Source organism: Streptomyces sp. NPDC006872, assembly GCF_040635845.1.
In the GTDB taxonomy this organism is placed as follows: domain Bacteria; phylum Actinomycetota; class Actinomycetes; order Streptomycetales; family Streptomycetaceae; genus Streptomyces.
Genome location: NZ_JBEYIL010000008.1, coordinates 54,862 through 110,917, shown reverse-complemented (window position 1 = coordinate 110,917; position 56,056 = coordinate 54,862). Strand labels below are relative to the sequence as shown.

At 71.3% G+C, this 56,056-nt stretch carries 52 protein-coding genes and 1 pseudogene (2 of these 53 running past the window's edge); 40 read left to right on the top strand and 13 right to left on the bottom strand.

The features are described 5' to 3' along the window. Together ABZ725_RS24095 and ABZ725_RS24090 are read left to right on the top strand one after the other, a co-directional pair. Nucleotides 1–1,342, top strand: partial view of a long-chain fatty acid--CoA ligase gene (locus tag ABZ725_RS24095; protein ID WP_358804642.1) — the 3' portion only. 179 nt of this gene lie to the left of the window's left edge; the window shows 1,342 of its 1,521 coding nt (coding positions 180–1,521); its start codon lies off the left edge, out of view; it ends in the stop codon at nucleotides 1,340–1,342. Nucleotides 1,343–1,346: 4 nt separating this feature from the next. Next, entirely contained in the window at nucleotides 1,347–2,387 is a 1,041-nt protein-coding gene (locus ABZ725_RS24090; RefSeq protein ID WP_358804641.1) for a phosphotransferase family protein, read from the top strand. 10 nt (nucleotides 2,388–2,397) lie between these two features. Here the strand turns inward: ABZ725_RS24090 and ABZ725_RS24085 are convergent, their stop codons facing one another. After that, nucleotides 2,398–3,159, bottom strand: coding sequence for an SDR family oxidoreductase (locus tag ABZ725_RS24085; protein WP_351911140.1), 762 nt, complete (start codon nucleotides 3,157–3,159; stop codon nucleotides 2,398–2,400). After that, a complete protein-coding gene (locus ABZ725_RS24080) occupies nucleotides 3,156–4,511 on the bottom strand; it encodes an acyl-CoA dehydrogenase family protein (protein WP_358804640.1) in 1,356 nt (451 codons plus the stop codon). Before ABZ725_RS24080 ends, ABZ725_RS24085 begins: the two co-directional genes overlap by 4 nt. A 102-nt stretch (nucleotides 4,512–4,613) precedes the next feature. On the opposite strand from ABZ725_RS24080, the gene ABZ725_RS24075 reads away from it, so the two are divergent. The 10 genes from ABZ725_RS24075 to ABZ725_RS24030 are packed head-to-tail and all read left to right on the top strand — an operon-like array spanning nucleotide 4,614 to nucleotide 16,274. Beyond that, complete coding sequence (locus tag ABZ725_RS24075; RefSeq protein ID WP_358804639.1) at nucleotides 4,614–5,846, top strand: CoA transferase; 1,233 nt, start codon at nucleotides 4,614–4,616, stop codon at nucleotides 5,844–5,846. Between the two features lie 58 nt (nucleotides 5,847–5,904). Continuing rightward, nucleotides 5,905–7,104 (top strand): cytochrome P450, encoded by a 1,200-nt coding sequence (locus ABZ725_RS24070; protein ID WP_358804638.1) that lies wholly within the window; start codon nucleotides 5,905–5,907, stop codon nucleotides 7,102–7,104. Nucleotides 7,105–7,110: 6 nt separating this feature from the next. Then, entirely contained in the window at nucleotides 7,111–7,578 is a 468-nt protein-coding gene (locus ABZ725_RS24065) for a VOC family protein (protein ID WP_358804637.1), read from the top strand. After that, nucleotides 7,575–8,753 (top strand): acyl-CoA dehydrogenase family protein, encoded by a 1,179-nt coding sequence (locus ABZ725_RS24060; protein WP_358804636.1) that lies wholly within the window; start codon nucleotides 7,575–7,577, stop codon nucleotides 8,751–8,753. The genes ABZ725_RS24065 and ABZ725_RS24060 overlap by 4 nt, the downstream gene beginning before the upstream one ends. A gap of 4 nt (nucleotides 8,754–8,757) precedes the next feature. Further along, the gene (locus tag ABZ725_RS24055) at nucleotides 8,758–10,269 is read left to right on the top strand and encodes a fatty acid--CoA ligase family protein (RefSeq protein WP_358804635.1); all 1,512 of its coding nucleotides are present in this window, start codon (nucleotides 8,758–8,760) and stop codon (nucleotides 10,267–10,269) included. Beyond that, nucleotides 10,266–11,546 (top strand): MaoC family dehydratase N-terminal domain-containing protein, encoded by a 1,281-nt coding sequence (locus ABZ725_RS24050; protein ID WP_358804634.1) that lies wholly within the window; start codon nucleotides 10,266–10,268, stop codon nucleotides 11,544–11,546. The genes ABZ725_RS24055 and ABZ725_RS24050 overlap by 4 nt, the downstream gene beginning before the upstream one ends. 23 nt (nucleotides 11,547–11,569) lie before the next feature. After that, nucleotides 11,570–12,334, top strand: coding sequence for a crotonase/enoyl-CoA hydratase family protein (locus tag ABZ725_RS24045; protein ID WP_358804633.1), 765 nt, complete (start codon nucleotides 11,570–11,572; stop codon nucleotides 12,332–12,334). 2 nt (nucleotides 12,335–12,336) lie between these two features. Further along, the gene (locus ABZ725_RS24040) at nucleotides 12,337–13,473 is read left to right on the top strand and encodes a CaiB/BaiF CoA-transferase family protein (RefSeq protein WP_358804632.1); all 1,137 of its coding nucleotides are present in this window, start codon (nucleotides 12,337–12,339) and stop codon (nucleotides 13,471–13,473) included. Nucleotides 13,474–13,488: 15 nt separating this feature from the next. Beyond that, nucleotides 13,489–14,631, top strand: coding sequence for an acetyl-CoA C-acyltransferase (locus ABZ725_RS24035; protein ID WP_358804631.1), 1,143 nt, complete (start codon nucleotides 13,489–13,491; stop codon nucleotides 14,629–14,631). Continuing rightward, nucleotides 14,628–16,274, top strand: a complete 1,647-nt coding sequence (locus tag ABZ725_RS24030) for an OB-fold domain-containing protein (protein WP_358804630.1) — start codon at nucleotides 14,628–14,630, stop codon at nucleotides 16,272–16,274. Before ABZ725_RS24035 ends, ABZ725_RS24030 begins: the two co-directional genes overlap by 4 nt. Here the strand turns inward: ABZ725_RS24030 and ABZ725_RS24025 are convergent. Beyond that, the gene (locus ABZ725_RS24025) at nucleotides 16,258–17,496 is read right to left on the bottom strand and encodes an acyl-CoA dehydrogenase family protein (protein WP_358804629.1); all 1,239 of its coding nucleotides are present in this window, start codon (nucleotides 17,494–17,496) and stop codon (nucleotides 16,258–16,260) included. The two genes, ABZ725_RS24030 and ABZ725_RS24025, sit on opposite strands and share 17 nt — an antisense overlap. A 137-nt stretch (nucleotides 17,497–17,633) precedes the next feature. Here ABZ725_RS24025 and ABZ725_RS24020 point away from each other — a divergent pair, with 137 nt between their 5' ends. The 5 genes from ABZ725_RS24020 to ABZ725_RS24000 all read left to right on the top strand — a co-directional run bounded on the left by ABZ725_RS24020 (nucleotide 17,634) and on the right by ABZ725_RS24000 (nucleotide 23,280). Further along, on the top strand, nucleotides 17,634–19,106 hold the full coding sequence (locus ABZ725_RS24020) for an FCD domain-containing protein (protein ID WP_358804628.1): 1,473 nt from the start codon (nucleotides 17,634–17,636) through the stop codon (nucleotides 19,104–19,106). 86 nt (nucleotides 19,107–19,192) lie between these two features. After that, nucleotides 19,193–20,341 carry an acyl-CoA dehydrogenase family protein gene (locus tag ABZ725_RS24015; protein WP_358804627.1) on the top strand — a complete coding sequence of 383 codons (1,149 nt, stop codon included), beginning with the start codon at nucleotides 19,193–19,195 and terminating at the stop codon, nucleotides 20,339–20,341. A 10-nt stretch (nucleotides 20,342–20,351) separates the two neighbouring features. Further along, nucleotides 20,352–21,119, top strand: a complete 768-nt coding sequence (locus tag ABZ725_RS24010; RefSeq protein ID WP_358804626.1) for an SDR family NAD(P)-dependent oxidoreductase — start codon at nucleotides 20,352–20,354, stop codon at nucleotides 21,117–21,119. Further along, nucleotides 21,116–22,300, top strand: coding sequence for an acyl-CoA dehydrogenase family protein (locus tag ABZ725_RS24005; RefSeq protein WP_358804625.1), 1,185 nt, complete (start codon nucleotides 21,116–21,118; stop codon nucleotides 22,298–22,300). Before ABZ725_RS24010 ends, ABZ725_RS24005 begins: the two co-directional genes overlap by 4 nt. Further along, nucleotides 22,297–23,280, top strand: a complete 984-nt coding sequence (locus ABZ725_RS24000; RefSeq protein ID WP_358804624.1) for an NADPH:quinone oxidoreductase family protein — start codon at nucleotides 22,297–22,299, stop codon at nucleotides 23,278–23,280. The genes ABZ725_RS24005 and ABZ725_RS24000 overlap by 4 nt, the downstream gene beginning before the upstream one ends. A 7-nt stretch (nucleotides 23,281–23,287) precedes the next feature. Here the strand turns inward: ABZ725_RS24000 and ABZ725_RS23995 are convergent, their stop codons facing one another. Further along, entirely contained in the window at nucleotides 23,288–24,151 is an 864-nt protein-coding gene (locus ABZ725_RS23995) for a mycofactocin-coupled SDR family oxidoreductase (RefSeq protein ID WP_358804623.1), read from the bottom strand. 178 nt (nucleotides 24,152–24,329) lie between these two features. Here ABZ725_RS23995 and ABZ725_RS23990 point away from each other — a divergent pair, with 178 nt between their 5' ends. The 4 genes from ABZ725_RS23990 to ABZ725_RS23975 are packed head-to-tail and all read left to right on the top strand — an operon-like array spanning nucleotide 24,330 to nucleotide 26,726. After that, nucleotides 24,330–25,475: an amidohydrolase family protein gene (locus tag ABZ725_RS23990; protein ID WP_351911159.1), complete on the top strand. Its 1,146-nt coding sequence runs from the start codon at nucleotides 24,330–24,332 to the stop codon at nucleotides 25,473–25,475. Beyond that, entirely contained in the window at nucleotides 25,472–25,702 is a 231-nt protein-coding gene (locus tag ABZ725_RS23985) for a hypothetical protein (RefSeq protein ID WP_351911160.1), read from the top strand. The genes ABZ725_RS23990 and ABZ725_RS23985 overlap by 4 nt, the downstream gene beginning before the upstream one ends. Before the next feature lie 7 nt (nucleotides 25,703–25,709). Beyond that, entirely contained in the window at nucleotides 25,710–26,522 is an 813-nt protein-coding gene (locus ABZ725_RS23980; protein WP_358804622.1) for a mycofactocin-coupled SDR family oxidoreductase, read from the top strand. Between the two features lie 15 nt (nucleotides 26,523–26,537). Next, nucleotides 26,538–26,726 carry a ferredoxin gene (locus ABZ725_RS23975; protein WP_358804621.1) on the top strand — a complete coding sequence of 63 codons (189 nt, stop codon included), beginning with the start codon at nucleotides 26,538–26,540 and terminating at the stop codon, nucleotides 26,724–26,726. Nucleotides 26,727–26,839: 113 nt separating this feature from the next. On the opposite strand, the gene ABZ725_RS23970 is transcribed toward ABZ725_RS23975, so the two are convergent. Continuing rightward, a complete protein-coding gene (locus ABZ725_RS23970) occupies nucleotides 26,840–27,712 on the bottom strand; it encodes a VOC family protein (protein ID WP_358804620.1) in 873 nt (290 codons plus the stop codon). 163 nt (nucleotides 27,713–27,875) lie between these two features. On the opposite strand from ABZ725_RS23970, the gene ABZ725_RS23965 reads away from it, so the two are divergent. Together ABZ725_RS23965 and ABZ725_RS23960 are read left to right on the top strand one after the other, a co-directional pair. Next, on the top strand, nucleotides 27,876–28,736 hold the full coding sequence (locus ABZ725_RS23965; protein WP_358804619.1) for an alpha/beta fold hydrolase: 861 nt from the start codon (nucleotides 27,876–27,878) through the stop codon (nucleotides 28,734–28,736). 8 nt (nucleotides 28,737–28,744) lie between these two features. After that, nucleotides 28,745–29,326 (top strand): TetR/AcrR family transcriptional regulator, encoded by a 582-nt coding sequence (locus ABZ725_RS23960; protein ID WP_358804618.1) that lies wholly within the window; start codon nucleotides 28,745–28,747, stop codon nucleotides 29,324–29,326. 59 nt (nucleotides 29,327–29,385) lie between these two features. Here ABZ725_RS23960 and ABZ725_RS23955 read toward each other — a convergent pair whose 3' ends face one another. Next, on the bottom strand, nucleotides 29,386–30,984 hold the full coding sequence (locus ABZ725_RS23955) for an FAD-binding protein (RefSeq protein ID WP_358804617.1): 1,599 nt from the start codon (nucleotides 30,982–30,984) through the stop codon (nucleotides 29,386–29,388). Nucleotides 30,985–31,172: 188 nt separating this feature from the next. Between ABZ725_RS23955 and ABZ725_RS23950 the strand changes: the two genes are divergently transcribed. The 4 genes from ABZ725_RS23950 to ABZ725_RS23935 all read left to right on the top strand — a co-directional run bounded on the left by ABZ725_RS23950 (nucleotide 31,173) and on the right by ABZ725_RS23935 (nucleotide 34,990). After that, nucleotides 31,173–32,012, top strand: coding sequence for a fumarylacetoacetate hydrolase family protein (locus tag ABZ725_RS23950; RefSeq protein ID WP_358804616.1), 840 nt, complete (start codon nucleotides 31,173–31,175; stop codon nucleotides 32,010–32,012). Further along, the gene (locus tag ABZ725_RS23945; protein ID WP_358804615.1) at nucleotides 32,009–32,965 is read left to right on the top strand and encodes an acetaldehyde dehydrogenase (acetylating); all 957 of its coding nucleotides are present in this window, start codon (nucleotides 32,009–32,011) and stop codon (nucleotides 32,963–32,965) included. Before ABZ725_RS23950 ends, ABZ725_RS23945 begins: the two co-directional genes overlap by 4 nt. Next, nucleotides 32,962–33,975 (top strand): 4-hydroxy-2-oxovalerate aldolase, encoded by a 1,014-nt coding sequence (gene dmpG / locus ABZ725_RS23940; protein ID WP_358804614.1) that lies wholly within the window; start codon nucleotides 32,962–32,964, stop codon nucleotides 33,973–33,975. Before ABZ725_RS23945 ends, dmpG begins: the two co-directional genes overlap by 4 nt. A 256-nt stretch (nucleotides 33,976–34,231) precedes the next feature. After that, complete coding sequence (locus ABZ725_RS23935; RefSeq protein WP_358804959.1) at nucleotides 34,232–34,990, top strand: IclR family transcriptional regulator; 759 nt, start codon at nucleotides 34,232–34,234, stop codon at nucleotides 34,988–34,990. 50 nt (nucleotides 34,991–35,040) lie between these two features. On the opposite strand, the gene ABZ725_RS23930 is transcribed toward ABZ725_RS23935, so the two are convergent. Next, entirely contained in the window at nucleotides 35,041–35,811 is a 771-nt protein-coding gene (locus tag ABZ725_RS23930; RefSeq protein WP_358804613.1) for an SDR family oxidoreductase, read from the bottom strand. Nucleotides 35,812–35,814: 3 nt separating this feature from the next. Then, nucleotides 35,815–37,344 carry a long-chain fatty acid--CoA ligase gene (locus ABZ725_RS23925; protein ID WP_358804612.1) on the bottom strand — a complete coding sequence of 510 codons (1,530 nt, stop codon included), beginning with the start codon at nucleotides 37,342–37,344 and terminating at the stop codon, nucleotides 35,815–35,817. Between the two features lie 171 nt (nucleotides 37,345–37,515). Between ABZ725_RS23925 and ABZ725_RS23920 the strand changes: the two are divergent. The 3 genes and pseudogenes from ABZ725_RS23920 to ABZ725_RS23910 form a co-directional block, all read left to right on the top strand. Beyond that, nucleotides 37,516–38,280: pseudogene (locus ABZ725_RS23920) on the top strand (enoyl-CoA hydratase-related protein); the annotation flags it as partial. 98 nt (nucleotides 38,281–38,378) lie between these two features. Further along, nucleotides 38,379–39,437 (top strand): alcohol dehydrogenase catalytic domain-containing protein, encoded by a 1,059-nt coding sequence (locus tag ABZ725_RS23915; protein ID WP_358804611.1) that lies wholly within the window; start codon nucleotides 38,379–38,381, stop codon nucleotides 39,435–39,437. Between the two features lies 1 nt (nucleotide 39,438). After that, nucleotides 39,439–40,593 carry an acyl-CoA dehydrogenase family protein gene (locus ABZ725_RS23910; RefSeq protein WP_358804610.1) on the top strand — a complete coding sequence of 385 codons (1,155 nt, stop codon included), beginning with the start codon at nucleotides 39,439–39,441 and terminating at the stop codon, nucleotides 40,591–40,593. 41 nt (nucleotides 40,594–40,634) lie between these two features. On the opposite strand, the gene ABZ725_RS23905 is transcribed toward ABZ725_RS23910, so the two are convergent. Next, nucleotides 40,635–41,342, bottom strand: coding sequence for a TetR/AcrR family transcriptional regulator (locus ABZ725_RS23905; protein WP_358804609.1), 708 nt, complete (start codon nucleotides 41,340–41,342; stop codon nucleotides 40,635–40,637). 206 nt (nucleotides 41,343–41,548) lie between these two features. Between ABZ725_RS23905 and ABZ725_RS23900 the strand changes: the two genes are divergently transcribed. Then, nucleotides 41,549–43,558, top strand: a complete 2,010-nt coding sequence (locus tag ABZ725_RS23900; protein ID WP_358804608.1) for a dehydrogenase E1 component subunit alpha/beta — start codon at nucleotides 41,549–41,551, stop codon at nucleotides 43,556–43,558. A 125-nt stretch (nucleotides 43,559–43,683) separates the two neighbouring features. Here ABZ725_RS23900 and ABZ725_RS23895 read toward each other — a convergent pair whose 3' ends face one another. Beyond that, nucleotides 43,684–44,730 carry a cyclase family protein gene (locus ABZ725_RS23895; protein WP_358804607.1) on the bottom strand — a complete coding sequence of 349 codons (1,047 nt, stop codon included), beginning with the start codon at nucleotides 44,728–44,730 and terminating at the stop codon, nucleotides 43,684–43,686. 164 nt (nucleotides 44,731–44,894) lie between these two features. Here ABZ725_RS23895 and ABZ725_RS23890 point away from each other — a divergent pair, with 164 nt between their 5' ends. Both ABZ725_RS23890 and ABZ725_RS23885 read left to right on the top strand, forming a co-directional pair. Continuing rightward, entirely contained in the window at nucleotides 44,895–45,293 is a 399-nt protein-coding gene (locus ABZ725_RS23890) for a nuclear transport factor 2 family protein (RefSeq protein WP_358804606.1), read from the top strand. A gap of 24 nt (nucleotides 45,294–45,317) precedes the next feature. Beyond that, the gene (locus ABZ725_RS23885) at nucleotides 45,318–45,713 is read left to right on the top strand and encodes a nuclear transport factor 2 family protein (protein WP_358804605.1); all 396 of its coding nucleotides are present in this window, start codon (nucleotides 45,318–45,320) and stop codon (nucleotides 45,711–45,713) included. A 65-nt stretch (nucleotides 45,714–45,778) separates the two neighbouring features. On the opposite strand, the gene ABZ725_RS23880 is transcribed toward ABZ725_RS23885, so the two are convergent. Then, nucleotides 45,779–47,416, bottom strand: coding sequence for an NAD(P)/FAD-dependent oxidoreductase (locus tag ABZ725_RS23880; RefSeq protein WP_358804604.1), 1,638 nt, complete (start codon nucleotides 47,414–47,416; stop codon nucleotides 45,779–45,781). Between the two features lie 178 nt (nucleotides 47,417–47,594). On the opposite strand from ABZ725_RS23880, the gene ABZ725_RS23875 reads away from it, so the two are divergent. The 6 genes from ABZ725_RS23875 (at nucleotide 47,595) to ABZ725_RS23850 (ending at nucleotide 52,598) form a co-directional block, all read left to right on the top strand. Then, a complete protein-coding gene (locus ABZ725_RS23875; protein ID WP_358804603.1) occupies nucleotides 47,595–47,987 on the top strand; it encodes a carboxymuconolactone decarboxylase family protein in 393 nt (130 codons plus the stop codon). Nucleotides 47,988–48,042: 55 nt separating this feature from the next. After that, nucleotides 48,043–48,783: an SDR family NAD(P)-dependent oxidoreductase gene (locus tag ABZ725_RS23870; RefSeq protein ID WP_358804602.1), complete on the top strand. Its 741-nt coding sequence runs from the start codon at nucleotides 48,043–48,045 to the stop codon at nucleotides 48,781–48,783. Nucleotides 48,784–48,839: 56 nt separating this feature from the next. Then, nucleotides 48,840–50,045 (top strand): FAD-dependent oxidoreductase, encoded by a 1,206-nt coding sequence (locus tag ABZ725_RS23865; protein ID WP_358804601.1) that lies wholly within the window; start codon nucleotides 48,840–48,842, stop codon nucleotides 50,043–50,045. A gap of 17 nt (nucleotides 50,046–50,062) precedes the next feature. Further along, nucleotides 50,063–50,257 (top strand): ferredoxin, encoded by a 195-nt coding sequence (locus ABZ725_RS23860; protein WP_358804600.1) that lies wholly within the window; start codon nucleotides 50,063–50,065, stop codon nucleotides 50,255–50,257. Between the two features lie 47 nt (nucleotides 50,258–50,304). Continuing rightward, complete coding sequence (locus tag ABZ725_RS23855) at nucleotides 50,305–51,543, top strand: cytochrome P450 (RefSeq protein WP_358804599.1); 1,239 nt, start codon at nucleotides 50,305–50,307, stop codon at nucleotides 51,541–51,543. Between the two features lie 113 nt (nucleotides 51,544–51,656). After that, on the top strand, nucleotides 51,657–52,598 hold the full coding sequence (locus tag ABZ725_RS23850; protein WP_358804598.1) for an SDR family NAD(P)-dependent oxidoreductase: 942 nt from the start codon (nucleotides 51,657–51,659) through the stop codon (nucleotides 52,596–52,598). Between the two features lie 287 nt (nucleotides 52,599–52,885). Here ABZ725_RS23850 and ABZ725_RS23845 read toward each other — a convergent pair whose 3' ends face one another. Next, nucleotides 52,886–54,346: an MFS transporter gene (locus tag ABZ725_RS23845; protein ID WP_358804597.1), complete on the bottom strand. Its 1,461-nt coding sequence runs from the start codon at nucleotides 54,344–54,346 to the stop codon at nucleotides 52,886–52,888. A 436-nt stretch (nucleotides 54,347–54,782) separates the two neighbouring features. Here ABZ725_RS23845 and ABZ725_RS23840 point away from each other — a divergent pair, with 436 nt between their 5' ends. Then, nucleotides 54,783–55,379, top strand: coding sequence for a hypothetical protein (locus ABZ725_RS23840; RefSeq protein ID WP_358804596.1), 597 nt, complete (start codon nucleotides 54,783–54,785; stop codon nucleotides 55,377–55,379). A gap of 42 nt (nucleotides 55,380–55,421) precedes the next feature. On the opposite strand, the gene ABZ725_RS23835 is transcribed toward ABZ725_RS23840, so the two are convergent. Next, nucleotides 55,422–56,056: the 3' portion of a MerR family transcriptional regulator gene (locus ABZ725_RS23835; protein WP_358804595.1), read on the bottom strand. It continues 292 nt past the right edge of the window; the window shows 635 of its 927 coding nt (coding positions 293–927); its start codon lies off the right edge, out of view; the stop codon is at nucleotides 55,422–55,424.

The following is a 56,056-nucleotide window of genomic DNA, read 5'->3' as shown; positions in this document are numbered from 1 at the left end:
CCTGCCGGTCGCGCTGTTCGCCGCGGCTCGCGCCGGAGTCCCCCTGGTCCCGGTCAACTACCGGCTGGGCGACGAACAACTCGACGCGCTCCTCGCGAACCACCCCCGGGCACTGGGCATCGCCGGCCCGGAGCACGGCGCGGCGCTGAGCCGCGCGGGACTGCCGGTGTGCGGTCCCGCCGACTGGCTCGCCCGGGCCGCGGCGAACGCCGGCCGTCCCGTCGACGAGGATCCGGCACCGCCCGGCTCCCCGGCCGTCCTGATCTACACCAGCGGGACGACGTCCGCGCCGAAGGGCGTGGTCCTGCGCCACCACAACCTGGTGTCGTACGTCCTGGGCACGGTGGAGTTCGCCGGAGCCGACCCCGGTGAGGCGGCCCTGGTCAGTGTCCCGCCGTATCACATCGCCGCCGTGTCGAACGTGCTGACGAACCTGTACGCGGGGCGCCGGACCCTGACCCTCGACCAGTTCACGCCCGAAGGCTGGCTGGGCCTGGTACGGGAGCAGCGGGTCACCCACGCCATGGTGGTGCCGACGATGCTCGCCCGTCTGATGCACGGCGAGGGGCTGGACCGGTCCGTCCCCTCGCTGCGCACGCTCGCCTACGGCGGGGCCCGGATGCCGGTGCGGGTGATCGAGACCGCCTTGTGCGAGTGGCCGCACGTGGACTTCGTGAACGCCTACGGGCTGACGGAGACGTCGTCCACCATCACCGTCCTGGGTCCGGGCGAGCACCGGACGGCCGTCGCGAGCGGCGACCCCGCGGTGCGCGCCCGGCTCGGTTCGGCCGGTCTGCCGGTGCCGGGTGTCGAACTGGAGGTCCGGGCGCTCTCCGGTCAGGCCGTGGCACCGGGGGAGAGCGGGCAGATCTGGGTGCGCGGCGAACAGGTCTCGGGCGAGTACGCGGGGCAGGGCTCCGCGGTCGACGAGCGGGGCTTCTTCCACACCCGAGACCGTGGCCGTGTCGATGCCGACGGCTACCTCCACATCGAGGGCAGGGCCGACGACACGATCATCCGCGGCGCCGAGAACATCGCCCCCGCCGAGATCGAGGACGTCCTGCTGCGCCATCCGGACGTGCTCGACGCGGTCGTCGTCGGAGTCCCCGACGAGGAATGGGGCCAGCGGATCGAGGCCGTGGTCGTCACCCGGAGCGGCGCGGAGATCGACGGCGCGGCGCTGCGGGCCGAGGTCCGCGACACCCTGCGCGGCTCGAAGACCCCGGACCGCATCACCTCCTGGCCCGAACTGCCCCGCACCGCGACGGGCAAGCTCGTACGCCGTGACATCGTCGCGGCCCTGACCGCACACCGCCGCCCGGCCTCCGACAGACAGGGATGAGCCCGTGAGCACCGTTGCGAACAGCACGCGCCTGATACCGGAGTTGACGGAGCGCACGGCCGTGGCGCTGCGCACCTGGGTCCCCGATGCCACGGTGACCGGTGTCGAGCCGCTCACCGGCGGTACGTCGAGTCTCACCTTCGTGGCCTCGCTGTCGGGCGCACCGGCCCGGTACGAGCGCGTCGTGCTGAAGGTGGCCCCGCCCGGTCTGGCGCCGGTCCGCAACCGGGACGTGCTGCGCCAGGCGCGGATCATGGACGCACTGGCCGACCGGATCGGGGTGCGGGTGCCGACGGTCCTGTTCCATGACGCGGGCGCGCCACCGGAGATCCCGCCCTTCGTGGCCATGGAGCTGGTGCAGGGGCAGTGCGTGGAGCCGGTCCTGGCGCGGCGCGGGACGCTGCCCGTCGGCCGGGTCCGCTCCCGTGCGCTCGACGCGGCCCGGATGCTGGCCGCCCTGCACCGGGTGGACCCGCGCAGCACGGCGCTGGCGGCGGAACCGGTCGTCACGCTCGCCGCCGAGATCGACCGCTGGAGCACCGCGTTCACGACGGTCCCCGCCGATCTGCGCGCAGGCCATGAGGCGGTCGCGGCGCGGCTGCACGCCACGACGCCGGCCGCGATGACCCCGGTGTTCACCCATGGCGACTACCGGCTGGGCAACACGCTCTGCGACGCGGACCGGGTCGACGCGATCATCGACTGGGAGCTCTGGTCGGTCGGTGACCCCCGGGTCGACCTGACCTGGCTGACCTTCTTCAGCGACGAGGCCCGGCACCCGGCGGCCCCGTCGGACGAGCCCACCGGGATGCCCACCCGGGCCGAACTCCTCGCCGCCTACCAGGAGATCCGGGGCGAGCCGCTCCACGACATGGACTGGTTCGAGGCGCTGACCAAGTACAAGGAGTCCGCCGCCACCGCCCTGCTGATCAAGCGGGGGAGGAAAGCCGGGCGGCTGACGGACATGCACCGGCGCATGCTGCCCGCGCTGCCGGTGCTGCTCCAGGACGCGCTGGAACTACTGGACCGGCCGGACAGGCCCTAGTCCCACGGGGTCAGTACAGCCCGCCGTCCACCCGGATCAGCGAACCGGTGGTGTAGCCGGAGGCGTCGCTCGCGAGGTACAGCGCCGTGCCGATGATCTCCTCGGGCCGCCCCGGCCTGCCGATCGCGCTGCGCGTGCTCCGACGCTTCTCCTCGGGCCAGGCTTTGGAGACGTCGGTGAGGAACGGACCGGCCGAGATGGTGTTGACGCGCACCTTCGGGCCGTACTCCAGGGCGAAGACGGTGGTCAGCGCATTGAGCGCGGCCTTGGCGCCGGCGTACGGCCCGAACCGCGGCTGCGGGAACAGCGCGCCCGAGGACGAGACGTTGATGATCGAGCCGCCGTCTCCCTCGGCCATCCGCCGTCCGATCAGCGAGGCGAGCCGGAACGGGCCCTTGAAGTTGACCGCGACCACTTTGTCGAACAGCTCCTCGCCGGTCTCCGCCGACGAGGGCGCCAGCGGGGACATACCGGCGTTGTTGACGAGGACATCGACCTTCCCGAACTCCTCGTACGCGGTGTCGGCCAGCCGACCGAGGTCGTCCCAGCGGCCCACGTGCGCGGCGACCGGCAGGGCGCGTCGGCCCAGGTCGCGGACCTCCTCGGCGGCGGCCTCGCACGCGTCGAGCTTGCGGCTGGCGATGACGACATCGGCGCCCGCGGCGGCGAAGGCCCGCACCATCTCCAGGCCCAGGCCACGGCTTCCTCCGGTGACGAGAGCGACCTTGCCGGACAGGTCGAACAGGTCCGACGCGGCGACGGACCCGCTCATGCGTTCACCTGGCCCGAGAGGTTGTCGTCCGTGACGATGTGCGCGTACCGCTTGCGGGCCGCTTCCAGCTTGGGCGGGATGTGCTCGCTGGGGAACAGCCCCTCGGCCGGCCGGTAGTTCCTCAGCAGTTGCTTGGCGATCGTGGTGCGGTGCACCTCGGTCGGTCCGTCGGCGAGGGCGAGGTTCGGGGCGGCCATCCACCACTTCGCGAGCGGGAGTTCGCCCGTGGTGCCGAGGGAGCCGTGCAGATGCACCGCCCGCTGGACGATGTCGTGCAGCACCTTGGCCGTCTGGACCTTGCACATGGCGATCTGGGTGCGGGCCGCGCCGTGCGGCTGCGTGTCGATGATCCAGGCGGTGTGCAGGACGAGCAGCCGGAACTGCTGCAGCTCCACCCAGGAGTCCGCGATGAACTGCTGCACCGCCTGCTTCTCGGCCAGCAGGGTCCCCTGCGTCCGGCGGGACAGCGCCCGCTCGCACATCATGTCGAAAGCACGCGTGCACTTGCCCACCGTCCGCATGGCGTGGTGCACCCGGCCGCCGCCGAGGCGGGCCTGGGCGACCTCGAAGCCCTCGCCGGGACCGCCGAGCATCGCGTCGAGCGGGACCCGGACCCGGTGGTAGCGGAGGTAGGCGTGGATGCCCTCGTCCAGGGACTCGCGCTCGTCCATGGTGCCGACGTTGCGCTTGATCTCGATGCCGGGCGTCTCGGCCGGGACGATGAACATCGACATCCGGGCATGCGGGGGAGCGTCGGGGTCGGTGACGGCCATGACGATGAGGAAGGCCGCGTACCGGGCGTTGGAGGAGAACCACTTCTCCCCGTCGATCACCCACTCTCCCCCACTCTCGGCTTCGCTCGAGCGGGAGGTGCCCCCACGCTCCCGCCAGGCGCGGCACACGAACTCCTTGGGATCCGCACCGGCTTGGGGCTCGGTCATCGAGAACGTCGAGACGATCTCGCCGTCGAGCAGCGGCCGCAGATACCGGGCCTTCTGCTCCTCGGTGCCGAACATGGCGAGGATCTCGGCGTTCCCGGTGTCCGGGGCCGCGGTGCCGAAGACGGTCGGGGCCCAGTAGGAGCGGCCGAGGATCTCGTTGAGGAGGGCGAGCTTCACCTGGCCGAAGCCCGGCCCGTCCAGTTCGGGGCCGAGATGGCAGGCCCACAGGCCCTGCGCCCGGACCTGCTCCTGGAGCGGCCGGAGGATCGCGCGGGCCTTCTCGTTGCGGGTGTCGTACGGGTCGCCTCCGTGCGGGAAAAGGAGGTCGAGCGGCTCGACCTCCTCACGTACGAAGGCCGCCGCCCAGTCCAGCCTGGCCTGGAACTCGGGGTCGATCGAGAAATCCAGCATGCCGAAAACAGTATACTTTTTAGCCCTCCCGGTCCATACTCGACCCGTCGGTTCGCTAATTGGGTATGCGCAATGAAGATCAAACTCGGAGGGGTTGGTCCGATGCAGAGGCCGATGGAGGGCGTGCGGGTCCTCGAGGTCGCGCAGTTCACCTTCGTCCCGGCGGCAGGCGCCGTGCTCGCGGACTGGGGTGCCGACGTGATCAAGATCGAGCACGCCGAACGCGGCGACGCCCAGCGGGGGCTGATCCGGGTGCTCGGGTACGAGGCCGCCAGCGCGGGGTCGTCGTTCTTCCCGATCATGGAAGGGCCCAACCGCGGGAAACGCAGCGTGGGCCTCGCGCTGGAGAAGCCGTCCGCGCGCCGGGTGCTGGAGGAACTGATCCGCGGGAGCGATGTGTTCCTCACGAACTTCCTGCCCGAGGCGCGGGCGAAGCTGCGCATCGACGTCGAGGACGTCCGGGCGATCAACCCCGACATCATCTATGTCCGCGGCAGCGGCTTCGGCACGCGCGGGGAAGAGGCGGGCAAGGGCGGCTACGACAGCACGGCCTTCTGGGCGCGCGGCGGCAGCGCTGCCGGGGTCACTCCGCCCGACGCGGACCGGATGAACCGGATGCCGGCCGGCGCCTACGGCGACTCGATGGGCGGCATGACCATCGCCGGCGGCGTTGCCGCCGCCCTCTACTCCCGTGCCATGACCGGGCGGCCCTCCGTCGTGGACGTGTCGTTGGTCGGTGTCGGCGCCTGGGCGACGCAGTTCACGGTCAACCTCGCCCTGATGAGCGGCGGGCCGCTTCCGGTGAACACCCCGCCCCGGCACGGTTCGGCCACCAACCCGCTCATCGGCGCCTACCGCACCTCGGACGGCCGCTGGATCGAGCTGGCGATGCTGCAACCCGGCCGGTACTGGGCGGAGTTCTGCAAGCTGGCCGGCCGCGAGGAGCTCAGCGGCGACGAACGCTTCGACAGCACCGAGAAGCTGATGGCGAATGCCGCCGAGGCCGCCGGGATCGTCGCCGATCTCATCGCCTCCCGCCCCTACGCCGAGTGGGTCGAGATCCTCTCCCGCGGGGCGGGCCAGTGGGCGGCCGTGCAGAACGCCTGGGAGGTCGGTCAGGATCCCGCCCTGCGCGCCAACGGCCTCATCGCCGCGGTCGTGGACGCCGACGGCGTCGACCGTGAACTGGTCGCGAACCCGGTCCAGTTCGACGAGAGCCCGGTCTCCCTGACCCGGGCGCCGCAGTTCGCGGAACACACCGACGAGGTCCTGCGCGAGCTCGGCCTGAGCGAGGACGAGCTGATCGCGCTCAAGATCGACGGCGCGGCGACGTGAGACGAACGTGCGACGTGATGGTCGTACGACGTGACGGCGTACGACGAGAGGAGCCGTGTTGAGCAGGACACTCGAACCCGACGGAAGCCATGACGGTGTCCCCGCCTACCACTTCGACAACCGGCTCGGCGGGCCGGTCCTCAGCCATCAGCAGCGATGGGACGAGATCGCCGCCACCCACTCCGGGTTCCGCAGCACCATCGCCCGCGGCTACTGGGTCGTCACGGACGGCCCGGAGGTACAGCAGGCGCTCCAGGACTGGCGGACGTTCTCCAACAAGTCGGTGACGGTGCTCGAACCGGAGCCGAAGTTCCTGTGGATACCGGAGATGCTCGATCCGCCCGTGCACTCCGTGTGGCGCCGGCTCCTCGGGCGCTACTTCTCTCCGGGTGCCGTCGCCGCCCGTGAACCGGAGGTCCGCCAGGTCGCGGCCGAGATGATCGACGCGCTGAAGGAACGCGACGGCGCCGACGTGCTCGACGAGTTCGCACGCCGCTTCCCGACGCTGATCTTCATGCGGCTGATGGGACTGCCCGAGGACGACCTCCCCACCTTCCTCGCCTGGACCCACGAACTGCTGCACCTGCCGCACAGCGAAGACCCGGACGGCAGCAGGCAGATGAGCGCCATGCGGGCCGTGTCGGCCTACTTCGAGGAACAGATCACCCTGCGCCGCAGGACGCCGCGCGACGACCTGCTCTCCCACGCCATGACCTGGACGATCGACGGCGAGCCGATCGGCGACCGGGACATGCACGCCTTCTGCATCCTGCTGTTCCAGGCCGGCTTCGACACCGTCCCGATCTCGATCGGCTGGGCGCTGTACCACTTCGCCACACATCCGGAGCAGCGCAAGGAGATCCTCGCCGACCCGTCGCTCATCGCGACCGCCGTGGAAGAGACTCTCCGCGTCTACTCGTTCGTCGTCCCGGCGCGCAAGGCGACGCAGGACGTCGAGATCGGCGGCTGCCCCGTCAAGGCGGGCGAGATGGTGATGCTCCCCCTGGCGGTCACCAACCGCGACCCCGGACGGTACGACAATCCGTCGGAAGTCGATCTGCACCGCAAGGCCACCAACCACATCGCGTTCGGCTCGGGCCCGCACCGCTGCCTGGGCTCGCACCTGGCCCGCCTCGAACTCAACGTGGCCGTCGAGGAGTGGCACCGGCGGATCCCCGACTACCGGATCGCACCCGGCCAGGAGCTGTGGCAGCACGGGAACATGTACGGCATCAAGTCGCTGCGGCTGGAGTGGTGACCGGCGATGACCCCACCTCTCAGCGCGACGGATCTCTACCACACCGGGATCGTCGTCCCGGACATCGAGGCAGGGAAAGCCCGGATGAGCGAGGTCGCGGGCTACCGGTGGACCGAGACCATGACCGCCGACGTCCGGGTCCGCCTGGCCGACGGCGAACACGCCCTGCGCCTGCGCTACGCCTACTCGCTCGACGCACCGCACATCGAGCTCGTGCAGGAGGTTCCCGGCACCCCCTGGACCGCGGCCGAACGCATCGCGACCCACCACCTCGGCTACTTCTGCGACGACGTCCCGACGACGTCCAAGCGGCTGGAGGAGGCGGGATTCCCCCTGGAGGCCTGCGCGATCGTCGACGGCGCTCCGGCGGTCTTTGCCTACCACCTGGATCCCTCCGGCGTACGGATCGAGATCGTGGACCGCGCCCGGATCCCGGACCTCGACGCCTATCTGCGGTCCAGGGCGGCGACGTGACAGCGGCGTTCACCGAGGAGCACGAGGAACTCCGCGCGACCGTACGCCGCTTCCTGGCCGACAAGGCGCCCAGCGACGCGGTGCGCCGCTCGATGGAGTCCGCGCGGGGACACGATCCGCGGCTCTGGCGGCAGATGGCGGACCAACTCGGCCTGCACGGGCTGGCGTTGCCGCAGGAGTACGGCGGCTTCGGCGGCGGCCCCGTCGAGTTGGGGATCGTCATGGAGGAACTGGGCCGGGTCCTGCTGCCCTCACCGTACTTCGCCACCGTGGCCCTCGCCGGACAGGCCCTCGCCGCGTCCGGCGACGACACGGCACGGGCGCGCTGGCTGCCCGCGATCGCCGACGGCTCGCTGACCGGCACGCTGGCGCTGGCCGAGGCCGACGGGTCATGGCGTGTCGAGGACGTGACCGCCTCGGCCGTACCCGACGGCGGCGGCTGGCGGCTGTCGGGCACGAAGATGTTCGTGGTCGACGGCCACAGCGCCGATCTGCTCCTCGTCGTGGCCCGCGCGGACGCCGGCCCCGCACTCTTCGCCGTGGACGGTGACGCGGCCGGCCTGACCCGCACCCGCCTGGAGACCCTCGACCCGACCCGCCGGCTCGCGCGCCTCGACCTCGACGGCGCCCGCGCCCTCGGGGTCGGCCCGGCGGGGGACGCCACGGCGTATCTGCGCACGGTGCTCGACCTCGCGGCGGTGGCGCTGGCCGCCGAACAGGTCGGCGGAGCGCGGGCATGTCTGGACGCGGCCGTGGAGTACGCCAAGGTCCGGGTGCAGTTCGGCCGACCCGTCGGGTCGTTTCAGGCGGTCAAGCACAAGTGCGCCGACATGCTGCTGAAGGTCGAGGCCGCCCGGTCGGCGGCCTACCACGCGATGTCCGCGGCGGCCGACGGGGCAGGTGGGGCGGGCGGGGCGGACGGGGCGGACGGGGGTACGGGCGCACTGCCGGTGGCGGCCGCGATCGCCGCGGCGTACTGCGCGGACGCCTTCACCCACGCGGCCAAGGAGAACGTCCAGATCCACGGCGGCATCGGCTACACGTGGGAGCACGACGCACATCTGCACCTGAAGCGCGCGAAGTCGTCCGAGCAGCTCTTCGGCAGCCCGGCGACGCACCGGGAGCGGCTGGCCGACCTGGTCGGGATCTCCGCACCCTCGGCGACGAAAGGCTGATCACGTGGGTATTCGCGACCGCCTGTCCCGGCTGCTCGCCGCAGCCGCCGCCGACGCCGAGGCGATCGAGCACGACGGCCGGTGCTGGACCTGGGGCCAGGTCCAACAGACCGCAGGGGGCGTCGTCGAGGCGCTGGACGCGGCGGGCCTGCGCACCGGGGGCCGCGTCGGCGTCGTCCTGGAGAACCGTCCCGAGCACGTCGCCGTGGTCGCCGCGGTGATCGCCTCCGGGCGCTGCCTGGTGATGCTGAGCCCGCTGCAGCCCGCCGCGCGGCTCGCGGCCGACATCGCCCGCTGCGCCCTGCCCGTCGTCGTGTCCGGCGCCGAACCCCTGGCCCGCGAAGGCGTCCGTGCCGCGGTGACCGCGCACGGCGTGGCCCTGCAACTGGGCACGGACGGCACCCTGCGGCCGGTGGGCGGCACGGCGCCCGCCGACGCGCCGGCCAACCCCGGTGTCGCCGTGGAGATGCTCACCTCCGGCACCACCGGCCCCCCGAAACGCGTCCATCTGCGCATCGGCCAGCTCGACCAGGCGCTCGTCTCCGGCGGGCAGACCCCGAAGCCCGAAAGGCTGCTGTCACGGTCGGCCTCGCTCGTGGCCACCCCGCTCGTGCACATCGGCGGCCTGTGGCGGGCGCTCGCCTCTCTCGCCGCCGGACGCCGCATGCTCCTGATGCCCAGGTTCGCGGTCGAGCCATGGGTGGGCGCCGTGGAGCGACACGGGCTGCGGGCGGCGAGCCTGGTCCCGGCGGCCATCCGGGCCGTCCTCGACGCGGACGTGCCCAAGGAGCGGCTGGCGAGCCTCCAGGTCGTCACTTCCGGCACCGCGCCCTGCCCCGCCGAACTGGCCGACGCGTTCTTCCGCGCCTACGGCATCCCCGTGCTGATGACCTACGGGGCCACCGAGTTCGCCGGGGCCGTCGTCGGCTGGACGCTGCCGCTGCACGAGCAATGGTGGCAGCGCAAGGCGGGCAGCGCCGGGCGCGCCTTCGACGGCGTCGAACTGCGCGTGACCGGCGAGGACGGAACCGAGCTGCCCGTCGACCGGACCGGCCGACTGGAGGTCCGGACCGAGCAGAGCACCCGGGGCCGCTGGGCATGGGTGCGCACCAGCGATCTCGCCCGGATCGACGCCGACCGGTTCGTCTGGATCGAGGGACGCGCGGACGACGCCATCATCCGCGGCGGCTTCAAGGTGCAGCCGGAGACCGTCCAACGGGTGCTGGAGAGCCACCCGGCCGTACGGGAGGCGGCTGTGGCGGGGCTGCCCGACGCGCGGCTGGGCGAGGTGCCGGTCGCGGCGGTCGAGGCAGCACCGGGCCCCGCCGCGCCGGACGTCGCCGACCTCGTCGCCCTGTGCCGCGCCCGGCTCACCCCGTACGAGGTCCCGGCACACATCGTCGTCCTCGGCGCACTGCCCCGGACCCCGTCGAGCAAGGTCAGCCGCGTGGAGCTGCTGGACCTGGTCCGCGCCCGGATCGCCCGGCACGAGCAGGTCGAGGAGGAACAGCGATGACGGACATACAGGAGACGACCGACGCAAAGACGGCGCAGAAGTCCGCCGAGACCTTCGGCGTGCTCACCGATGAGGCGGTCGAGCGTTCCCGCCGCCGCCTCGGCGTCCCCCAGCCCCAGCGCAACCCCCCGCACAACTACGAGGTGACCCGGGACGGCGTACGCCACTTCGCGTACGGCTACGGCGACGACAACCCCCTGTACTGCGACCCCGACCACGCGTCCCGCACCCGCTGGGGCTCGCTCGTCGCACCGCCCACCTTCCTCTACACGATGGGGGAGGACGCCGCCCCGACGCCGGACCCGCGGACCAAGGCGCTGCTCAAGGGCGACCCCTTCGCCGGACTCGGCTCCTACCAGGCGGTGATGGAGTTCGAATGGTGGCGGCCGCTGCGACTGGGCGACCGCTGCCAGGTGTTGCAGACCCAGGTGGGCGTCCACCTCAAGCCCAGCAGCTTCGGCGGGCGCACCGCGCACGTCGTCCGCGACTACCTCTACGCCAACGGACGCGGCGAGATGCACGCCCTGAGGCGCGGCACCTGGATCAACGCCGAACGCCACACATCGAAGAAGCGGGCCAAGGAGCAGCCGGCGCAGGAGCCCTACACCGCCGGGCAGCTCGCCGAGATCGACGCCGTGTACGAAGCCGAGACCCGGCGCGGCGCCGAGCCGCGGTACTGGGAGGACGTGGAGATCGGCGAGGAGCTGCAACCCCGGGTGAAGGGGCCGCTGACCACCACCGACGTGGTCGTCTGGCATCTGGGCTGGGGCATGCAGCTCACCCCGCCGGGAACGTTCGGGATCGCTGCGAAGGTACGGCGCAAGGCCCCTGGCCTCTACCCGCCGAACCCGCTGAACGTCCCGGACACCGTGCAGCGCCTGCACTGGGAGCCCGAGCGGGCCAGGGAGTTGGGCCTGCCGAACCCCTACGACTACGGCGGCATGCGCGAGACCTGGCTGTGCCATCTGCTCACCGACTGGATCGGCGACGACGGCTGGCTGTGGAGACTGCGCTGCGAGCACCGCAGGTTCAACTACCTCGGCGACACCACCTGGGTGCGCGGCACGGTCGTCGACAGACGGCTGACGGACGGGCGGGCCGAGGTGCATGTCGAGGTGCGGTGCGAGAACCAGCGGGGCGAGGTCACCACCCCCGGTACCGCCGTAGTCCTGCTGCCGACCCGCGATCGTGCGGTGGAGCTCCCGGCACCGCCCGCCGAGGACCTGGACGGCATGGTCGCCCATGAACTGGCCCGGTTCGCCGTGACCGGAAACTGACCGCACGATTCGAGGAGATGTCCGTGTCGGACGAAGTACTGGTGGAACGCCGTGGCGCGGTCCAGGTGATCACGCTCAACCGCCCCGAGGTGAAGAACGCCCTGGACGCCGCGGTCGCCGATCAGGTGGCGGCGGCCGTGGACGAGCTCGACGAGTCGGACGAGCTCCGGGTGGGCGTCCTTACGGGAGCGGGCGGTACGTTCTCGGCGGGGATGGACCTCAAGGCGTGGCTGCGCGGCGAGACCCCTGCGATCGGGGGCCGCGGCCTGTGCGGGATCAGCATCACACCGCCGCGCAAGCCGCTGATCGGCGCGGTCGAGGGCTGGGCTCTGGCCGGCGGCTTCGAACTCCTGCTGGCCTGCGACCTGGTGGTGGCCGCCCGCACGGCGCGGCTCGGCGTGCCCGAGGTGACCCGGTCCCTGGTCGCCCGCGCGGGCGCCGCCCTCCACCTGCCCCGCCGGATCCCGTACGCGATAGCCCTGGAACTGCTGCTCACCGGCCGGCCCATCGCCGCCGAACGGGCCGCCGCGTACGGCCTGGTCAACGGGCTCACCGACGAGGGCGGTGCGCTCGACGGCGCACTGGAACTCGCCGAGACCATCGCGGCGAACGGGCCCCTGGCGGTCGCGGCGACCAAGCAGATCGCCCGCTCCACCGCCGACTGGACGCTGGAGGAGGCGTGGGGCAGGCAGTTCGACATCGCCGAGCCGGTGTTCCGCTCGCAGGACGCCCGGGAAGGCGCGGCGGCCTTCGCCGAGAAGCGGTCGCCGGTCTGGAAGGGCCGCTGACGATGACGACCGGACCCCTCGCCGGCTGCCGGGTCGTGGAGCTCGGCGGCATCGGTCCGGGACCGTTCGCCGGGATGCTGCTGGCCGACCTCGGCGCGGAGGTCGTCCGTGTGGACCGGCCCGAGCGGGCCGACGAACCCGACGCGGGCGGACCGGCGGACGTCCTCGACCGGGGCAAGCGGTCGGTCGTACTCGACCTGAAGCACCCGGCCGGATCCGCCGCCCTCCTCCGGCTCGTCGAGCGCGCCGACGTCCTGATCGAAGGCTTCCGCCCGGGTGTCACCGAACGGCTGGGCATCGGACCGCACGACTGCCTGGCCCGCAACCCCTGTCTGGTCTACGGCCGGATGACCGGCTGGGGCCAGGACGGACCGCTGGCCGCGGCGGCCGGACACGACATCACCTACATCGCGTTGACGGGCGCGCTCGGCGCCATCGGCGACGCGGACGGCCCGCCGCAGATCCCGCTCAACCTCGTCGGCGACTTCGGGGGCGGCGGCTGCTACCTCGTGATCGGCGTGCTGGCCGCTCTGCACGCCGCCGCGCGCACCGGCCGTGGCCAGGTGGTCGACGCGGCCATCGTCGACGGCACCGCCCACCTCCTCGCCAGCACCTTCGCCAAACTCGGGCGCGACGAGTGGAGCGACGAGCGGGGAGTCAACCGCTTCGACGGCGGCTGGCCCTTCTACGCCGTGTACGAGACGAAGGACCGCCGCCATATGGCCGTCGGCGCGCTGGAACGCAAGTTCTACCGGTGTCTGGTCGCACTGCTCGACCTGGGTGTGGACCCGGACCGGCAGCACGACCGGTCGACGTGGCCGGAGCTGCGGCGGCTGCTGACGAAGCGGTTCGCGGAGCGCACCCGGGACGAGTGGGCGGAGCTGTTCGAGGGCACCGACGCCTGCGTGGCACCCGTCCTGAGCCTCACCGAGGCCGCCGCCCATCCGCATCTCGCCGCGCGCGGCAGCCTGTTCACCCGCGACGGAGTGGTCCAGCCGGCCGCCGCACCCCGCTTCTCGGCCACCCCGTCGAGCCCCGGCCGCACGGCCCCGCCCGTCGGCGCCGACACCCGGGCCGTGTTCCGGGACTGGGGAGTCGACGCCCCCGTGCAGGCCGCCCCCGCGCAGATCCCCGACTGAACTCAAGGAGCCCTCATGCGAGACGCCGTCATCGTCGACGCCGTACGCACCCCGATCGGCAAGCGCAACGGCTCACTGGCCGGAGTGCACGCGGCGGATCTCTCGGCGCAGGTGCTCAACGCCCTCGTCGAGCGCACCGGCGTGGATCCCGGCACAGTGGACGACGTGATCTGGGGCTGCGTCACCCAGATCGGCGACCAGTCCAGCAACGTCGGCCGGTTCGCCGTACTCGCCGCCGGCTGGCCCGAACACGTCCCGGCCGTCACGGTCAACCGGGCCTGCGGCTCCAGCCAGCAGGCGGTCGACCAGGCCGCCCACGCCGTCATGTCCGGCCAGTACGACCTCGTGGTCGCGGGTGGCGTCGAGACCATGAGCCGGGTGCCGCTCGGCTCGCACCGGTCCACGGGTCAGCCGTACGGGCCCGGCGTTCTGGCCCGCTACGGCGGGGTCGAGTTCAGCCAGGGCGTGGGCGCCGAACTGATCGCCGAACGCTACGGGTTGAGCCGCACCCGCCTCGACGAGTTCGCCTCCGCATCGCACGCCAAGGCCGCCGCGGCCATCGACGCGGGCGTCTTCGACGACCACATCGTGCCGATCGAGGTCGACGGCGCCAAGTTCACCGTGGACGAGGGGCTGCGGCGAGGGACCTCGGTCGAGAGACTGGCCGGCCTCAAACCGTCGTTCAAGGAGGACGGCGTCATCCACGCCGGGAACTCCTCCCAGATCTCCGACGGCGCCGCCGCTCTCCTCGTCACCACCCCCGAGCGGGCCCGTGAACTCGGCCTCACCCCGGTCGCCCGCTACCACGGCGGCGCGGTCAGCGGCGCGGACCCGATCACGATGCTGCTCGGCCCGATCCCCGCCACCGAGAAGGTGCTGCACCGCTCCGGGCTGTCCATCGACGACATCGGCGTGTACGAGGTCAACGAGGCGTTCGCGCCCGTCCCGCTGGCCTGGCTGGCCGAGACCGGCGCGGACCCCGAGCGGCTCAACCCGCTGGGCGGGGCCATCGGGGTCGGCCACCCGCTCGGCGGCTCGGGCGCCGTCCTGATGACCCGGCTGCTCGCCCGGATGCGGCGCGAGAACCTGCGCTACGGGCTTCAGACCATGTGCGAGGGCGGCGGCACCGCCAACGCCACGATCGTCGAGCTGCTGTGACGACCGAACGCCCGCTGCCTCAACCGACCCTCGCCAGCGCCGGGTTCTGGAGCTCTGGCGCGGACGGAGTGCTGCGGATCTCCCACTGCGCCGACTGCGACCGCCGTTTCCACCCGCCGCTGCCGGTGTGCCCGTCCTGCCGTAGCCGCGCGGTGGCTCTCGCTCCCGTCTCGGGCAAGGCCGTGGTGGTCGGGTTCAGCGTCAACCACCAGGCTTGGCTGCCGAGTCTCCCGCCGCCGTACGTCGTCGCCGTGGTCGCCCTGGTCGAGGACGACCGGGCGCGCCTCACGACCGACATCGTCGGCTGCGCGACGGACGACGTGTACGTCGGCATGCCGGTCCGGGTGCGCTTCGTACAGCAACAGGACGTGTACCTACCGCTGTTCGAGCCGGATCCGACCGCCGAAGGTCCGGGCCCACTGCCCGAGCCACGCGACATCCGCGCCGTGGTGCGCCCCATGGCCTCGCCCCGGAAGTACGAGGACCGGGTCGCGCTGACCGGCGTCGGCCAGTCACGCGTGGGCCGGCGCCTGATGGTCGACCCGCTGTCCCTGACGGTCGACGCCTGCCTGGCCGCCGTCGCGGACGCGGGTCTCGACCTCGACGAGATCGACGGGCTCTCCACCTATCCCGGACCGAGCCCCGACGGCATGAGCGAAGGCGGCGTCACCGCCCTGACCGAGGCCCTGCAACTGCGCCCCACCTGGGTCAACGGTGCCCGCGAGGTCCCGGGCCAGATCGGCTCGATCACCGCCGGCATGCTCGCGGTCGCCGCCGGGCTGTGCCGGCACGTGCTGTGCTTCCGTACGGTGTGGGAGTCCTCGCACGGCGCGCTGGTCCGGTCCGGGCAGTGGCAGTCCAACAGCGGGCGCGCCACCGGCATGTTCGAGTTCCGCGCGCCCTTCGGAGCGATGTCGGCCGCCCAGTGGATCGGCTGCAACGCCTCGCACTACATGCACCGTTACGGCGTCGGCCGCGAGGCCCTCGGCGTGATCGCCGTCGCTGCACGGGCCGGCGCGGCCCGCAACCCCGAGGCCCTGCACCGCGAGCCGATGACCCTCGACGACTACTTCTCCGCCCGCATGATCACCACCCCCTTCGGCCTCTACGACTGCGACGTGCCGTGCGACGGCGCGGTGGCCGTCGTCGTCTCCGCGGTCGAGACGGCGCAGGACCGCCCCCGACCGCCCGTCCTCGTCGAGGCCGTCGGCACGGCTGTCCTGGAGCGGCTCAGCTGGGACCAGGACACCCTGACCCACCTGCCGCAGTCGCACAGCCCCTCCGCACACATGTGGACCCGCACCGACCTGACCCCCGCCGACGTCGACGTCGCCCTGCTCTACGACGGGTTCACGTTCAACGCCCTGTCCTGGATCGAGGGCCTCGGCTTCTGCGGTCCGGGGGAGGCGGTCGACTTCATCGCCGGCGGCAAGACCATCGCCCTGGACGGCGACCTCCCGCTCAACCCGCACGGCGGTCAGCTCTCGGCGGGCCGCCTGCACGGCTACGGCTTCGTCCGCGAGGCCATGCTGCAACTGCGCGGGGACGCGGACGGTCGCCAGGTCGAGGACGCCCGGGTCGCCGTGGTCACCGCGGGCGGGGGAGTGCCGTCCGGCGCGATGCTGCTCAGGCGCGCACCCTGAGAACCTGTGTCGCAGGCTCCGACTGACGGGGCTCTTTCGGGAGCCCCAACCCGCGCTCGGCGACCTGGGTGCGCAGCACCTCGTTCGCCCCGCCCGCGATCGTGTACGCGCGCGAGTACAGATGGGCGTCCTGCCACCAGCCGTCCGCCACCGCCTCCGGGTCGTCCCCGGTGAGCAGGCCGTCCGTGCCCTGGAGACGCAACCCGAAGTCGGTCAGGTCGTGGTTGAGCTCGCTGAAGAAGATCTTGCCCAGGAGCGCGTCCGTCGGCCCCTCCGTGCCGTGCAGCATCCGCGACTGCGCGAGGCCGATCAGCGCGGCGTTCACCTGCACCCGTGCGGCGAGCTCGCCGATCGTCTGCCGGACGGCGGAGTCCTCCAGCGCCGGGCGGCCGCCGACCGGCGTGTCCTCCGCGAGTCGCAGCAGGTCGCCCAGGACGGCGGACAGTTCGGCGCCACGCGCGGCCACGCCGGACCGCTCGCGGCCGAGGCTGCTCATCGCGACCCGCCAGCCGTCGTTCACCCGGCCGATGACGTTCGCGGCCGGGATCCGGACACCGTCGAGGAAGACCTCGTTGAAGTCGGTGGTCCCGGTGATCTCGCGCAGCGGCCTGATGTCGACCCCCGGGCTGCGCATGTCCAGCGCGAACGCCGTGATGCCCTGGTGCTTCGGGGCGTCGGCGTCGGTGCGCGCGAGCAGGTAACCCAGGTCGGCGTGCTGGCCGTTGGTCGTCCACACCTTCTGGCCGTCGACGACGAACACCGCGTGGTCGCCCTCGCCCTCGCGCCGCGCACGGGTGCGTAGCGACGCCAGGTCGCTGCCTGCCTCCGGCTCGCTGAACAGCTGGCACCACACGTCCTCGCAGGCGCGGATGCGGGGCAGGAAGCGCGCCCGCTGTTCGTCGGTGCCGAAGTCGAGCAGGGCGGCCGAGGCCAGCGGGGCCGCGCCGACGGGCGGCCAGGTGCGGGCGCGGGCGATCTCCTCGGCGACCACGGATGCCTCCAGGGGATGGGCGTCGGGCCGCCCGCCGTATTCGGCGGGCCAGTCGATCCCGAGGAAGCCCGCCTCGTACAGTTTCGCGGTCCACTCCCGGATCGCCGGCATCAGCGCCGGCTCGGGTGCGCGCACCCCGGAGTGTGTCTTGACGCCGGGTGCGTGCTCCGCGACGAAGGCGCGGACTTTCCTCCGGAACGCCTCGAGCTCGGGCGGGGACTCCAGTCGCATCGCTGTCGCTCCCTGTCGTCGCGCGGGTAGATGCTAAATGAGGATACTCTAAACATGGTGTTGGCTCGGATGCCAGTGTCCTGACCCTGTGGTGAATAGACTGGGGATCCGCAATATCCCCCTGGAGGAGTTGGCCCATGGCGACTGCCGTCGACCGCGAGCCCGCCGACGGCGAGACCGGCAACCCGGTCGACAAGCTGGCCGCGCAGACCGCCCGACGCATCGAGGCGACCGTGATCCGCCAGGGCTGGCCCGTCGGCGAGTCCCTGGGCTCCGAAGTGGACCTGCGGGAACACCTGGGAGTGAGTCGCGCGGTGCTGCGGGAGGCGGTACGGCTGGTCGAGCACCACCAGGTCGCCAGGATGCGGCGCGGCCCGAACGGCGGCCTGATCGTCTGCGCCCCCGACGCCGGACCGGCGACCCGGGCCATGGTGATCTACCTCGAGTACGTCGGTACCAGCGTCACGGATCTGCTGGAGGCCCGCCGACTGCTCGAACCGATCGCCGCGGGACTTGCCGCCGACCGCGTCACCGAAGAGGGGATCGCCACCCTGCGCGCCACCCTCGACGCCGAACTCGCCCACCGGGACGACCCGTCGGTCCACTCGCAGGACCCGCTGCACCCGGTGCTCGGGCAACTGTCGGGCAACCCGGTGCTGCACCTGTTCATCGATGTCCTCACCCGCCTCACCGCCCGGTACGCGCACACCTCCCGGCGGGTCTCCAAGGCGGAGATGCACGCGGCGAAGGACATTTCGCACCGGGCCCACCGTGCCGTCGTCGATGCCGTGATCGCCGACGAAGGCGCCCGCGCGCAGACGGAGCTCACCGCGCACCTGGAGTCGGTGGCCGCCTGGATCGAGAAGCACCGGGTGCGTCGTGGGCAGCGGATCGCGGGGAACGTGATCCAGCCCGAACTGGTCGAAGGCCCGCGCGCCAAGCTCGCGGAGGTCCTGGCCGCGCGGATCCACGACGACATCGCCGCGCGGGGCTGGCAGATCGGGATGGTGCTCGGTTCGGAGGCCGACCTGCTGGCCCGCTACGGCGTCAGCAGGGCCGTTCTGCGCGAGGCCGTCCGGCTCCTCGAATACCACTCGGTCGCCCGGATGCGCCGGGGTCCGGGCGGCGGGCTGATCGTCACGAAGCCGGAGTCCCAGGCCAGCATCGAGACGATGGCGCTCTTCCTCGAATACCAGGGCGTCGCGGCCGACGACCTGCGGATCGTGCGTAACGCCATCGAGCTCGGCATCATCGCCAGGGTGACCGCCCGGCATGCCGAGGGTGACACGGAGGTCGCCGAGCGTCTGTCGAAGGCCGTCCGCTGGGCCACGGAGGGACCTGCCGACGACGCCCGCAAGGCCGACCTCTTCCATTCCGAACTGGCGGCCCTGGCCGAGAACCCGGTGCTGTCGCTGTTCCTCGCCATCATCACCGAGTTGTTCCGCCGGCACGCGTCCGGTCATGACCGGCCGCTGCCCGGTGACACGGCCGCCGACGAGGTCCAGCACGTCCACCAGCGCATCCTCGACGCGATCCTGCAGGGCGACGCGGGCGTGGCCCGGCACCGGATGCGTCGGCATTTGGATGCACTCATTCCCTGGTGGCACTGAGCGGAACTGTGTAGTTGCCGACCGCCCTGGACCGAGAGAGCTAATTACGTATACTTAATAGGGTCGAGTGAGTCGAAGGAGCTTCGATGCGCCGGACCCTGTTCGAAGAGACCCACGAGGACTTCCGCCTGCTGGTCCGGGACTTCCTCGCCCGTGAAGTGCTTCCGGTGTACGAGGACTGGCGGCGTGCCGGTCTCGTCCCGCGTGACCTGTTCACCGCGCTCGGCAAGCTCGGCATCATCGGCACGGCCGTGCCGGAGGAGTACGGCGGGGGCGGCCAGGACGACTACCGCTTCAACGTGGTCATCCAGGAGGAGTGCGCCCGCGTCGGGGTCACCCTGGGCGGGCTGCGTACGCATCTCGACATCGTCGTCCCGTACTTCACCGGCCTCGCCGCCGCCGAGCAGCGCACGCGCTGGTTCCCGGGACTGGCCTCGGGCGAGTTGTACACCGCGATCGCGATGAGTGAACCGGGCACGGGCTCCGACCTCGCGGGCATCACGACACGAGCAGTCCGAGACGGCGACCACTACGTGCTCGACGGCGCCAAGACCTTCATCACCGGCGGCCACCACGCCGACCTGGTGATCGTCGTGGCCCGTACCGCCGCCGACCCGGACGACCGGCGCTCCGGCCTGTCCCTGCTCGTGGTGGAGAAGGGCATGCCCGGATACACCGTCGGGCGCAGGCTGGAGAAGATCGGCCTCGCCGTCCAGGACACCGTGGAACTGTCCTTCGCCGGTGTCCGCGTCCCCGTCGCCAACCTCCTCGGCGAGGAGGGCGGCGCGTTCACCCACCTCGGCCGCAATCTCGCCCAGGAACGGCTGGCCATCGCGGTCGGCGCCGTCGCCCAGGCCCGCGCCGCGATCGATCTGACCGTCACCTATGTCCGCGACCGGACGGTGTTCGGCAGGCCGGTCGCCCACTTCCAGAACACGAAGTTCGAACTGGCCGCCATGGCCACGGAGTCGGCAGCCGCCCAGGCGTTGCTGGACACGGCGATCAGGGCACTCGTCGACGGCGAGCTCAGCCCCGTCGATGCGGCGAAGACCAAGTTGTTCTGCACGGAGATGCAGGGCCGTGTCGTCGACCGCTGTCTCCAACTGCACGGCGGCTACGGCTACATCCTCGAATCGCCGATCGCCCGGCTGTACGCGGACGCCCGGGTGACCCGTATCTACGGCGGCACCAGCGAGGTCATGAAGACCATCATCAGCAAGTCCCTGGGCCTGTGAGGAGTTTGATGTGAACATCGACGGTGCCTCGGCACTGGTCACCGGCGGCGCCTCCGGACTCGGACTGGCGACCGCCCGTCGGATCGTCGACCGCGGCGGCCGGGTCGTCCTGGCGGACATCTCCGAGGAGCAGGGCGTCAAGGCGGTGGCCGACCTCGGCGAGGCCGCCCGCTTCGTCCCCGCCGACGTCACCGACGAGGCCGCGGTCGACGCCGCCCTCGACGCCGCCCAGGCGGTCGGCCCGTTGCGCTTCGTCGTGCACTGCGCGGGGCGCGGCGGCGACCGCACCCGGATCATCGACCGCGACCGTACCCCCGGCGACCTCGCGACCTTCGCCGAGGTCGTCCGGGTCAACCTGACAGGCACCTACAACCTCCTGCGCCTGGCCGCCGCCCGCCTCTCCGGCAACGACGTGGTCGACGGCGACCGCGGGGCCGTCGTCCTGACCGCCTCGGTCGCCGCCTTCGACGGCCAGATCGGCCAGACCTCCTACACCGCCGCCAAGGCCGGCGTGCACGGCATCACCCTCGTCGCCGCCCGCGACCTGGCCAGCTGGCAGATCCGGGTGAACACCATCGCCCCGGGCGTCATGGAGACCCCGATGCTCGGCAGGCTGCGCGAGGACATCCGCGACGGGCTCGCCGCGTCCGTGCCCCACCCCAAGCGCCTCGGCCACCCGGACGACTTCGCCCGTCTCGCCGTCGAGATGCTGGAGAACCCCTACCTCAACGGCCAGACCGTCCGCCTCGACGGCGCCATCCGCATGGCTCCGCGATGACGATGACAGCGGTCGAGACCGACGAGCAGTTCCGGGCCCGCCTGCGGGCCTTCCTGACGGAGCAGCACCCGGGCCGACGACCCAAGGACCCCGCCGAGCGTCTTGCCTGGCAGAAGAAGTGGCTGGCCACGCTGTACGACGCCGGATACGCCGGCCCGAGCTGGCCGCGCGAGTACGGCGGCATGGACCTGTCCTTCACCCGCCAGGTCGGCTACCAGGAGGAGTACGCGCGAGCCCGGGTCCCCGGACCGCTGGGCACCGGACTCGGCATCGTCGCGCCCACCCTCGTCACCTACGGCACGACGGAGCAGAAGGAGCGCTTCCTGCGGCCCATGCTGCGCGGCGACACCGTCTGGGCGCAGGGCTATTCCGAACCGGAGGCGGGCTCGGACCTCCCCGCACTGCGCACGACGGCACACCGTGCGGGCGCGGAGTACGTCGTCAACGGGCAGAAGGTGTGGACCAGTTCGGCCGACATCGCCGACATCCTCTTCACGCTGGTGCGCACCGGCCCTCCCGACTCCCGCCAGGACGGCATCAGTTACCTCCTGATCGACGCCCACGCCCCGGGCGTGAGTGTGCGCCCACTGCGGGATCTCACCGGGGACGCGCACTTCTGCGAGATCTTCTTCGACGACGTCCGGGTGCCGGTGACGAGCAGGATCGGCCCCGAGAACGGCGGCTGGCCACTGGTGCGGACGAGCCTCGGCCATGAACGCGCGGCCGGCGCGATGAACCAGGCGGCCCGGTACCGGCGCGTGCTCGACGAGCTGATCGAGCTGGCGCACGAGCGCGGCGCGACGGCGGACCCCTCGGTGCGCGACCGGCTCGCGGACTTCGAGATCCGGGTGACGATCATGCGGCTCACCGGGATGCGGACCATCGCCGACATCATGGCGAAGGGCGAACCCGGGCCCGCCTCCTCGACCTCACGGCTCTTCATCGCGACGTTCGAGCAGGAACTGCACGAGTTCGCCCTGGAGTTGCTCGGGCCTTACGGAATCCTCGGCCGGCGCGATCCGCACGCCGTCCAGCGCGGGCGCTGGGTCTGGGGCTTCCTGCGCACCCGTGCCTCGACGATCGGCGCGGGCACCGCCGAGATCCAGCGCAACACCATCGCCGAACAGGTGCTGGGTCTGCCCCGTGACCCGGCGATGCCGACCGCCGGGAGGGCGCGATGAGAGCCGCACGCTGTACGGAGTACGGGCCGCCCGGCTCTCTCTCGGTCGTCGAGCTCGACGACCCCGAACCGGGCCCGGGCGAGGTACTGGTGCGGGTGCACGCCGCCGCGGTCAACTTCCCGGACGTCCTGCTCGTGGCGGACCGCTACCAGGTGCCCGCACCCCTGCCGTTCACGCCCGGCAGCGAGTTCGCCGGAGTCGTGGCCGCGCTGGGGCCCGGGGTGACCGGCCCTCCTGTGGGCTCACCCGTGGCCGGAGCGGTGCTGACGGGCGCCTTCGCCGAGCAGGTCGTGGTGCCCGTGTCCGGTCTGCGCCCCGTCCCCGACGAACTCGACATGGTCCATGCCGCCGCGTTCCACGTGACCTATGCGACCGCCTACCACAGCCTGGTCACCGTGGGGCAGGCCACGGCAGGGGAGTGGGCGGCCGTGCTCGGGGCCGCGGGCGGGGTCGGGTCCGCGGCCGTCGACGTCGCGACCCGGCTCGGGATGCGCGTGATCGCGGCGGCGTCGAGTCCGGAACGGATCGCGGTCGCCCGCAAGCTCGGCGCGGAGGCGGGCGTCGACTACGCCCGCGAGGACCTGAAGACCGGCATCCGGGAAGCGACCGGCGGTGAGGGCGCCCACCTCGTGGTCGACCCGGTGGGCGGCGACCATGCGGAGGCCGCCCTGCGCGCACTGCGGCGGGGTGGCCGGTTCGTCACGGTGGGCTACGCCGACGGGAAGATCCCGCGGATCCCGCTGAATCTGGTGCTGCTCAAGGACGCGGTCGTAAGGGGCTTCGAGATCCGCATACTGCGCCAGTACGCCCCGGACGCGGTGGCGGCCGGCGACCGGGCGCTCGCCCGGATGGTCCGGGACGGCATGCGCCCGCTCGTCTCCCGCGTCCACCCCCTCGCCGACGTGGCGTCCGCCCTGACCGACGTGGCGGAGCGCCGCACCACCGGGAAGGTGGTCCTCGACGTGACCGGCGAGGTGTGAACGCCCATCAGAACGTGGGAAGTTGTGGACGCCGCTTGACGTAACCGGCGGCGTCCACCCGCATTTGCATGCCGGTGACGTAGCGGGACTCCTCGGAGACGAGGAACAGGACCATGTCGGCGATGTCCTCCGGCTCGACGTAGGGGATGCCGAACCCGGTCGTCGCGGGGAAGGAGGGCAGCGCGTCCTCGCGGCTCGGGTTCTCCAGGTCGGGCCGGAACGACCGGTACATGAGGTCGCTGTTGAGCATGTCCGTGTTGACGTTCGTGGGGTGCAGCGCGTTGACCCGGATCCGCCGGGAGGCGAGGACCGTCGCCAAGTCATGTACGAGCGCGGCGACTTGGCGCTTGGCGAACGAATAGCCCAGCCCGCCGGGCCCGTTGGCCGGGTTGTCGGTGGTCGCCGGGATCAGCGCGGCGATGGACCCCGTCGCGACGATCGAGGCTCCGTCGGGCAGATGGGGCAGGGCCGCCTCCACCGCGTGGACCACCCCGTTGAAGTCGACGGTGATCGCGTCGAGGAAGGCCTGCGCGGTCTGGCCGGGTCCCAACGGGCAGATACCGGCCTGAGCGACCACGGCGTCCAGGCGCCCCAGCTCGGCGACACCGTCGGCCACGGCGGCCTTGAGCGCCGCTGGATCGCGTACGTCGGCCCTCCGGGCGACGGCGCGCCGGCCGAGCTTCTCGACCTGGCGCACGGTCTCGTCGAGGTCGTCCCTGGTGGCCAGGGGGTAGCCGTTGGTGGCGATGTCCTCGCAGAGGTCGACGGCGATGATGTCGGCTCCCTCCGCGGCGAGCCGGATCGCCTGGGTCCGGCCCTGTCCGCGCGCGGCTCCGGTGATGAAGACGACCTTGTCCTGCACTCGACCCATGGGGTCTCCTTCCGTCACATAAAAGAGTAGCCTGAATAGCGTGACACGGATCTAGTCCGTCATCCATGATCCCAGCAGAGCAAGGGGTCTTGATGCCCCACCTTCCACTCAGTGGGATGCGATCAGTGCACGCAATCGACCTGCTGCTAGAGAGTCTCCGAGACCGAGGGAGCGCAAGATGCCGTTGCAGCCATGGATGAAGTTGCTGTCGACCGACGACCATCTGATCGAGCCCCCACGACTGTGGTCGGACCGACTGCCGGCGAGGTTCCGGGAGGCCGGCCCGCGGATCGTCGAACAGTCGCGCGGCGAGGGAAAGGCGCCCGCCGAGGTATGGGTCTACGAGGACCGGGTCTACCCCTACATCGGCCTGAACGCCGTCGCGGGAAAGAAGCCGGAGGAGTTCGGCCTGGAACCGACGCGCTACGACGAGATGATCCCGGGCTGCTACGACCCGAAGGCCCGCCTGCGCGACATGGACCTCGACGGAGTGTGGGGCGCCCTGTGCTTCCCGTCCTTCCCGGGGTTCGCGGGCACCGTCTTCCTGGAGGGCAAGGACCGTGAGCTGGCCCGGCTGTGCGTCCAGGCGTGGAACGACTTCGTGCTGGACGAGTGGTGCGCCACCGCCCCCGGCCGGCTCATCCCCCTGGTCGTCCTGCCGCTGTGGGACGTCGAGGCCTGCGTGGCCGAGATCCACCGGACCGCCGCCAAGGGCGCCAAGGCGATCTCCTTCCCGGAGAACCCGTCCCCACGCGGCCTGCCCTCCTTCCACACCGACCACTGGGACCCCGTGTTCTCGGCGGCCGAGGAGACCGGGCTGCCGCTGTGCCTGCACTTCGGCACCTCGGGCAAGCCGCCGAAGACGGCCCCCGAAGCCCCGTTCGCCGTCACGATCGCCCTGTTCGGCTGCAACGCCATGTTCGCCACCGCGGACCTGCTGTTCTCCCCGGTGCTGCACAAGCACCCCGAACTCAGGATCGGCCTGTCCGAGGGCGGGATCGGCTGGATCCCGTACCTGCTGGAGCGCAGCGACGGCACCTGGGAGCGGCACCGCTTCTACCAGAACGTCAACCAGAGCGTGCGGCCCTCGGAGCTGTTCCACCGGCATTTCCACGGCTGTTTCATCGACGACCGGTTCGGCGTGGAGGTCCGCCACCACGTCGGCATCGACAAGATCACCTGGGAGTGCGACTACCCGCACTCCGACTCCTACTGGCCCAAGAGCCGTGCCTACGCCGCCGAGGTGCTCGCCGACGTACCCGACGACGAGGTGCACCAGATCGTGGAACTGAACACCCGCCGCCTCTACAACCTCCCCGCATGAGCCGCCGCCCGGAGTCCGAGCGCTCCGACTGGACCGACCTGGACCTGCTCACCCGAGAGGAGGCCCACGGCCGGCTCCTCGCGGAGATCGCCGAGACGGACGTCCGCCTGGCCGAACTCGGCGACTCCGACGAGGCCGAGCGTGAACTCCTGCGGTCTCGGCTGCGCGCCTTGCGCGAGGCCGCCGAGGAACTCCTCGACCCGACCGACCACTCGAAGAAGAACTGAGGTTGCCATGGGGCGTGTGGAGGGCAAGGTTGCGCTCATCACGGGAGCGGCCCGCGGACAGGGCCGCTCCCACGCCGTACGACTCGCGGAGGAGGGCGCGGACATCGTCGTCACGGACGTCTGCCACGACATCAGCGACGAGCTGCCCTACGCGCTGGCGTCGAAGGAACAGCTGGAGGAGACCGCGGAGCTGGTCAGGGCGACGGGCCGGCGCTGTGTCGCCGTACAGGCCGATGTCCGCTCGATCGCCGAGGTGCGGGCCGCCGTCGACGCGGCGCGCACGGAGTTCGGGCGGCTCGACGCGGTCGTCGCCAACGCCGGCGTCATGAGCATCGGCGCCGCCTGGGAACTGTCCGAGGAGGCCTGGGACGTCGTCGTCGACGTCAACCTCAAGGGCGCCTGGAACACGGCGCGGGCCGCGATCCCCTGGATGATCGAGGCCGGGGCGGGCGGCTCGATCGTCATCACCAGCTCGGCGGCCGGCATCCGCGGCCATGTGCCCTACGCCCACTACGTGGCCGCCAAACACGGGGTGGTCGGTCTGATGAAGGCCCTGTCCAACGAACTCGCCCCGCACCGCATCCGGGTGAACACCGTCCACCCGACCGGCGTGAGTGACACGGGCATCACCGTCGGCGTGCCGGTCGAGGAACTCGCCGCGCGGGAGCCGCTGTTCGCCCTGGCCGCGATGAACCCCCTCGCCCCCTACGTCGAGCCGCGGGACGTGTCCAACGCCGTCCTGTTCCTCGCTTCCGAAGAAGCGCGGTACGTCACGGGTCTGCAGTTCACCGTCGACGCGGGCTCGACCAACAAGCCGTAGAACGGAGTCGGTTGAATGAAGATCACCATCGACACGTCGTCGTGCTCCGGGCACGCGCGGTGCGCAGCGACGGCACCGGGGCTCTTCCGCCTCGACGACGACGGCTATGCGCTGCCCTTCGACGGGGAGGTCCGAGAGGGCCTCGAACAGGCGGCCCGTGACGGGGAGTTGGCCTGCCCGGAACGGGCGATCACCGTCGAGTGACATGACTGAGCCCCACGACCTCGGGTCGTGGGGCTCAGTGCCCCAAGGGGCAGCGGGGAACTGCGCGACCAGCCACGATGGCGCCGCAGACAAGCGACGACACATCGCGGCACCTACAGCGGAGCGCCCGGCGGCGGCGTGAAGCGATGGCCCCAGAACGCGCCGTCCGTGATCTCGTACACCGGGACGGGCTCCGGCACCTGCAGGCCGTTCCAGCCGAACTCGACGGCGTAGTTCTCCGGCGACCAGACATAGAACGACACCATGTGGTCGTTGGTGTGCTTGCCGAGCGAGTGCATCATCGGCACCTCGTACGTGTCGGCCCGGTCCAGGGCGCGGCCCACGTCGTCCAGCGTCGCCCCCTCCACCATGAAGTGCAGCAGACGGCCCGGACCCGGCATCGGGGTGACACCGAGTGTGTGGTGCCGGGGGTTGCATCCCATGAACCAGGTCGTGCCGCCCGGCGAGCGCATCGTGTTGCGCTCGATGAAGCCGAGGACGTCGACGTAGAAGTCGAACGTGCCTCGCGCGTCCTCGGCCGAGATGATGGCGTGTCCGAAGCCCATGTCGCCGGTGACGAACTTCGAGACCAGCGGGGTCTGCAGCGGCACATGGTCGAGGGTCGTGCCGTAGAAGAGCTCGACCGGGTTGCCGCCCGGGTCGTTGAACTTGACGAAGCCCGTGACCTTCCGCTCCGCCGCCTCGGCTTCGGTGCCGGCCGTCACCTTGATCCCGGCCTTCTCGACGTCCGCGACCAGCCGGGCCAGCTCCCGCTCGTCGAGGACCTCGAAGCCCAGGGCCGTCATCGCGGGCTGGGCCCCCGGCGAGACCACGATCCGGGCCGGGTAGTCGTCCATCCGGAAGGACAGCGACCCGGAGTCGCCGCCCTCGACGGGCATCAGGCCGAGGAAGTCGGCTCCGAAGGCCTTCCACTTGTCGAGGTCGTTGGACTCCAGACGCAGGTACCCGAGTGAGCGAACACCCATCAGGCCCTCCCCTCACAGTCGGTCAGGTCCGGGGCGGCCCGTCGGGCCCCCGGCATCGGTATGTCCGTGACGGTAGACAGCCGGGCGCTCCCGCCGCCGGGCGCGTCCCACTGATCGGGAGACGGACGACGTGAGGCGCCCGGCCGGTGCGACGGTGACCGTCATGACACTCAGCCACCAGGACACCTTGCGCGAACTGCACACCGACGAGGGCACCCTGCGGTACCACGAGGCCGGCGACGGGCCGCCGCTGCTCCTGTTGCACGGGTCGGGGCCGGGAGTCACCGGCTGGCGCAACTACCGCAGCAACCTCCCCGTGCTCGCCCGCCGCTTCCGCTGCCTGGCGCTGGAGTTCCCCGGCTTCGGGGTGAGCGACCCGACCTCCGAGAACCCGATGGCGGCCGGCCCCAAGGCGGTCCTGCGCTTCCTGGACGGTCTCGGCCTCGACCGGGTCGACGTCATCGGCAACTCCATGGGCGGGTTCGTCGCCGTCGGGCTCGCCGTCGCCCACAAGGATCTGTTCCGCCGGATCGTGACCATCGGCGGCGTGGGCCGCAACATCCTCTCCCCGGCGCCCAGCGAAGGCCTCAACCTGCTGGTGGAGTTCGCCGAGAACCCCACCCGGGACAACCTCGTCCAGTGGCTCAGGGCGATGGTCCACGACCCGGCGCTGCTCACCGACGAGCTGATCGAGGAACGCTGGGCGAGCGCCACCGAACCGGCGACGCTGGAGGCGTCCCGCCGGATCTACGGCCGGCAGGCGATGGCCGCGATCCAGGCCGCCCAGTCCCAGTCCGACCAGCCCGTCTGGGCCGCGCTCCACAAGGTCACCGCGCCCACGCTGCTGACCTGGGGGCGCGACGACCGGGTCACGCCGCTGGAGAACGCGCTGCTGCCGCTGCGCACCATTCCCCAGGCCGAGCTGCACGTGCTGCCCGACTGCGGGCACTGGGCGATGATCGAGCAGAAGGAGGCCTGGGAGAGCGCGGTGCTGGCCTTCCTGACCCGCCCGGAGACCGACTGAGGACGACCGTGCGGTCACCCGCAGCCCCCACGTCCGCCCGTCAGGCCGCCCGCCGGGTCCGGATCCTGCGCGCCGCCTCCGACCTCGGCTCGCGCGACGGACTCGCCGATGTGCAGATGCACGACGTCGCCAGGGAAGCGGGCGTCGCGATCGCCACCCTGTACCGCTACTTCCCGTCCAAGCCCCTTCTCTTCCTGGGCGTCCTCGAGTGGCACATCGAACAGTTCCTCGGGGGCCGCGACGGCGGGGCGCCGGTCGCGGCGGACGCCGATCCGGTGACCGAGGTCGCGGACACGCTCGTCGCGCTGAGCGGCAAACTGCTCGCCGACCAGCTGCTCGCCTCGGCCGTGGCACTGTCGTCGTTCACGGAGTACGCGAGCGTCGTCCCGACCCGGATCGACATCGTCGAGAAGGCGCTGGGGCAAAGGCTCCTGCACCTGCTCGGGGACCGCGGCGAGGCCTGCAGCAGGGTCCGGCTGCTCGTCTACAGCTGGTGGGGCCTGTTCGTGGCCATGCTGACCGAGGAGATCTCCACCGAGCAGGGCGAGGCGGACCTGCGGCTCGCCGCCCGGCTGATCGCGGCGCGGTAGCGCACACGCACAGCACAACGCCCGGGACAGGTCATCGTGTCCCGGGCTGACGCGTCGGGTCAGTCCGTCGCCCCGGTCATGTGCAGAACCGCCAGATACCCGGACGCGAGACTCGAACCGATCGGGGTGCCCGCACCCGGGTACACGCGCCCCGACATCGCGGCCGCGGTGTTCCCGGTCGCGTACAGGCCCTCGATCGGCCGGCCGTCCGGTCGCAGCACGCGCGCGTGGGTGTCGATCTTCAGGCCGCCCTTGGTGCCGATGTCGGACGGGACGATGGTCGCCACGTAGAACGGCGCTGTCTCGATGGGCACGAGCAGCGGGTTCGGGAACTCGGTCTCCGGCTTCGCCGGGAAGTTCTGCCGGGGGTCCGCCGGGAACGGGACGATGTGGTGGAACATCTGGTCCCACGCCGTCTCGCCTCGGTGGAACCGGGCGTCGACACCGGTCCGCGCGTACCCGTTGAACTCCTCGACGGTCCGCTTCAGCGCGTCGAACGGCACGTCGATCAGAAGCGCCAGCTCCTGAAGGCTGTCGGCCTTCTTCAACGCACCCGACTCCAGCCACTGTTCGGGCCCCGGTGTGGCGGGCGGGAAACCGATGCCGTCCCGGTCCAGGTGCCGCTGATCGAACACCCAGTGGGCCGGAATGTGGCTCACACCGGTCGAGTTGTGCAGCCGTACGATCTCGTGCGCGGCCTGGTCGTAGGGCCGTGTCTCGTTGACGAAGCGTTCGCCCGCGCCGTTGACCCAGATCCCGCCCCGGGTGCCCGTGTGGAAGACCGGCAGCCCGTCCGGGTGGACGAGCCCCGGCACGAACCAGGCCTCGTCCAGCAGATCGGTGTCCGCGCCCACCGCGATGCCCGCCCGCAGGGCGTCACCGGTGTTGGCCGGGGCGCCCTCGGTCCACTCTCCGGTGAGCGGCGACTGGTGCTTCTCGCGGAGCTCACGGTCGCGCTCGAAGCCGCCGGCCGCGAGGAGTACGCCCCGCTCGGCGCGGATCCGGCCCCGTTCGCCGTCGGTGACGACCTCGACGCCGGTGACCCTGCCGTCCTCGACGATCAGGTTCTCCAGCGCGGTGTTCAGCCGCAGCTCGCCGTTGCCCGTCTCCAGGAACGCCGACAGTGCCCGGCCGATCAGCGCCCGGCCGCCGACCAGGACCGGGCCCTCGTCGAAGCCGAACCGCTCGGTGGGCAGCGAGTCGCGCATGAGCGCCCTGCGCTCCTTGAGCTGCGCGACCTCGACCGACGGCGGGAAGACGGTGTGTCCCGTGGGCGACGCCCCCGGGCTCGATGCGAAGTAGTCCGGAACCGGCCCATGGACGAAGGACCGGAACCAGGGGTTCTGCTCGAGCTCGTCGATCAGCCCGACCCCGGCCGCCAGATACGCGTCCTGGAGCGCCTCCCGGGTCGGGTCGTCGACGACGCTGCGCAGATACGTCCGCGCCTGCTCGACGTCGCCTCCGAGGCCGGCCCGGCTCAGCGGCGCGGACCCCGGGAACCACAGACCGGCGCCGGAGTACGCCACGGTGCCGCCGACCCGGTCGGTCTTCTCGACGACGAGCGTGCGCAGCCCGCGCGCCGCCGCCACGTACGCCCCGACCAGACCTCCGCCCGACCCCACGACGATCACGTCGTACGCATCCTCGTTGATGCTCATCCGAACCTCCTCACCGTTGCGCAGTTCGCCGGGCGACGGTAACGAGACGGCGTGGAGGCGCCGTCGCGGCATCTCGCTGAGCGAGACCCGCACGGCTCCCGGTCTCCGAGTCCCGGTGAGCGGAACGCTCGGACCTGCCGTCCGGCACGGCGGCCCAGGCTGAAGGCCGACACGAGGTGAGGATGGCAATGACAGACGTTTGGGAACCGACGGCCGTCGCGAACCGTGAGACCGCCGTGGCCGACGCGGCCGCACGACTCGTCCGCGCCGCCCGTGACCGCCGGCCCTGCGCGCCCGTACGGGACCTGCTCGGCGCGAGCGACATCAGCCTCGCGTACGCCGTCCAGCGACGCGTCGTCGGCGACCGGATCGCCGCCGGAGCACGCGTCGTCGGGCGCAAGATCGGGCTGACCTCCGAGTCGGTGCAGCGTCAAGTGGGGGTCGACCGGCCCGACTTCGGAGTGCTGCTGGACGTCATGGACGTCACCGACCTGCCGGCTGTCCCCGGCGACCGGCTGCTCCAGCCCAGGGTGGAGGCGGAGATCGCGTTCGTGCTCGCCGCCGATCTGGACGACGACGATCTCGACGTCGAGCGGGTCCGGTCGGCGGTCGGACACGCGGTGGCCGCGTTGGAGATCGTGGACAGCCGGGTGGCGGACTGGGACATCACGATCACGGACACGGTCGCCGACAACGCCTCCAGCGGCCTGTTCGTCCTCGGCCGGGAGCGGGTCGACCTGAAGGAGTTCGAGCCCCGGGACGTGACCATGCGGTTGCACGCCGACGGCGAGCTCGCGTCCGAGGGCAACGGCGCCGCCTGCCTGGGCGACCCCCTCTCCGCGCTGCTGTGGCTGGCCCGCACCGCCCGCGAGTTCGGCGACCCGCTGCGCGCCGGCCAGATCGTGCTCTCCGGCGCCCTGGGCCCGCTCGTCCCCACCCCGCCAGGCACCACCGTGCGGGCCGAGATGTCGGGCCTGGGCTCGGTGACAGCGACCTTCTCGCCCAAGAACCCCAAGGAAGACGGATGACGAAGACCAAGGTGGCCGTGATCGGCTCCGGCAACATCGGCACCGATCTGATGATCAAGGTGCTGCGCCTGTCCGAATCGCTGGAGATGGCCGCGATGGTGGGCATCGACCCGGACTCGGACGGCCTGGCGCGCGCCGCGCGCCTGAAGGTCCCCATCACGCACGAGGGCGTGGACGGCCTGGTCCGCATGGACGGCTTCGGCGACATCGAGATCGTCTTCGACGCCACCTCGGCGAAGGCGCACGTCGAGAACGCCAAGAAGCTCGCCCCGTACGGCAAGCGCCTCGTCGACCTCACCCCGGCGGCCATCGGGCCGTACGTGGTGCCCCCGGTGAACCTCGACGAGCACCTCGCGGGCGGTGTCGAGAACCTCAACCTGGTCACCTGCGGCGGCCAGGCGACCATCCCGATCGTCCACGCGGTCAGCCGGATCACCCCCGTGCCCTACGCGGAGATCGTCGCGTCGATCGCCTCCAGGTCGGCCGGCCCCGGAACCCGCGCGAACATCGACGAGTTCACCGAGACGACCTCCGGGGCGATCGAGAAGGTCGGCGGCGCCCGGCGCGGCAAGGCGATCATCGTCCTGAACCCGGCCGAACCGCCCCTGATCATGCGGGACACGGTGTACTGCCTGATCGGTGACGACGCGGACCACGACACGATCCGCGCGTCCGTCGAGGAGATGGTGGCCGCGGTGGCCGAGTACGTGCCCGGCTACCGGCTCAAGCAGAAGGTCCAGTTCACCCCGATCCCCGACGGCGACCCGGTGCACACCCTGCTGCCCGACGGCGACGCCTCCTCCGCGACCACCAAGGTCTCCGTCTTCCTGGAGGTGGAGGGCGCCGCGCACTACCTGCCCGCCTACGCCGGCAACCTCGACATCATGACCTCGGCCGCCCTGCGCGTCGCCGAGCGCATCGCCGGGCGACCGACCGCCGAGGTGACCAAGTGACCGCCACCCGCAGGCTCTACCTGCAGGACGTCACGCTCCGGGACGGGATGCACGCCGTCCGGCACCGGATCACGCCCGAGTTCGTGTCCAGGATCTCCGCGGCCCTCGACCGGGCCGGCGTGGACGCGATCGAGGTCGCCCACGGCGACGGACTGGCCGGCGGCAGCCTCAACTACGGGCCGGGCAGCAATACCGACTGGGAGTGGATCGAGGCGGCCGCGGACGCCATCGACCGCGCGGTCCTGACCTCCCTGCTCCTGCCGGGCATCGGAACGATCGCCGAACTCAAGCGGGCCTACGCCCTCGGCGTCCGCTCGGTGCGCATCGCCACCCACTGCACCGAGGCGGACGTCGCGGCCCAGCACATCGCCACGGCCCGCGAACTCGGCATGGACGTCTCGGGCTTCCTGATGATGGCGCACATGGCCGCGCCCGAGACCCTCGCCGCCCAGGCCAAGCTGATGGAGTCCTACGGCGCGCACTGCGTGTACGTCACCGACTCCGGCGGCCGGCTGACCATGGACGATGTGCGCGACCGCATCCGCGCCTACCGGGACGTCCTCGACCCGGAGACGCAGATCGGCATCCACGCGCACGAGAACCTCTCCCTCTCGGTGGCGAACTCCGTGGTGGCGGTGGAGGAGGGGGTGACCCGGGTCGACGCGTCCCTCGCCGGACAGGGCGCGGGCGCGGGAAACTGCCCGATCGAGCCGTTCGTCGCCGTCGCCGACCTCTACGGCTGGAAGCACGACTGCGATCTGCACGCCCTCCAGGACGCCGCCGAGGACCTGGTCCGCCCCCTCCAGGACCGGCCCGTGCGCGTCGACCGGGAGACTCTCACCCTGGGCTACGCCGGCGCCTACTCCAGCTTCCTGCGCCATGCCGAGGCCGCGGCCGAGCAGTACGGCCTCGACGCCCGCACCATCCTGGAGGAGGTCGGCAGACGCGGCCTCGTCGGCGGCCAGGAGGACATGATCGTGGACATCGCCCTGGACCTCACCCACGGCTGACGCCGACAGCACGTACCGCTCCCCGGAAAGGATCTCCCGGAGAGCGGTACGTTTTTGTGTCCCCGTAAAGAATGGACCGCTCGTCCCAATAAATCGGTGCACGACTCTTTCTCCGCGACCCGCGGTATTGGTACTTTGACGCCGGCGCCGAACTAGAATTGATTTCAGTTTGATCAGAGAGGCACCGACGATGACGTCTGCCCTTCGCCTGAGCTCGCGATCCTCCGAGGTCGACGGGCCTGCGCTGCCCCCGTCGATGATGGAGCGGGTGACGCTGATCATGGACCTGTTCGAACGTCCCCAGACCCATCTGACGCTCGAGACGGTCTCCCGCCGGACCCATCTGCCCCGCTCGACCACGCATCGGATCCTCGACCAGCTGGTCCGACTGGAGTGGCTGCGCCATACCGTGGCCGGATACACGCTGGGACCGCGGGCACTCGGCCTGGGAGGCCGGGAGACCGGACACGGCGGACTGCGGGCCGCTGCCGCACCCCACCTTCTGGACCTGGCCGTACGTACCCGCATGGTCGTCCACCTGGCCGTGCTGGACGGGCCGGAGATCTACTACCTGGACAAGGTGGGAGGCCGGGCGGCGGTGGACATACCGTCGAGGGTCGGCGGCCGGGCGGTCGCGCACTGCACCGGGCTCGGCAAGGCCATGCTCGCCTGGCTGAGCCCGGAGGAGATCGACCTGCGCTACGCCCAGGCGATCGAGCGCCGCACCCGGCACAGCATCGGCCATCTCGACCAACTGCACCGCGAGCTGCGCCTGGTACGCCGCCGGGGCGGGCTGGCGATTGACCGGGGAGAGTGCTTCCCCGACCTCGGCTGCGTCGGTCTCGCGCTGCGCGGGCCGGAGGGACCGGTCGGGGCGATATCGGTGGTCGGAGACGGCCGCTCCTCGCTGGAACTCGTGGCCCCGCTCGTGGTCAACGCCGTGAAAGCCGTGACGCAGGAGCTCTTCGGAACCCCGAAGACGGAGCGCCGGGACGCACGGAACCTCGTCGGCTGAGGACACGAGAGGGGCCGGAGCGTCCGCTCCGGCCCCTCGTCAGGCCTCACTCACCAGGCCGTCCAGCCCCCGTCCACGGTGACGGTCGTGCCCGTGACGAACCGGGAGGCGTCCGAGGCGAGGAACACCGCCGCGCCGCCCAGTTCCTCGACGCTGCCCACCCGGCCCAGGGGAGTGCCCCGGACGATCCGCGCACCCCACTTGCTGTCCAGCAGGCCCGAGCTGAGGTCCGTCCGGAAGTAGCCGGGCGCGAGGGCGTTGACGCGCACACCGCGGTCCGCCCACTCGACGGCGAGCGCCCTGGTGAGGGCCTCGACCCCGCCCTTGCTGGCGGCGTAGGCGGCTATCCGCTCGAAGCCGGTGCGCGCGTGCACCGACGAGACGTTGACGATCGACCCGGAGCCCTGCTCCAGCATGACCTTGCCGGCCTCGCGGCAGCAGTAGAAGGCGCCCTGGAGATTGATGTCCAGCACCCGCCGCCAGTCCTCGTCGGTGACGAACTCGCTGCGGGTGAAGTGCGGGCTGATGCCCGCGCAGTTGACCACGGCGTCCAGCCGTCCCGTCGCCCCGGTGATCCGCTCGACCGTCGTGCGGACCGCGTCCGAGTCGGCGACGGAGCCGGGCAGCACCAGTACCTTTCCGCTGTACCCGGCCAGTTCGGCCTCCAGGCTCTCCAGGTCGGCGGCCGTCCGGGCGGTCACCGCCACGTCCGCCCCGGCCTGGGACAGGGCGACCGCGACGGCCCGGCCGAGACCCTTGCCCGCGCCGGTCACCCAGGCGGTCCTGCCGTCGAGGCGCAGGTCGGTGTTGACGTCGGCCATGGCTCAGCCCTCCGCGGGGATGTCGCGCAGGGTCCGCTTGAGAACCTTGCCCGAGGGGGTACGGGGCAGCTCGTCGACGATGTCGAAGCGGGCCGGCACCTTGAACTTCGCCAGGCGCTCCCGGCAGAACTCCCGCAGTTCCTCCGGTCCCGCGCTCGCTCCCGGCCGGAAGACCACGAAGGCGCGGGGGACCTCGCCCCAGCGGGGGTGGGTCAGGCCGACCACGGCGGCCTCCAGGACGGCCGGGCACTCGTACAGCACCCGCTCCACCTCGGGCGTGGCGATGTTCTCCCCACCGGAGACGATCATGTCCTTCTTGCGGTCGTCGATATAGAGGAAGCCGTCCTCGTCGAGGTGCCCGATGTCCCCGGTGTGGAACCAGCCGTCCCGCAGCGCCGCCGCGGTGGCCTTCTCGTCGCGCCAGTAGCCCGCGAAGACCTTCGGCCCGCGCAGGGTGATCTCGCCCAGTTCCCCGGCCGGGAGTTCCTGCCCGGTGTCGTCGACGATCCGCACGCGCGTGTGCGGGACGGGCCGGCCGACCGAGCCCAGCTTGGACAGCGCGTGCTCGCGGTCGAGGAAGGTGTCGCCCGAGACGGTCTCGGTCAGTCCGTAGGCGTCCGCGAACCAGGCGTTCGGGAAGGCGTTCATGATGCGCCGCAGCACCGGCTCGGGGGTCTTCTCGCCGCCGCCCAGGATGAAGCGGACCGAGCTGGTGTCGTAGGCCTCCCGGTCCGGGACCTCCAGGACCGCGTTGACCATGGCGGGCGCGAGCCAGACGTTGGTGACGCCGTGCTCCTGGATGGCGCGCAGCGCGCCCTCCGCGTCGAACCTGCGCTGCAGGACCACGCCTCCGCCCGCGTACAGGGTGGCCAGGGCCGGCATGTCCAGACCGCCGACGTGGTACAGCGGACCGCAGACCAGCGTCGTGTCGGCCGCGGTCAGGCCGAAGTGCACGATATGGGCCAGGTTCTTGGCCTGCACGTTTCCGTAGGTGATGCGCACGCCTTTGGGGCGCGAGGTGGTGCCCGAGGTGTACATCAGCCGCTGGAGATCCTCCGGATCGACGTCCACGGCAGGGATGTGCGCTCCCCGATGCCGGTCGAGGAGCGCTTCGTAGCCGGTCCAGTCGGGCGCGGGTGGGTCGTCCACCAGGATGCGGTGTTCCAGGTCGTCCAGCTTCCCGGCGATGCGGTCCGCGGGGCGCACGAACTCCGCCTCGGTGACGATCGCCTTCGCCCGGGCGTGGCCCAGGATGTAGGCCCACTCCTCTTCGGACAGACGGTAGTTCAGCGGCAGGAAGACCGCCCCGATGCGATTGGTCGCATAGACGAGTTCGAGGAACTCGGGCCGGTTGTACAGCAGCAGAGCCACGACGTCGCCGCGCCCGACGCCCAGCTCCGTCAGCGCGGAGGCCAGCTGTTCGACCCGTTCATGCAATCGGCGCACCGTCAGGCGCCGGCCCTCCTGCGCCACGGCCACGGCGTCGGGCCGCTGGGCCAGGTGGTAATCGAGGATGCTCGAGAAATTGTGCACGGCGACTCTCCGGCTCGGCGGCCGGGATTGTCCCGACCGGTCGGTTGCCCGCTACCAAGATTTAGTGTACCTCTTGGTCTATAAAACGTTGAGCCGCACTCTACGACGGAGCCCACTGGTCGACAACCATCCAGGCGGGCCTGAAGCCGCTTCCTGACCGAGGAGGGCCCCTTGCCTCGCATCCGCCTCGACACCGCCGGACCGGTCGTCACGGTCCGACTCGACCACCCGCCCTTGAACGCCTTCGACACCGCCCAGCGGGTGGAGCTGGCCGCCCGTGTGCGCGAGCTGGCCGACAGCCGGGACGTGCGGGCCGTGGTGCTGTACGGAGGCGAGCGGCTGTTCGCCGCCGGGGCGGACGTCAAGGCGCTCGCCCTGATGGCACCCGAGGACGTGCGGGGGTGGAACCGGGCCCTGCAGCGCACCTTCGACGAGGTCGCCCGGCTGCCCATGCCCGTCGTCGCGGCGATCACGGGGTACGCGCTCGGCGGCGGCCTCGAACTCGCCCTCGCCGCCGACTACCGGGTGGCGGCCGAGGACGCGCTCCTCGGCCAGCCGGAGGTGCAGCTCGGGATCATCCCGGGTTCGGGCGGCACCCAGCGGCTGACCCGGCTGATCGGACCGTCCCGGGCCAAGAACCTGCTGATGACCGGACGCCGGGTCCGTGCGGAGGAGGCGCTGCGGCTCGGACTCGTGGACGAGGTCGTCCCGGTGGGGGAGGCGCACACCGCCGCCCTGCGCTATGCCCGGCGGCTCGCGGAGGGTCCGGCCGCGGCCCTGGAGGCGATCAAGGAGGCCGTGGACCACGGCGCCGACAGCGGCCTGTCCGCGGGGCTCGCCCTGGAACGGTCCCTGTTCACAGGCGTGTTCGGCACCGCGGACGCCACGACCGGCATCCGCTCGTTCCTGGAACACGGCCCGGGCAAGGCCAAGTTCGAGGGTCCCGTCCCCAGGGACGCGGGGGACCGCGCGACCAGCCCCATCGAACCCGCAGCCGACGACGCGCCGAACGTCCACACAGAAGGGCCCCGCACATGAAGGCACTGCGCTGGCACGCCGCCCGCGACCTACGGCTGGAAGAGGTACCGGACCTGCCCGACCCCGCCCCGCACGAGGCCGTCGTGGAGGTGTCCTGGTGCGGGGTCTGCGGCACCGACCTGCACGAGTTCCTCGAAGGCCCGCACATGATCCGCAGCGGTCCGCATCCCCTGACCGGCGCCAGCCCACCCCTGGCGTTGGGTCATGAACTCAGCGGCACCGTAACGGCGTTGGGCACGGACGTGCCCGGCATCGCCATCGGCGACCGGGTGACCGCCGACCCCGTCTGGCGGTGCGGAGTCTGCTACTGGTGCGTCCGCGGCGAGTACCACATCTGCCCCAGGAGCGGCTCGGTCGGCCTTGCCTCGCCCGGCGCCTTCGCCGACCGCGTCACCGTCCCGATCGCGGGGCTCACCCGGCTTCCCGACAACGTGAGCGACGAGATGGCGGCCGCCGCCGAACCTCTCGCGGTCGGCCTGCACGCCGTCACCCGGGCCGGGGTCCGGCCCGGTGACAACGTCCTGGTCGTCGGCGGCGGCCCCATCGGCTTCGCCGTCGTGCTCGCGGCCCGGCTCGCGGGCGCCGCCGGACTCTATGTGAGCGAACCCCTGTCGGACCGCCGGGAGAAGCTCCTCGGCCTCGGCGTCACCGAGGCCTACGACCCGCGCGAGACCGACGTACGCCGTGAGGTGTTCCTCAGGACCGGCCGCATCGGCCCGGACGTCGTCATCGACGCGACCGGCGTCCCCGCGCTCGCCGCGCAGGCGCTGGCCACCGTGCGGCGCGGCGGACGGGTCGTGCTCGCCGGCGTCGGGCACGGCAGCGTCGAGTTCGACATGGGGCAACTGGTCTTCTACGAGCGTTCCGTGCTCGGCACGCTCGGCTACAACTTCGACATCCCCCGTGTGATCGACCTGATGAGCAGCGGGCGCCTGGACGCCTCTCCCCTGATCACCGGACGCTTCTCGCTCTCGGAAGGAGCCGGGGTCTTCGCGGACCTGGCAGCCGACCGCGCACGGCACCTGAAGGTGCTGCTGACCCCGAAGGGACACTGACATGGACTTCGATCTGCCCGAGGAGACGCGGGACCTGCAGGACATGGTCCGTGAGTTCGCGGCCAAGGAGATCGCCCCGAACGCGGCGGAGTGGTCGGAGCAAGAGCAGTTCCCGACCCATGTCTTCACCAAGCTCGGCGAACTCGGCCTGATGGGCATGCTCGTGCCCGAGGAGTACGCGGGCGCGGGTTCCGACACCGTCTCCTACGTCGCCGTCATGGAGGAACTCGGCGCCGCCGACCAGTCGGTGGCCTCCTCCTGGAACGCGCACTCCACCATCGCCACCCTCCCCCTGCTGGCGTACGGCACGGAGGAACAGAAGCAGCGCTGGCTGGCCCCGCTGGCCAGGGGCGAGGCCATCGGGGCGTTCGGCCTGACCGAGCCCGGCGCCGGCTCCGACGCGGCCGGCATCACCACCACCGCCCGCCGCGCCGATGGCGGCTGGGTGATCAACGGCACCAAGATGTTCATCACCAACGCCGGCACCGAGATCAGCCAGGGCGTCACCCTGCTGGCCACGACCGGCAAGGACGAGGACGGGCGGAAGCGGTTCGCCACCTTCTACGTCCCGACCGGCACCCCCGGCTACGCCTGCGGGGCCAAACTGAAGAAGCTCGGCTGGCACGCCATGGACACCCGTGAACTGGTCTTCGAGGACTGCTGGATCCCCGACGACCACCTCATCGGCGAGGAGGGCAACGGGCTGCGCCAGTTCCTCTCCGTCCTCGACAAGGGCCGCATCAGCGTGGCCGCCCTGGGGCTGTCGCTGGCCAAGGCGGCGCTCGCGCTCGCCGTCAAACACGCCAAGGAGCGGCACCAGTTCGGCCGTCCGCTGTCGGCGTTCCAGGCGGTGGCGCACAAGATCGCCGACATCGGCACGGAGTTCGAGGCCGCCCGGTGGATGGTCTACCGAGCCGCCTGGCTCGCCGACCAGGGCCGCCCGTACAGCACGGAGGCCGCCATGGCCAAGCTGTACGCCTCCGAGGTCGCCAACCGGGCCGCGTCCCAGGCGCTGCAGATCCACGGTGGCTACGGCTATGTAAGGGAGTCGGAGATATCGCGGTTCTACGCCGACGCCAAGATCCTCGAGATCGGCGAGGGCACGAACGAGATCCAGCGGGACGTCATCGCCAGGGCGCTGGTGAGCCGGGGATGAGAGGCGAAGGGGCCCGCGGCGGGCGCCGTGGGCTCCTTCGATCAGCTCGCCAGCGAGGCGGAACGCCACTCGGCCTCGGGGTCGAGCGGCAGATCGGGGCGGTCGCGTTTGAACGCCTCCGCAGCCTCCTCCAGGTCCGGCAGGGCCGCGCCGGGAGCCCCGAACCCGCGCAGCAGGGTGTCGCAGTACTCGCGCGACAGATACGCGGCGTCCCAGCGGCCCTCCGGCTTCGCCCACTGGTAGGTGTGGTTGTGCAGGTTCAGGAACTGCAGGGTGGCCAGGCGTGGGTCGACCGCGCGGAAACTGCCCCGCGCGATGGCCTCCGTGAGCAGTCCCCTGACCAGCCGCTCGAACTCGGCGCGCTGGCCGAGCAGGGTCTGGAGGTAGTCGCCGGTGAGGCTGCGGTAGTCGTGCTCGTACACCCAGATGTGGTCGAGCCTGCGGAAGATGATGGTCAGCAGCGACTCCGACAGCAGGCGCAGCCGCACCAGCGGATGGGCCTCGAGCGCCGCGATCTGCCGGGCCCGGGACAGCAGTGGGGCCATCACCCGGGACTGGATCTCGATGAGCAGGTTTTCCTTCGAGTTGATGTAGTAGTACAGCGCTCCCTTGGCGAGCCCGACCGCGCGGCCCAGGTCGTTGACGGAGGTCGCCGCGTAGCCCTGGCGGGCGAACAGCTCGGCGGCCGTGTCGATGATCTTCTGGCGTCTGACCTCGTAACCCGGCCCGTGGCCCGGTGGTCTGGGCATCGCTCTTCTCCCCGCCTGATGTGTCGACGTTTCGACTGCGACATGCCCCGTCACCGCATCCGGACGGCCTCGGGCGCATCCGGGGGGAAGCGGGGTCCGGGACATCTGTCGTGCTGACAGCAGTTTGCTAGACCAGACGGTACATTAAAAGTAGGACTCAGGCGGCGCGGCCTCGTGCCGCCCGGGCGAGCATTGCGAGGACGCGCATGACCACTGAGGCACCGCAGCAGACCACGACCGGCTTCCGGCTCACGACGTCCGCGTACGCGGACGAACTCCTGGAGATGTATCGCCGGATGCGCCGAATCCGGCGCTTCGAGGAACGGGCGTCGGAGCTCTACAAGGCGACCGAGATACCCGGCTTCCTCCATCTGTCGATCGGTCAGGAGGCCAGCGCCGTGGGCGCCTGCTGGCCGCTCAGGCCGCGCGACGGCATCACCTCCACCCACCGCGGTCACGGCCACGTCCTGGCCAAGGGGCTGGACTCGGCGTCGATGATGGCGGAGCTGATGGGCAAGGAGGCGGGGACCTGTCACGGCCGCGGCGGCTCCATGCACATCGCCGACCCGGGTCTGGGCATCTACGGCGCCAACGGCATCGTCGGCGCCGGACTGCCGATCGCCGCCGGCGTGGCGACCGCGGCCAAACTGCGCGCCGCGGGCGACGTGGTGGTGGCGTTCTTCGGGGACGGCGCGGTCGCCCAGGGCATGTTCCACGAGGCGGTCAACCTGGCCGCCGTATGGGACCTTCCGGTCGTCTTCCTGTGCGAGAACAACCACTACTCGGAGTTCTCGCCCGCCGCCGAGCAGCACCGGGCCCCGCTCTCCGCCCGCGCCGCGGGTTACGGCATCGGATACGCGCACGTCGACGGCAACGACGTCCTCGCGGTGGCGGGCATGATGACCGACGTGGTGGAGCGGCTGCGGCGCGGCGGCGGTCCGGTCCTGGTGGAGGCGGAGACATACCGCTGGCACGGCCACTACGAGGGCGACCCCGAGCGCTACCGCCCCGCCGAGGAGGTCGCCGCCGCCAAGGAACGCGACCCGCTGCTGGTGGCCCGCCGGCACCTGGCGGCGGCCGGAGTTCCCGCCGCGCAGGCCGACGCGGTCGACGAGGAGATCGACGAAGAGATCGAGGCGGCGGTGCGGTGGGCCAGGAGCCTGCCCGAACCGGCCCCCGAGTCGCTGTCCGACTTCGTCACGGCCCCGCGTCCCGTCGTGCCCGAGCCCGCTCCGGCCGCAGGCGAGATCTTCCGCTCCATGGACGCCGTGCGTCTGGCCCTGGAGCACGAGCTCACCGCCGATCCCACCGTGTTCGTCGCCGGCATCGACGTCGGCGCGGGCGGCAATGTCTTCGGGCTGACCCGGGGGCTCGCCGAGGCGTTCCCGGGCCGGGTCCGGGACACCCCGATCAGTGAGAGCGCGATCATCGGCACGGCGGTCGGGGCGGCCATGGCCGGCATGAAGCCGGTCGTCGAGATCATGTACATGGACTTCATCGGGGTCTGCCTGGACATGCTGCTCAACCAGGCCGCCAAACTGCGCTTCATGACCGGCGGCCGGGCCTCCATGCCCCTCGTGGTGCGCACCCAGTTCGGCGCCGGCCGCTCCTCCGGCAGCCAGCACTCGCAGAGCCTGGAGGCGCTGCTCGCCCATGTGCCGGGGCTGACCGTGGTGATGCCGTCCAACCCGGCCGACACCTATGGTCTGTTGCGCGCCGCGATCCAGGACCCCAACCCGGTCGTCTTCGTCGAGAACCGGCTGCAGTACGGCTTCAAGGGCCCGAAGCCGCCGGCCGACCATCTGATCCCGCTGGGCAGGGCGAAGGTGGTCCGCGAGGGCACCGACATCACGCTGGTCTCCTGGTCCCGGATGGTCCAGGACGGCCTGGCCGCCGCCGAGCTGCTCGCCGCGGAAGGCGTGAGCGTGGAGGTGATCGACCTGCGCACGATCGCTCCACTGGACCGGGAGACAGTGCTCGCCTCGCTCGCCAAGACCAACCGTCTGGTCATCGCGCACGAGGCGGTACGGGACTTCGGCGTCGGCGCCGAGCTGTCCGCCCTCGCCGTCGACGAGGGCTTCTGGCACCTGGACGCGCCCGTCACCCGGGTGGCGCCGCCCGCCATGCCCGCCCCCTACGCCCCGTCCCTGGAACGGCTGTGGCTGCCCTCGCGCGACACCATCGCCGACACACTGCGGCGCATCGCCGCGGTGTGAACGCCGGTCGCACGAGGAAAGGCCCCAGGACTGTCGTCCTGGGGCCTCCCCGGTGGGCTCCGCCGTCGCCCCGGCCGTATCGGCAGGACGGGTCGTGGCGAACGGCGGGTCCGCTCGCTCCCGTGTCAGACGGTCGCGACCGGAGTGAGGGGGCTGCCCTGGGTGCCGGGCAGGTTCAGCGGGGGAGCGGTGAGGAGGAAGCGGCTGCGGTGGTGCTCGCGCAGCCAGGCGGCGAGGTCGTGCAGGTACCACAGCTCGCCCATCGGGACACCCAGCTTGAACAGGCACAGGTGGTGCAGCGGGAGCAGGGTGTGCGGCCCCTGGGCCTGGGTGACGCCCACGCCCTCGATCGCGTAGTTGTCCGACGCGATCGCGGCGATCTGCGACTCGGCGATCCAGTCGAGCAGCGCCGGGTCGTCCGCGTCGAGGTAGGCCGCCGTCCGGTGGATGGCGACCGGGTCGGGGTTCTTGTCCCAGGCGAGCACCTGGGTGGCGAAGCCCGTGTGCAGCAGCAGGATGTCACCGGGCTCGACCACGACGTCGTCGGCCGCCATGATCTCCTGGAGCTGCCGGAAGTTGACCGGCTGGTAGCCGGTGCCCAGGTGGTGGGCGATGTCGATGAGGACGCCCCGGCCCTGGACGCCGTGCTGCGCCATGTGCTCCAGGCCGAGATGGCGGGCGAAGCTGAGGCTTCCGCTGCCGTCGCCCTTGGCGTCCTCGGCGGGTCCGACGAGGTCGGTGTCCGCCCGGTAGCCGTTGTAGTAGACCGGCTCGGCGATCCCGTCGCCGTCGGCGTCGAACTCGGCGCCCTGGTGGGCGAGGGCGTCCCACTGTGTGGAGTACTGCAGCCACAGGGTGACCACGTCGTCGGACCACACGTCGATCAGGTCCGGCGAGAAGTGCTCGCTCGCCTTGATGTTGTAGAAGACGTCCTGCTGGTGCTGGAGGTCCTCGGTGGGCCGCAGGATCGGCGGGTAGCGGCGCTGGTTCAGCGACGTGCCGCCGGGGTAGTCGAGCGGCAGGCTCAGGCTGAAGGCGATGCCGTGCTCGACCTCCCGGACGCCCTGCAGCACCTTCTCGGGCGTCAGCAGGTTGATGCGCCCCAGTTCGTCGTCCTCACCGAACTCGCCCCATGTCGAACCCGGCGGTCGCTGCTTCCAACGCTTGGTCACGATAAAACGCCTCCTCAGGCCACGGTCACCGTTGACAGCCATCCGCATGCTATTGAGATTGTACCGCTCGGTCAACAAAAATGATCGGCAGGTTTCGGGGCTTCATATTTTCTCGATCCCGGTAATAGACTGACTGGTCGAAACGTCTATCCCTTGGAGATGCAATGAGCGAATCCACACCGGCGTGGGTCGCGGCGGGCGCGCGCGCCGTCATCGGGGCGCACACCCAGGCCCAGGACGCCGGCCGCACCGACGACATCGTCGCGCTGTACACACCCGACGCGGTCCTGGAGCTTCCGGGCACGGATCCCCTTCAGGGGCACGACGCGCTGCGCGCCGCCTTCAAGGGATGGGAGCCCACCCGGCCGCAGCAGCACCTGGTGGCCAACACGGTCGTCACCGCCGCCGGCCCCGACGAGGCGACGGCGGTGAGCGACGTCGTCTTCCTGCAGCGCGGTGAGTCGGGCTGGGCGGTGCAGGTCGTCGGGCGTTACGACGACACGCTGCGCCGGATCGACGGCGACTGGCTGCTGCACCGGCGCGTGACGACCTACCAGGCCTGAGCCGACCTCCAGGGAGAAGAAACGATGACCGTGACCACCGAAGAGGCCCTGGCCGGCGTGCAGAACGCCATCGCCGCCTACGCACACGCCCTGGACGCGGGCCGTACCGAGGCGATCCCCGAGTTGTTCACCGAGGACGGCGTCGCCGAGATCGTCGGCCAGGGCACGTTCGAGGGCCGGGAGGCGATCGGCAAGGCCTTCGGGGCCTTCGTGCCGCAGGCGCCGCAGTTGCACCTCGTCGGCAACACCGTCCTCACCTCCCCGCCCGGGGAAGAGGTGACGGCCGACAGCAGCCTGGTCTTCTTCGTACGCGGCGAGGCGGGCTGGGCCGTACAGCTCGTCGGCGCCTACGAGGACACGCTCGTCCGCGAGGACGGCGTATGGAGGTTCCGCAAGCGGGTCACGACCTTCAAGCCTTGAGGCTCCTGCCCGAACCCGGACGCCCGTGCCGCCTGACCGCAGGCGGCACGGGCGTTCCGTCGGCTTCAGGCCTTCGGATCCTCGGCCTTGGCGAAGGAGAAGGCCGGGAAGTCGTTCTCGGTCGACTCGCGGATCAGCTCCTGGAGCTTCCAGCGTCCGGTCGGGTTCAACAGCTGCTTGACCGGCTTGCCGGGGATGTTGGCCCCGTAGAAGTAGCTGCTCTTGAGGAAGGACGACTGACCCGCGCTGTCGTTGACGAGGTCCGTCCACTCCTGCTCGGCGACGGCCGTGACCTCGACGACCTGATGGCCGTGCTCGCGCGCGTGGACGATCAGGTCCATGACGTAGTCCACCTGGTCGCCGGAGTAGCGCGGGTTGTTGCCGAGGGCGCCGTGCGGTCCACCGGGGAAGTAGAAGTTGGGGAACCCCGCGGTCGTCACCCCGAGGTAGGTCGACGGGCCGTCCGCCCAGTACTCCTCCAGCGGCAGACCCTGACGTCCGCGCACCCCGAGCCGGTTGAGCGCGCCGGTGCCGAAGTCGTAGCCCGTCGCCCAGATGACGATGTCGAACTCCTGATGGCCCTCGGAGGTCTCGATGCCGGTCTCGGTGATACGGACGATCGGCGTCTCGTTGATGTCGACGAGCTCGACCGTCGGCTTGTTGTACGCCTCGTAGTAGCCGGTGCCGAACGGGGGCCGCCGGCCGCCGTAGCCGTGCCCCTTGGGGATCAGCTTCTCGGCCGTCGCCGGGTCCTTGACGATGGAGCGGATCTTGGCGCGGATGAACTCGCACCACTCCTCGTTGACCGTGGCGTTCGTGGTCATGTCGTAGTAGTGCTCGGAGAGCTTGGTGAAGCCGGGGCCGTTCCACTTCGTCTCGTAGAACTCCTGGCGCTGCTCCGGAGTGTCCTCGAGACCCGAGCGCATCGTGATCTGGTGGAGGAAGCCGCTGGGCGAGGTGTTCAGGGTGTCCCGGACGGACTCGAAGTCCCCCTTGAGCTGCGCCTGCTCCTGGGGCGTGATCGGCCGGTTGTTGAGCGGGGTCAGCCAGTCGGCCACCTTCTGGTACACCGTCAGCTGCGCCACCTCGTCGGCGATCGCGGGCACGATCTGGACGCCGCTCGACCCGGTGCCGATCTGGGCCACGCGCTTGCCGGCGAAGTCCACCGGAGTCTTCGGCCAGCGGCCGGTGTGGTGCTGCTCGCCGCGGAAGTCCTCGTGGCCCGGGACGGCGGGGATGAACGGCACGGAGAGGATGCCGGTCGCGGCGACCACATGGCGCGCCCGGTGTTCGACGCCGTCCTCGGTGCGCACGGTCCAGACGCCGGTCGACTCGTCCCAGACCGCCGAGGCCACCTTCGCGTCGAAGACGATGTGGCGCCGCAGGTCGAACCGGTCGACCACGTAGTTGAAGTAGCGCTCGATCTCCGGCTGGCCGGCGAAGTGCTCCGACCACTCCCACTCCTCCCACAGCTCCTTGGAGAACAGGTAGCCGTAGGTGTAGCTCTCGGAGTCGAAGCGCGCCTCGGGGTAGCGGTTCCAGTACCAGGTGCCGCCCACCCCGCTGCCCGCCTCCAGCAGCCTGGTCGTGAATCCGGACTCCCGGGCCCGGTACAGCTGGTAGATGCCGGTCACTCCGGCGCCGATCACCAGTACGTCGACCAGGCCCTGGTCCGCCGGGCTCGTCTTCGTCGTTTCGCTCATGTGCTCTCCCGCGTGAGCCTTGATTCATATGTCGACCGGTCGATCGAATATTGAGGCGAGGGTAGAGGAGGGGCTGGATTCCTTCAATGGATGCGAATCTCGCCGGGTGGATTGATTGTACCGACCGTCTGGTCTAACTTTCCCTCAGGGACGCGAAGCCGCGCAACAGGAGTCAGTCATGAATGACAAGAGCGTCGAAGAAGCCACCGATCTGCGGGCCGCGGGCTGGAAGGCCATGCGGGCCGCCCTGCCGGGCGTGTTCCCCGAAGGCGACGTCGACCTGCGGGACGGCCGCCTCGGTGAGGAACTCGTCGACATCGGTCTCACGAGTGTATGGGGGGCCCTGTGGGGCCGCGAGGGTCTCGCCCCGCGCGACCGCAGCCTCGTCACGCTCGGCATCCTCATCGCCCTCGGGGCGGAGACCGAGCTGAAGACCCACGTCCGCATCGCGCTGACGAACGGACTGACCGAGGACGAGATCGCCGAGGTCGTCTACCACTCCAGCGGCTACACCGGCTTCCCGCGGGCGGTCGCCGCCCGCACCGCCGCGCGCGAGGCGCTGGAGAGCTGACCGCCCCGTCCGGGACGACAGCCGTAGGGACCCACCGATCACACGAGGAGCACACATGACACTGCAGGGAAAGGTCGCGGTCGTCACCGGCGGCGCGCGGGGAATCGGACGCGGGATCGCGACCGTGCTCGCGGCCAAGGGGGCCGCCGTGGCGGTCTGGGACCTGAACACCGAGGGCGCCGAGAAGACCGCCGCGGAGATCCAGGCCGCGGGCGGCACGGCCCTCGCGGTGGGCGGCGACGCCGCCGACGCCGAGGCGGTGGCCCGCTCCGCGGCGCGCACCCGCAAGGAGCTCGGCCCGGTCACGATCCTCGTCAACAACGCCGGCACGACCGCCTACGAACCCTTCACCGCCATCAGTGAGGTGTCCTGGGACCGCATGATCGCGATCAACCTCAAGGGCCCCTTCCTGGTCACCCAGGCGCTGGTCCCCGACATGCTCGAGGCGGGCTGGGGCCGGATCGTCAACATCTCCTCGTCCTCCGCCCAGACCGGCGCACCGGCCATGGCGCACTACGCGGCCTCCAAGGGCGGGGTCATCGGCCTCACCAAGGCGCTGGCGATCGAGTACATCGAGAAGGGGATCACCGTCAACCACGTCCCGCCGGGGTTCATCGACACCCCGCTGGTGCGCCAGGGCCCCATCGACGTGGACGCGGCCGCCGCCACGATGCCGATGAAGCGGGCCGGCACCCCCGAGGACGTCGCGTACGCGGTGGCCTACCTCGCCTCGGAGGAGGCGGGTTACGTGACCGGCCAGACGCTCAGCACCAACGGCGGGCGCTACCTCCTCTGACCAGCCCGCCGGACGCCCCACGGAACACCGCATCAACCGTTGCACTGGAGCCGACATTGAGCATCGAGGACGACGTCAGGGCCCCGGCCCACGTCCTGGTAGTGGGCGCCTCCGCGTCCGGACTGACCACCGTGGAGACGTTGCGCCGCAAGGGCTACGAGGGCCGGATCACGGTGCTCGGCGACGAGCCGCACCCGCCGTACGACCGGCCGCCGCTGTCCAAGCAGGTGCTGTCCGGCGCATGGGAGCCGGAACGGGCCGCGCTGCGCACCCAGGACCTGCTGTCCGCGCTCGACGCCGAGTTCGTCCTGGGCGACCCGGCGGTCGCCCTGGATCCGGCGACGCGCAGCGTCCGCACGCGATCCGGGCGGGAGCTGCCGGCGGACGCCGTCGTCATCGCCACCGGCGTACGCGCCCGGCGCCTGCCCGGATCGCAGGACCTCGCCGGCGTCCACGTACTGCGCACCCTCGACGACGCACTGGCCCTGCGCACCGAGCTGCTGGCCGGCGCCCGGCTGGTGGTCGTCGGCGAGGGCGTGCTCGGCTCCGAGATCGCGGCCACCGCACGGACCCTGGGCCTGGACGTCACGCTCGCCGGACCGCTGTCAGCGCCGATGGCGCTCCAGGTCGGCCCGCTGGTGTCCGGCGCCCTGGCCGAACTGCACACCGAGCGCGGGGTCAGGCTCCGGCTCGGCAACGCAGTCGTCGGACTCACCGACCGGGACGGCCGGGTCACCGGCGTCCGGCTCGCCGGCGACGAGGTGCTGCCCGCCGACGCGGTGGTGGTCGCGATCGGCGCGACCCCGGCGACGGAGTGGCTCGCGAGCAGCGGGTTGGAGCTGGACAACGGGGTGGTGTGCGACTCCCGCTGCCGGGCCGGGCAGGGAATCTACGCCGTCGGCGACGTCGCCCGCTGGCACCACGAGAGCCTCGGCCGGCTGGTCCGCCTGGAGAACCGGACCAACGCCACGGAACAGGCCATGGCGGTCGCCGGGCAGATCCTCGGCGACGACCGGCCGTACGCACCGGTGCCGTACTTCTGGACCGATCAGTACGACGCCAAGCTCCAGGTGCACGGCTTCCTGCCCCCCGAAGCCGAAGTGGACGTCGTCGAGGGCGACCTGACGGCCCGTCGCTTCGTCGCCCGCTACCGCGTCGACGGCCGGGTCACCGGCGTTCTCGGCTGGAACATGCCCAAGCAGGCCCGACTGCGCCGCCAGGAGATCGTCGACGGTCTCGACACGCCCGCCCCCACCCACTGAAACGTCAGGAGAGACCCATGAAGGTTGTCGTCGACGAGGAGAAGTGCGTCGCCGCCGGACAGTGCGTGGCCGCCGCCATGGACGTGTTCGACCAGCGCGAGGACGACGGCATCGTCGTCCTGCTGGAGGAGAACCCGCCGGCCGAGCAGGCCGAGGACGTGCGCAACGCCGCAGCGGTGTGCCCCGCCCTGGCGATCCGCATCGAGGAATAGCCCCCGAACTTCTTCCCTTCCCCCACCCCACCACCGGAGGAACACCCATGGCCGAGGCAGACGTCCGGCACGCCGCCGACGAGGCGACCTACTACTACCAGGACGACCGGGACGCCAAGTGCCCCTTCGCCCCGCCGCCCGGGCTGCGCGCCCTGAACGACGGGGGTCCCGTCTCCCGGGCCCGGATCTGGGACGGCAGCACCCCCTGGCTCGTCACGGGCCACGCCGCACAGCGCGCCATCCTGTCCGACCCCCGGGTCAGCTCGGACGACAAGCGGCCGGGATTCCCGTACCCGAACAAGGCCATGGCGGAGACGGCCCCTCACCACCCGCTCACGATCTTCAACTCCGACGGCGCGGACCACACCCGGATCCGCCGCATGATGACCCGCCCGTTCACCCGCCCCCGGATGGAGGCGCTGCGGCCGGACATCCAGCGGTTCACCGACGAGCTCATCGACCGGATGCTGGCGGGCCCGAAGCCGGTGGACCTGGTGACGGCGCTGTCCCTGCCGCTGCCCTCGCTGATGATCTGCGCACTGCTCGGCGTCCCGTACGAGGACCACGACTTCTTCCAGGAACACGCCTCCTTCGCCACCAGGAGCGACAAGACGGCCGACGACGACCGGCGGGCGGGCGACGCACTGGGCGGCTACCTCGCCGGACTGCTCCGGAAGAAGATGGAGGAGCCCGCCGACGACGTGCTCTCGGACTTCGCCGCCCGGATCAAGGCGGGTGACCTCACCCTCCCCGAGGCCACCCTGCTCGCCATGATCCTGCTGATCGCCGGTCACGAGACCAGCGCGAACATGATCACGCTCGGCACCGCCCTGCTGCTGGAGAACCCCGACCAGATCGCACGGCTGCGCGAGATCGAGGACACCCGGGACGCCGCGGGCGCGGTCGAGGAGATCCTTCGCTATCTGACCGTCGCGACCTTCGGACAGCGGCGCATCGCCGGTGAGGACTTCGAGTTCGAAGGCGCGCAGATCAAGGCCGGGGACGGCATCATCGTCCCGCTGCCCGCGGGCAACTGGGATCCGCAGGCGTTCCCCGAGCCGGAGAAGCTCGACCTCACCCGCAAGGCGAACCACCACCACGCCTTCGGCTGGGGCATCCACCAGTGCCTGGGCCAGCAACTCGCCCGTATCGAGCTCCAGGTGGTCTACGGCACCCTCTACCGGCGCATCCCGACCCTGCGCCTGGCGGTCGGCCGCGACGAACTCGCCTTCCGCCCGGCCGACGCGCTCGCCTTCGGCATCGGGGAGCTGCCGGTGACCTGGTAGCCCTGGCAGCCCGACCTCGGCGCCGACCCGCCGGTCCCGCCCGCACGGGTGGGACCGGCATCCGTATATCCGCAACCGCAGTATCCGCAACCGCAGTACAACAGGAGTCAGGCATGAGCGAGTTCAGCTTCGAAGGACGCGTCGCGGTCGTCACCGGCGCGGGCCGGGGGATCGGCCGGGCCCACGCCCGCCTCCTGGCGGAGCGCGGGGCGAAGGTCGTCGTCAACGACCTGGGCGGATCCATGGAGGGCGACGGCTCGGACGTCGGCCCCGCCCAGCGAGTCGTCGACGAGATCGTCGCGGCGGGCGGTGCGGCCGTCGCCAACACCGACGACGTGTCGACGCCGGCCGGCGGACAGGCGATCATCGACTCCGCGATCGAGCACTTCGGCCGCATCGACGTCCTCGTCAACAACGCGGGGATCATCCGGTGGGCCGGACTGCCGGAGGTCGACGCGGAGAACCTGGAGCGGCACCTCGCGGTGCACCTCGTCGGTTCGTTCAACACGCTGCGCGCCGCCTGGCCGCACTTCGTCGAGCAGCAGTACGGCCGGGTCGTGCTGACCACCTCCAGCGGCATGTTCGGCCTCGACAACAACCTGTCGTACGCGGCGGCGAAGGCGGGCACGGTCGGGCTCGCCCGCAGCGCGAAGCTGGCCGGCGAACCCCATGGCATCAAGGTCAACCTGATCGCGCCGGCGGCCATGACCCGCATGGGCGGCGGCCCCGAGGAGGAGCCCGCGGAGGCGGTCCCCGGCATGCCCTACATGCCGTCGGACGCGGTGGCGCCGATGGTGGCGTATCTCGCCCACGAGAGCTGCCCGGTCAATGGGGAGATCTACACCGCGGGCGCCGGCCGCTTCGCGCGCCTCTTCATCGCCTCGACCCAGGGGTACGTCCACCAGGGCGACCCCGCCACGGTCGAGGACGTGGCCGGCAACTGGGACGCCGTCAACGACGAGAAGGGCTACTACGTGCCGTCGGACCTGATGGCCTGGTCGGGCGCGTTCCTGCAGCACCAGTTCGCACCGATCGCCGGTTCCGCGAACTCGTAGACAGCGGGTGACGCGGCAGCCGTCTCGTGGACGGCAGTGACCGAGGGCCGGGCGTGCTGCCCGGCCCTCGCGGTGTTTCGTCGGGTGCGCGCGGCAGCAACTGCGGTGCGCATACCGGCCGTTGGTCGATGCCGATGCCGATGCCGATGCCGATGCCGATGCCGATGCCGGGGCGGAGGGCGGGTCACGCGGGACCGGCTCCGCCGCTCCCGCCTCTGCGGCCGAAGGGCCGAGAGGAGGGAAGCGCGCGGAGCCGGTCCCGTGCCGTGCACGCCGAGGCGATGCGGTCAGGCCGTCGCCTGGCCGACCTCGGCCTCGTCGAGGCGCTTGGCCCTGGGGATCAGGGCGACGAGCAGCGCGCCCACGGCGCAGCATCCGACCACCAGCCAGAGCCCGTTGGTGAAGCCGGTGTCGAGGTAGAACTGGGTGCCGTGCATGACCGCGCCGTGCTGGGCCATCACGACGAAGGCCAGCTGGGAGACGATGATCTGGGCGACGCCCTGTCCGAGGGTCTGGGCGCCGTTGGCCAGGGCCTGCTCCTCGGGGGTGACCACCTCGATGATCATGATGGGTACGACGGCCATGACCATGCCCGTGCCGAGCCCCGCGATGAGACCCATCCCCACGATCTGCGGGGCGCTGTGGTGCAGTTGGGTGCCGATGCCGTAGCCGAGGACGGTGAGCGCGGAGCCGGTGCCCAGCAGGATCCGCGCGTCCGTCCGGCGGGCGAGGAAGCCGGTGCCGACGGCCGCCACGATGATCATGGCGCTGATGGGGCTGGTGACGATGGCGTTGTGGGTGCCGGACCAGCCCAGGCCTTCGGAGACGTTGGGGATGTTCGGCATCAGTATCAGCAGCTGGATCACGACGCCGACGGCGCTGAGCGAGCCGGCCGCCACGGATGTGGCCAGCAGGACGGTCCACACCGAGCGACGCCGGGTCATGGCCGGCGGGAACAGCGGTTCGGCGACGCGACGCTCGACCAGGACGAAGGCGATCAGCGTGATCAGCGCCCCGACGACCCAGGCGGTGAACCTGGCACTGTCCCAGCCCCAGTGCGTCCCCTGGCCGACGGCGTAGACGAGCGAGGTGATCCCTCCGCCGAGGAGGATGCCGCCGATCCAGTCCATCCGGCCGCCCGCCGCGCGGATCGGGCTCTCGGGCACGAAGGCGGCCACCAGCGCGAAGCTCACAGCGGTGCTGATCGCCATGAACCACAGCACGCCACGGAAGCCGTAGTCGTCCAGGAGCCAGCCGGACAGGAACGGTCCGCCGAAGGCGACGAGGCCGACACCGCCGGCGAGGATCCCGCTGGCGAGTCCGACCCAGCGGCGAGGGAAGACGTCGCGGGTGATCGCGTAGGCGAGTGGTGCGGTGGCCGCGTAGACGCCCGCGATGCCGCGTCCGATCAGCAGGGTGCGGTAGTCGGTGGCCAGGGCGGCGATCAGGTCGCCGACAAAGCCCAGCCCGGTGGCGACGAGGAGAACCTTCTTCTTGCCGAAGAGGGCCGCGGCCTTGACCGCGAAGGGCAGGAAGAACGTCCCGGTGAGCAGGGTCATCAGGGTGAACCAGGCGATCTGGGTGGTCCGGAAGTGGATCGCGACATCGGCCTGCGCGATACCGGACAACGCGGCCATGAGCGCGACCAGTTGGACGGTCCACACGAGCGCGACCACGACGAGCGCGTTGCGTGGGGTCGAGAGGGATCTCTCGGAGGCTTGCGGAGCGGCGGTTCGGGTGTGGGACATCGGCGGCCTTCCGTGGATGAGCGGTGGACCGGAGAGCGGCTCCGGGCCGGGCGGGACGGGGATGCTCGACGCGGTGTCGGGCCCAGGCATGCGTGACGGCCGTTCGTTGCCGCGGTGCGGCTGCCGGAAAGATAGACCCAACGGTCGGTACAATCAACGAAATGCGCAGAGAAGCGATCTCGGACGCCTACAGATTCCCGTGATCAGCCGACCGCCACCCCCGTGACCAGTGACTTCACCCTCGACGACGGGCCGGGACACACCGCACCGCGTGGTCGACTCCCGTCCCGCTCAGTGGGATGCCGCGCATCGTGGAGTTCGGGGGACTTCACGGTCGTCCGCCGAACGGGCCAGGCTTTCGGGCCGGTCCGGCATGGCAGCAGGCCGACGGCTCGACGCGCCTGGATCCTGACAGCCGAACGAGGCAGGAGAGACCGTGGACGATCCCAGCCCCCGAGAAACCCGGAGCTCTGCATCCACCGGCGCGGGCCAGGACGCCTCCGGTGAGCCGGGGGTCATCGGCATCGCACTCGCAGCCGTGCTGACGGCCGCGCTCGCCCAGGGTTCGTGGCAGTGGTTCGCCACGTACGTCGGGGCGACGCTGCTCGCGGTGGTCTTCTCCTTCTACCGGCTGCCGAGGCGGACGCCCGGCCCGGGACCTGCCTATGCGCGCAATCTGGCGGCGTACTCGCTGGTCGTCGGCCTGTGTGCAGCGATCGCGCTGGCTCCCGCGCTGCAGCGCTGGGACTGGCTGTTCCCGATGCCCGGCACCCGTGACAGGTGTCCCGCGCTGGGCGCCTACGCGAGCATCCGGACGGAGGCGGAGCTGGGGAACCTGGCCGGGCGCGACGCCGCCGCCTTGGCTCAGGCACAGGACGTCCATCGCCACGACGCCGTCGCCGACTGCCTGTCCGCCACCACGACCCTGTGGTTGCCGGTCTACGCGGCCGGAGCGGCCGTGCTGGTGGGTCTGGGCGCGTGGTGCATCGATCACGTTTGGACGAGGAAGGCGACGGCCGAGGCCGGCCGGTAGCCGAAGAGAGCTGTTGGGGCTCGAAGGCTCGATTCCCCTGGGCTACGGCGTTCTGTCCTGGCGCAGGGCCTGGATCAGCCAGGCGGCGTCCGGGAGCAGCCCCGGAAGCACCTGCCAGCCGTTGACCGCCCAGACGAGTCGCCAGTACTGCTCCACGCGCGGATCGTTCACGGCTTCCAACTGCTCGATCAACCAGCCTCGCAGCTCCGCGTCAGCGATGTGCGGGTGGGCCCCGGCGACCGCTTCGACGACGCCGTCCGCGATCGGTCGGGCTTCCGGGCCGAGCGGGTCGACGCCTGCTTCCTTCGCCGCGGTGACCGGCTGACGGATCAGCTCCATCACCTTGTCGGCGACGCCTGTGCCGGCCGGGAGGGTCTCTTGCGCGGCGAGCTTGCGCATGCGGTGGCGGAAGTCCTCCTCACCGATGAGTTCGGCGAGTTCCGCCCAGGCCCGGATCTGCTCGGGGGAGGGGTCGTCGGGGAGGTCGGGTGCGGCCATCCGCACCATGGCCGCCAGTTCACGGTGTCGGTCCTGCACGTCGAACGTGCTGGTGACGAAGTCGTCGATCAGGCGTCGGCGCTCGGCCGCGGTCAGTCGGGTGAGCTTGTGCATGAGGGTGATCTCCTCGGGGCTGGAGCCGCTCAGGGCCACCGCTCGCAGGACGCTCCGGTGCAGTC

Excerpts from the sequence above, each read along its gene's own strand:
- ABZ725_RS23900 (WP_358804608.1), top strand. The coding sequence starts at position 41,549 with ATGACCACTGAGGCACCGCAGCAGACCACGACCGGCTTCCGGCTCACG.
- ABZ725_RS23850 (WP_358804598.1), top strand. The coding sequence starts at position 51,657 with ATGAGCGAGTTCAGCTTCGAAGGACGCGTCGCGGTCGTCACCGGCGCG.
- ABZ725_RS23845 (WP_358804597.1), bottom strand. The coding sequence starts at position 54,346 with ATGTCCCACACCCGAACCGCCGCTCCGCAAGCCTCCGAGAGATCCCTC.
- ABZ725_RS23870 (WP_358804602.1), top strand. The coding sequence starts at position 48,043 with ATGACACTGCAGGGAAAGGTCGCGGTCGTCACCGGCGGCGCGCGGGGA.
- ABZ725_RS23880 (WP_358804604.1), bottom strand. The coding sequence starts at position 47,416 with ATGAGCGAAACGACGAAGACGAGCCCGGCGGACCAGGGCCTGGTCGAC.
- ABZ725_RS23875 (WP_358804603.1), top strand. The coding sequence starts at position 47,595 with ATGAATGACAAGAGCGTCGAAGAAGCCACCGATCTGCGGGCCGCGGGC.
- ABZ725_RS23885 (WP_358804605.1), top strand. The coding sequence starts at position 45,318 with ATGACCGTGACCACCGAAGAGGCCCTGGCCGGCGTGCAGAACGCCATC.
- ABZ725_RS23890 (WP_358804606.1), top strand. The coding sequence starts at position 44,895 with ATGAGCGAATCCACACCGGCGTGGGTCGCGGCGGGCGCGCGCGCCGTC.
- ABZ725_RS23955 (WP_358804617.1), bottom strand. The coding sequence starts at position 30,984 with ATGAGCATCAACGAGGATGCGTACGACGTGATCGTCGTGGGGTCGGGC.
- ABZ725_RS24035 (WP_358804631.1), top strand. The coding sequence starts at position 13,489 with ATGCGAGACGCCGTCATCGTCGACGCCGTACGCACCCCGATCGGCAAG.
- ABZ725_RS23905 (WP_358804609.1), bottom strand. The coding sequence starts at position 41,342 with ATGCCCAGACCACCGGGCCACGGGCCGGGTTACGAGGTCAGACGCCAG.
- ABZ725_RS23950 (WP_358804616.1), top strand. The coding sequence starts at position 31,173 with ATGACAGACGTTTGGGAACCGACGGCCGTCGCGAACCGTGAGACCGCC.
- ABZ725_RS23995 (WP_358804623.1), bottom strand. The coding sequence starts at position 24,151 with ATGGGTCGAGTGCAGGACAAGGTCGTCTTCATCACCGGAGCCGCGCGC.
- ABZ725_RS23855 (WP_358804599.1), top strand. The coding sequence starts at position 50,305 with ATGGCCGAGGCAGACGTCCGGCACGCCGCCGACGAGGCGACCTACTAC.
- ABZ725_RS23975 (WP_358804621.1), top strand. The coding sequence starts at position 26,538 with ATGAAGATCACCATCGACACGTCGTCGTGCTCCGGGCACGCGCGGTGC.
- ABZ725_RS23990 (WP_351911159.1), top strand. The coding sequence starts at position 24,330 with ATGCCGTTGCAGCCATGGATGAAGTTGCTGTCGACCGACGACCATCTG.
- ABZ725_RS23860 (WP_358804600.1), top strand. The coding sequence starts at position 50,063 with ATGAAGGTTGTCGTCGACGAGGAGAAGTGCGTCGCCGCCGGACAGTGC.
- ABZ725_RS24005 (WP_358804625.1), top strand. The coding sequence starts at position 21,116 with ATGACGATGACAGCGGTCGAGACCGACGAGCAGTTCCGGGCCCGCCTG.
- ABZ725_RS23965 (WP_358804619.1), top strand. The coding sequence starts at position 27,876 with ATGACACTCAGCCACCAGGACACCTTGCGCGAACTGCACACCGACGAG.
- ABZ725_RS24015 (WP_358804627.1), top strand. The coding sequence starts at position 19,193 with ATGCGCCGGACCCTGTTCGAAGAGACCCACGAGGACTTCCGCCTGCTG.
- ABZ725_RS23915 (WP_358804611.1), top strand. The coding sequence starts at position 38,379 with ATGAAGGCACTGCGCTGGCACGCCGCCCGCGACCTACGGCTGGAAGAG.
- ABZ725_RS24040 (WP_358804632.1), top strand. The coding sequence starts at position 12,337 with ATGACGACCGGACCCCTCGCCGGCTGCCGGGTCGTGGAGCTCGGCGGC.
- ABZ725_RS23980 (WP_358804622.1), top strand. The coding sequence starts at position 25,710 with ATGGGGCGTGTGGAGGGCAAGGTTGCGCTCATCACGGGAGCGGCCCGC.
- ABZ725_RS24000 (WP_358804624.1), top strand. The coding sequence starts at position 22,297 with ATGAGAGCCGCACGCTGTACGGAGTACGGGCCGCCCGGCTCTCTCTCG.
- ABZ725_RS24065 (WP_358804637.1), top strand. The coding sequence starts at position 7,111 with ATGACCCCACCTCTCAGCGCGACGGATCTCTACCACACCGGGATCGTC.
- ABZ725_RS24080 (WP_358804640.1), bottom strand. The coding sequence starts at position 4,511 with ATGCTGGATTTCTCGATCGACCCCGAGTTCCAGGCCAGGCTGGACTGG.
- ABZ725_RS24020 (WP_358804628.1), top strand. The coding sequence starts at position 17,634 with ATGGCGACTGCCGTCGACCGCGAGCCCGCCGACGGCGAGACCGGCAAC.
- ABZ725_RS24025 (WP_358804629.1), bottom strand. The coding sequence starts at position 17,496 with ATGCGACTGGAGTCCCCGCCCGAGCTCGAGGCGTTCCGGAGGAAAGTC.
- ABZ725_RS24050 (WP_358804634.1), top strand. The coding sequence starts at position 10,266 with ATGACGGACATACAGGAGACGACCGACGCAAAGACGGCGCAGAAGTCC.
- ABZ725_RS23910 (WP_358804610.1), top strand. The coding sequence starts at position 39,439 with ATGGACTTCGATCTGCCCGAGGAGACGCGGGACCTGCAGGACATGGTC.
- ABZ725_RS23945 (WP_358804615.1), top strand. The coding sequence starts at position 32,009 with ATGACGAAGACCAAGGTGGCCGTGATCGGCTCCGGCAACATCGGCACC.
- ABZ725_RS23970 (WP_358804620.1), bottom strand. The coding sequence starts at position 27,712 with ATGGGTGTTCGCTCACTCGGGTACCTGCGTCTGGAGTCCAACGACCTC.
- ABZ725_RS23985 (WP_351911160.1), top strand. The coding sequence starts at position 25,472 with ATGAGCCGCCGCCCGGAGTCCGAGCGCTCCGACTGGACCGACCTGGAC.
- ABZ725_RS24085 (WP_351911140.1), bottom strand. The coding sequence starts at position 3,159 with ATGAGCGGGTCCGTCGCCGCGTCGGACCTGTTCGACCTGTCCGGCAAG.
- ABZ725_RS23935 (WP_358804959.1), top strand. The coding sequence starts at position 34,232 with ATGATGGAGCGGGTGACGCTGATCATGGACCTGTTCGAACGTCCCCAG.
- ABZ725_RS24075 (WP_358804639.1), top strand. The coding sequence starts at position 4,614 with ATGCAGAGGCCGATGGAGGGCGTGCGGGTCCTCGAGGTCGCGCAGTTC.
- ABZ725_RS23930 (WP_358804613.1), bottom strand. The coding sequence starts at position 35,811 with ATGGCCGACGTCAACACCGACCTGCGCCTCGACGGCAGGACCGCCTGG.